At 72.6% G+C, this 57,671-nt stretch carries 43 protein-coding genes and 2 pseudogenes; 21 read left to right on the top strand and 24 right to left on the bottom strand.

The window, feature by feature from the left end:
- Positions 1-189 precede the first annotated feature (189 nt).
- Together ABGB17_RS32555 and ABGB17_RS32550 are read left to right on the top strand one after the other, a co-directional pair.
- Entirely contained in the window at positions 190-1,134 is a 945-nt protein-coding gene (locus ABGB17_RS32555) for an LLM class F420-dependent oxidoreductase (protein WP_347637006.1), read from the top strand.
- Between the two features lie 99 nt (positions 1,135-1,233).
- Positions 1,234-1,425 (top strand): hypothetical protein, encoded by a 192-nt coding sequence (locus tag ABGB17_RS32550; RefSeq protein ID WP_347637004.1) that lies wholly within the window; start codon positions 1,234-1,236, stop codon positions 1,423-1,425.
- Positions 1,426-1,499: 74 nt separating this feature from the next.
- Here ABGB17_RS32550 and ABGB17_RS32545 read toward each other — a convergent pair whose 3' ends face one another.
- Positions 1,500-1,811: a DUF3817 domain-containing protein gene (locus tag ABGB17_RS32545; RefSeq protein ID WP_347637002.1), complete on the bottom strand. Its 312-nt coding sequence runs from the start codon at positions 1,809-1,811 to the stop codon at positions 1,500-1,502.
- Positions 1,812-1,890: 79 nt separating this feature from the next.
- Positions 1,891-2,766, bottom strand: coding sequence for an SURF1 family protein (locus ABGB17_RS32540; protein ID WP_347637000.1), 876 nt, complete (start codon positions 2,764-2,766; stop codon positions 1,891-1,893).
- Between the two features lie 162 nt (positions 2,767-2,928).
- On the opposite strand from ABGB17_RS32540, the gene ABGB17_RS32535 reads away from it, so the two are divergent.
- The gene (locus ABGB17_RS32535; protein ID WP_347636998.1) at positions 2,929-3,099 is read left to right on the top strand and encodes a hypothetical protein; all 171 of its coding nucleotides are present in this window, start codon (positions 2,929-2,931) and stop codon (positions 3,097-3,099) included.
- 181 nt (positions 3,100-3,280) lie between these two features.
- Entirely contained in the window at positions 3,281-4,720 is a 1,440-nt protein-coding gene (locus tag ABGB17_RS32530; RefSeq protein WP_347636996.1) for an NAD(P)/FAD-dependent oxidoreductase, read from the top strand.
- Between the two features lie 17 nt (positions 4,721-4,737).
- On the opposite strand, the gene ggt is transcribed toward ABGB17_RS32530, so the two are convergent.
- Positions 4,738-6,549, bottom strand: coding sequence for a gamma-glutamyltransferase (gene ggt, locus ABGB17_RS32525; RefSeq protein ID WP_347636994.1), 1,812 nt, complete (start codon positions 6,547-6,549; stop codon positions 4,738-4,740).
- A gap of 160 nt (positions 6,550-6,709) precedes the next feature.
- On the opposite strand from ggt, the gene ABGB17_RS32520 reads away from it, so the two are divergent.
- The 7 genes from ABGB17_RS32520 to ABGB17_RS32490 all read left to right on the top strand — a co-directional run bounded on the left by ABGB17_RS32520 (position 6,710) and on the right by ABGB17_RS32490 (position 14,471).
- The gene (locus tag ABGB17_RS32520) at positions 6,710-7,846 is read left to right on the top strand and encodes a histidine kinase (protein ID WP_347636992.1); all 1,137 of its coding nucleotides are present in this window, start codon (positions 6,710-6,712) and stop codon (positions 7,844-7,846) included.
- Positions 7,843-8,490: a response regulator transcription factor gene (locus ABGB17_RS32515; protein ID WP_347636990.1), complete on the top strand. Its 648-nt coding sequence runs from the start codon at positions 7,843-7,845 to the stop codon at positions 8,488-8,490. Before ABGB17_RS32520 ends, ABGB17_RS32515 begins: the two co-directional genes overlap by 4 nt.
- A gap of 155 nt (positions 8,491-8,645) precedes the next feature.
- Positions 8,646-8,906, top strand: a complete 261-nt coding sequence (locus tag ABGB17_RS32510) for a hypothetical protein (RefSeq protein ID WP_347636988.1) — start codon at positions 8,646-8,648, stop codon at positions 8,904-8,906.
- Positions 8,903-9,670, top strand: coding sequence for an SDR family NAD(P)-dependent oxidoreductase (locus ABGB17_RS32505; protein WP_347636986.1), 768 nt, complete (start codon positions 8,903-8,905; stop codon positions 9,668-9,670). Before ABGB17_RS32510 ends, ABGB17_RS32505 begins: the two co-directional genes overlap by 4 nt.
- A 128-nt stretch (positions 9,671-9,798) precedes the next feature.
- The gene (locus ABGB17_RS32500) at positions 9,799-11,250 is read left to right on the top strand and encodes a sulfite exporter TauE/SafE family protein (RefSeq protein ID WP_347636984.1); all 1,452 of its coding nucleotides are present in this window, start codon (positions 9,799-9,801) and stop codon (positions 11,248-11,250) included.
- A 1,114-nt stretch (positions 11,251-12,364) separates the two neighbouring features.
- Positions 12,365-13,489: a tetratricopeptide repeat protein gene (locus tag ABGB17_RS32495; protein ID WP_347636982.1), complete on the top strand. Its 1,125-nt coding sequence runs from the start codon at positions 12,365-12,367 to the stop codon at positions 13,487-13,489.
- A gap of 100 nt (positions 13,490-13,589) precedes the next feature.
- Positions 13,590-14,471, top strand: a complete 882-nt coding sequence (locus ABGB17_RS32490; RefSeq protein ID WP_347636980.1) for a PaaX family transcriptional regulator C-terminal domain-containing protein — start codon at positions 13,590-13,592, stop codon at positions 14,469-14,471.
- A gap of 70 nt (positions 14,472-14,541) precedes the next feature.
- Here ABGB17_RS32490 and ald read toward each other — a convergent pair whose 3' ends face one another.
- Together ald and ABGB17_RS32480 are read right to left on the bottom strand one after the other, a co-directional pair.
- Positions 14,542-15,660 (bottom strand): alanine dehydrogenase, encoded by a 1,119-nt coding sequence (ald, locus tag ABGB17_RS32485; protein ID WP_347636978.1) that lies wholly within the window; start codon positions 15,658-15,660, stop codon positions 14,542-14,544.
- A gap of 66 nt (positions 15,661-15,726) precedes the next feature.
- Positions 15,727-17,118, bottom strand: coding sequence for an aspartate aminotransferase family protein (locus tag ABGB17_RS32480; protein ID WP_347636976.1), 1,392 nt, complete (start codon positions 17,116-17,118; stop codon positions 15,727-15,729).
- A gap of 320 nt (positions 17,119-17,438) precedes the next feature.
- Between ABGB17_RS32480 and ABGB17_RS32475 the strand changes: the two genes are divergently transcribed.
- Complete coding sequence (locus ABGB17_RS32475; protein ID WP_347636974.1) at positions 17,439-18,779, top strand: M20/M25/M40 family metallo-hydrolase; 1,341 nt, start codon at positions 17,439-17,441, stop codon at positions 18,777-18,779.
- A 76-nt stretch (positions 18,780-18,855) separates the two neighbouring features.
- Here ABGB17_RS32475 and ABGB17_RS32470 read toward each other — a convergent pair whose 3' ends face one another.
- A complete protein-coding gene (locus ABGB17_RS32470) occupies positions 18,856-19,833 on the bottom strand; it encodes a right-handed parallel beta-helix repeat-containing protein (protein ID WP_347636972.1) in 978 nt (325 codons plus the stop codon).
- 130 nt (positions 19,834-19,963) lie between these two features.
- On the bottom strand, positions 19,964-21,418 hold the full coding sequence (locus ABGB17_RS32465; protein ID WP_347636970.1) for an RICIN domain-containing protein: 1,455 nt from the start codon (positions 21,416-21,418) through the stop codon (positions 19,964-19,966).
- Positions 21,419-21,697: 279 nt separating this feature from the next.
- Between ABGB17_RS32465 and ABGB17_RS32460 the strand changes: the two genes are divergently transcribed.
- Together ABGB17_RS32460 and ABGB17_RS32455 are read left to right on the top strand one after the other, a co-directional pair.
- On the top strand, positions 21,698-22,663 hold the full coding sequence (locus ABGB17_RS32460; protein WP_347636968.1) for a GNAT family N-acetyltransferase: 966 nt from the start codon (positions 21,698-21,700) through the stop codon (positions 22,661-22,663).
- Positions 22,664-22,826: 163 nt separating this feature from the next.
- Positions 22,827-23,459 (top strand): LysE family translocator, encoded by a 633-nt coding sequence (locus ABGB17_RS32455; RefSeq protein ID WP_347636966.1) that lies wholly within the window; start codon positions 22,827-22,829, stop codon positions 23,457-23,459.
- A 51-nt stretch (positions 23,460-23,510) separates the two neighbouring features.
- On the opposite strand, the gene ABGB17_RS32450 is transcribed toward ABGB17_RS32455, so the two are convergent.
- Positions 23,511-27,929 (bottom strand): carboxypeptidase regulatory-like domain-containing protein, encoded by a 4,419-nt coding sequence (locus ABGB17_RS32450; RefSeq protein ID WP_347636964.1) that lies wholly within the window; start codon positions 27,927-27,929, stop codon positions 23,511-23,513.
- Between the two features lie 450 nt (positions 27,930-28,379).
- Between ABGB17_RS32450 and ABGB17_RS32445 the strand changes: the two genes are divergently transcribed.
- Positions 28,380-28,934 carry a winged helix-turn-helix domain-containing protein gene (locus tag ABGB17_RS32445; protein ID WP_347636962.1) on the top strand — a complete coding sequence of 185 codons (555 nt, stop codon included), beginning with the start codon at positions 28,380-28,382 and terminating at the stop codon, positions 28,932-28,934.
- Positions 28,935-29,205: 271 nt separating this feature from the next.
- Here ABGB17_RS32445 and ABGB17_RS32440 read toward each other — a convergent pair whose 3' ends face one another.
- From ABGB17_RS32440 to ABGB17_RS32430, 3 genes are read right to left on the bottom strand one after another with little or no spacing between them, the layout of a single operon-like run.
- A complete protein-coding gene (locus ABGB17_RS32440) occupies positions 29,206-29,751 on the bottom strand; it encodes a dihydrofolate reductase family protein (protein WP_347636960.1) in 546 nt (181 codons plus the stop codon).
- 50 nt (positions 29,752-29,801) lie between these two features.
- On the bottom strand, positions 29,802-30,503 hold the full coding sequence (locus ABGB17_RS32435; protein WP_347636958.1) for a helix-turn-helix domain-containing protein: 702 nt from the start codon (positions 30,501-30,503) through the stop codon (positions 29,802-29,804).
- A gap of 56 nt (positions 30,504-30,559) precedes the next feature.
- Positions 30,560-31,846, bottom strand: a complete 1,287-nt coding sequence (locus ABGB17_RS32430; protein ID WP_347636956.1) for an MFS transporter — start codon at positions 31,844-31,846, stop codon at positions 30,560-30,562.
- 200 nt (positions 31,847-32,046) lie between these two features.
- Between ABGB17_RS32430 and ABGB17_RS32425 the strand changes: the two genes are divergently transcribed.
- The gene (locus ABGB17_RS32425) at positions 32,047-34,716 is read left to right on the top strand and encodes a DUF6185 family protein (protein WP_347636954.1); all 2,670 of its coding nucleotides are present in this window, start codon (positions 32,047-32,049) and stop codon (positions 34,714-34,716) included.
- Positions 34,717-34,719: 3 nt separating this feature from the next.
- Here the strand turns inward: ABGB17_RS32425 and ABGB17_RS32420 are convergent, their stop codons facing one another.
- The 3 genes from ABGB17_RS32420 to ABGB17_RS32410 are packed head-to-tail and all read right to left on the bottom strand — an operon-like array spanning position 34,720 to position 38,507.
- Entirely contained in the window at positions 34,720-36,309 is a 1,590-nt protein-coding gene (locus ABGB17_RS32420) for an acyl-CoA synthetase (protein ID WP_347636952.1), read from the bottom strand.
- Positions 36,310-36,336: 27 nt separating this feature from the next.
- Complete coding sequence (locus ABGB17_RS32415; protein WP_347636950.1) at positions 36,337-37,485, bottom strand: thiolase domain-containing protein; 1,149 nt, start codon at positions 37,483-37,485, stop codon at positions 36,337-36,339.
- Positions 37,485-38,507, bottom strand: a complete 1,023-nt coding sequence (locus ABGB17_RS32410; protein WP_347636948.1) for a lipid-transfer protein — start codon at positions 38,505-38,507, stop codon at positions 37,485-37,487. The genes ABGB17_RS32415 and ABGB17_RS32410 overlap by 1 nt, the downstream gene beginning before the upstream one ends.
- Positions 38,508-38,655: 148 nt before the next feature.
- Here ABGB17_RS32410 and ABGB17_RS32405 point away from each other — a divergent pair, with 148 nt between their 5' ends.
- Positions 38,656-39,846, top strand: a complete 1,191-nt coding sequence (locus tag ABGB17_RS32405; RefSeq protein WP_347636946.1) for a transposase — start codon at positions 38,656-38,658, stop codon at positions 39,844-39,846.
- A 40-nt stretch (positions 39,847-39,886) separates the two neighbouring features.
- Here the strand turns inward: ABGB17_RS32405 and ABGB17_RS32400 are convergent, their stop codons facing one another.
- Positions 39,887-40,789 carry an OB-fold domain-containing protein gene (locus ABGB17_RS32400; RefSeq protein WP_347636944.1) on the bottom strand — a complete coding sequence of 301 codons (903 nt, stop codon included), beginning with the start codon at positions 40,787-40,789 and terminating at the stop codon, positions 39,887-39,889.
- Entirely contained in the window at positions 40,779-42,323 is a 1,545-nt protein-coding gene (locus tag ABGB17_RS32395) for an acyl-CoA synthetase (RefSeq protein ID WP_347636942.1), read from the bottom strand. The genes ABGB17_RS32400 and ABGB17_RS32395 overlap by 11 nt, the downstream gene beginning before the upstream one ends.
- 221 nt (positions 42,324-42,544) lie before the next feature.
- Here ABGB17_RS32395 and ABGB17_RS32390 point away from each other — a divergent pair, with 221 nt between their 5' ends.
- Positions 42,545-43,360 (top strand): crotonase/enoyl-CoA hydratase family protein, encoded by an 816-nt coding sequence (locus ABGB17_RS32390; protein ID WP_347636940.1) that lies wholly within the window; start codon positions 42,545-42,547, stop codon positions 43,358-43,360.
- A 7-nt stretch (positions 43,361-43,367) separates the two neighbouring features.
- Here ABGB17_RS32390 and ABGB17_RS32385 read toward each other — a convergent pair whose 3' ends face one another.
- Together ABGB17_RS32385 and ABGB17_RS32380 are read right to left on the bottom strand one after the other, a co-directional pair.
- Entirely contained in the window at positions 43,368-44,483 is a 1,116-nt protein-coding gene (locus tag ABGB17_RS32385; RefSeq protein WP_347636938.1) for a nitronate monooxygenase family protein, read from the bottom strand.
- A 358-nt stretch (positions 44,484-44,841) separates the two neighbouring features.
- Positions 44,842-45,777: a DUF3068 domain-containing protein gene (locus ABGB17_RS32380; RefSeq protein WP_347636936.1), complete on the bottom strand. Its 936-nt coding sequence runs from the start codon at positions 45,775-45,777 to the stop codon at positions 44,842-44,844.
- A 136-nt stretch (positions 45,778-45,913) separates the two neighbouring features.
- Between ABGB17_RS32380 and ABGB17_RS32375 the strand changes: the two genes are divergently transcribed.
- Positions 45,914-46,648 carry a class I SAM-dependent methyltransferase gene (locus ABGB17_RS32375; protein WP_347636934.1) on the top strand — a complete coding sequence of 245 codons (735 nt, stop codon included), beginning with the start codon at positions 45,914-45,916 and terminating at the stop codon, positions 46,646-46,648.
- Here the strand turns inward: ABGB17_RS32375 and ABGB17_RS32370 are convergent.
- On the bottom strand, positions 46,611-47,750 hold the full coding sequence (locus tag ABGB17_RS32370; RefSeq protein ID WP_347636932.1) for a DUF3068 domain-containing protein: 1,140 nt from the start codon (positions 47,748-47,750) through the stop codon (positions 46,611-46,613). The two genes, ABGB17_RS32375 and ABGB17_RS32370, sit on opposite strands and share 38 nt — an antisense overlap.
- Between ABGB17_RS32370 and ABGB17_RS32365 the strand changes: the two genes are divergently transcribed.
- Entirely contained in the window at positions 47,749-49,173 is a 1,425-nt protein-coding gene (locus ABGB17_RS32365; RefSeq protein ID WP_347636930.1) for an acyltransferase, read from the top strand. The genes ABGB17_RS32370 and ABGB17_RS32365 overlap by 2 nt on opposite strands.
- A 2,082-nt stretch (positions 49,174-51,255) precedes the next feature.
- On the opposite strand, the pseudogene ABGB17_RS32360 reads toward ABGB17_RS32365, so the two are convergent.
- The 5 genes and pseudogenes from ABGB17_RS32360 to ABGB17_RS32340 form a co-directional block, all read right to left on the bottom strand.
- A pseudogene (locus ABGB17_RS32360) lies at positions 51,256-53,175 on the bottom strand (alpha-(1->3)-arabinofuranosyltransferase family protein); the annotation flags it as partial.
- 80 nt (positions 53,176-53,255) lie between these two features.
- On the bottom strand, positions 53,256-54,566 hold the full coding sequence (locus ABGB17_RS32355) for a glycosyltransferase family 4 protein (protein WP_347636928.1): 1,311 nt from the start codon (positions 54,564-54,566) through the stop codon (positions 53,256-53,258).
- A gap of 7 nt (positions 54,567-54,573) precedes the next feature.
- Positions 54,574-55,389: a glycosyltransferase gene (locus tag ABGB17_RS32350; RefSeq protein ID WP_347636926.1), complete on the bottom strand. Its 816-nt coding sequence runs from the start codon at positions 55,387-55,389 to the stop codon at positions 54,574-54,576.
- Between the two features lie 12 nt (positions 55,390-55,401).
- Entirely contained in the window at positions 55,402-55,530 is a 129-nt protein-coding gene (locus tag ABGB17_RS32345; protein WP_347636924.1) for a hypothetical protein, read from the bottom strand.
- Between the two features lie 15 nt (positions 55,531-55,545).
- Positions 55,546-57,201: a hypothetical protein gene (locus tag ABGB17_RS32340; protein WP_347636923.1), complete on the bottom strand. Its 1,656-nt coding sequence runs from the start codon at positions 57,199-57,201 to the stop codon at positions 55,546-55,548.
- A gap of 176 nt (positions 57,202-57,377) precedes the next feature.
- Between ABGB17_RS32340 and ABGB17_RS32335 the strand changes: the two are divergent.
- Positions 57,378-57,671: pseudogene (locus ABGB17_RS32335) on the top strand (hypothetical protein); the annotation flags it as partial.

Here is a 57,671-nt window from a genome sequence, read left to right as displayed (position 1 = left end):
GTCTGTCCCGGGGTTTCGGGCTTTTACCGGAAACAGGTCTGGACGGCGCACCGGTTCCGAGCGCCGTCCCGGCCCGTTGACGGTCTGACTTCCTTTTCCGTAGCTTTCCAGGGACGACGGAACCACCGCCGTTCCGGCGGTCAGGCGCCTGGACGTCGGCTTCCCCGTGCCACGGCAGGAGCATCACGCATGAGGCTCAGCGTCGCCCTCGGTCAGTGGCGGGACCGCCCGCCTGAAGAGGCGGTGCGCACCGCGCAGATCGCCGACCAGCACGGATACCCAGAAGTGTGGGTCGGCGAGAGAGACACCTACGACGCCTTCGCGCTGGCCACCGCGATCGGCCTGCGCACCTCGCAGATCACCCTCACCGCCGGCCCCCTCGCGGTGGGCGTGCGCGACCCCGTGACGATCGCCATGGGCGCCGCCTCGGTGGCCGAGCTGACCGGACGGCGGGTGGGCGTCGCGCTCGGCGCGTCCTGGCCGCTGGTCGTCGAGGACTGGCACGGCCGGTCGCACGCCGGCGCGGTGACGGCGCTGCGCGAGTCGGCCGAGGCCCTGCGGCCCCTGCTGGCCGGGCAGGCGTCGGGGTACGCCGGCACCCGGGTCGCGAGCCGCGGGTTCCGGCTGCGGCTGCCCGCGCCACGCTCGGAGCTGACCGTCGCGGCGTTCGGGCCGGAGGCCGTGCGTGTGGCGGCGGAGGCCGACCGCATGGTGCTCAACCTGCTCACCCCAGGGCTGGCCGCGCGGATCATCACCGACCTGCGGCTGCTCAGCCGCACGACCCGGGCCGCCGCCTGGGTGACGGCCGCGGTGGACCCCGACGAGGCGGCGCTCGGGCAGCTCCGGCGGGCCGTGGCGCCGTTCCTCACCGCGCCGGGGTACCGGGAGATGTTCACCGAGGCGGGATTCGCGGACGTGGTGGCGTACGCCGCGGCCGGGCCGGCGCCGGACGCGCTGGCCGGGGCGATCCCCGAGGCGCTGCTCGCGTCGGTGGCGCTGCTCGGCGACTCCGTGGAGATCATGGACCGGCTGGACGCCTACGCCGAGGCCGGGGTGGACGAGGTGGCGCTCGTCCCGGTCAGCACCGACAGCGACCCGTGCGGGGAGGCCACCTTGAAGGCCCTGGCCGGCTGAGCCGCCCCGGAACTTCGCCGGGCACGCCACGCGTTGACGTGGCGACGCAGAATAGGCGTTGGGGGACCGCCCCCTCCCGGCGAAGAGAAAGGCCCGGCAATGTCGCCACTCGCCAAGTACTACGTGGGCGCGGGAGTCGTCTCCGTCCTCGCCCTGCTGATCCTGCCCTCCCTGGTCGCCTGGCTGATCGTGATCGGCGTGCTGGCGGGCCCGGTGGTGGCCTACTTCATGCTGGACGAGTCCCAGCGTGCCCGGCTGCGCCGCGTCCGGCGCCGCCAGATCGGGAAATAACCGACATCGACCGCGCCGGGCCGGCTTCACGACCGTCCCGGCGTCCGGTCGCGTTTCTCAAAGGTGGCCGGGCCTCAGGCAGCGGCGGGGGCGAGGCGCTCGCGCACCCGCTGGGTCACCTTGCGCTCGATGACGAACGACAGGAACGGCACGGTGCCCGCGAGCAGCACCCCGAGGGTGTACGGCCACGACCAGCGGGCCTTGAGGCCGAGGTTGAGCGCCGCAAGCAGGTACACGGCGTAGACGAACCCGTGCACCGGGCCCACCAGGGCGACCAGGGTGGCGTTGCCGAAGCCGTACTTCACCACCATCGCGGCCACCAGGGCCAGCAGCATGCAGCCGACGACATAAGCCAGCACCCGGAAGGGCTTGAGGGCGGACTCCACTGACGATCATCTACCTCGGTCGCGGGACGGTCACCACACGATATCCCGGCGGGGGCGTGGTCCCGCCGGGGGGCGCCGGTCAGGCCTGCGGGGTGGTGCCGAGCACGCGGTCCCCCGCGGCGGCGGCCTCGCCCTGGCTCTCCTGCCCTTGCGGGAGCGGGACGGCCGGCGAGGTCCCGTCCGGGCCGTCCTCCTCCGGTGCCGCGCCGGCGCGGCCGGCGCGCAGGGTGTCGCGGACGAAGTGGAACCACATGAAGACGGCGAAGGCCGCGAAGATCCACCACTGGGCGGCGTAGGCGAGGTTGCGCCAGGTGAAGCCGCCCGCCACGGTGGGCGGCGGCACCGCGACCAGCCGGGCCGGCGGGGCGCCGGGGACCTCGGCCGTGGCGACCACGAAGCCGTCCCTGACCCGGTCGCCGTGCCAGACGTTGACCAGCACGGCGGTGGAGACGGTCGCCACCTGGCCGGGCTGGGGGACGCCGCGGCGCCTGCTGAAGTCGGTGGGCTCGTTGGGCTGGAGCCGCCCGGTCACGGTCAGTTCGCCGGACGGCACGGCGGCCGCCGGGTCGGCCGCGGACGGCACCCAGCCGCGCACGACCGGGATGACGCTGCCGTCCGCCAGCCGCATCGGGGTCAGCAGCCAGAAGCCCGCGTCGGGGGAGGTGCCGCCGCCGACCTCCACGTCGGGCACCCGCTCGGCCACGAGGAGCTGGCCCGCGGCCTCGAAGGTGCCGGTCACCGTGACGCGCCGCCCGATGGAGGAGGCCTGCATGCCGGAGCCGGAGCCGGTGAGGGCGGTCAGCGCCACCGGTGCGGGGTCGGTGGCGGCGCGGGGCCGTCCCGAGTCCTCCCACACGCCGAGCTGCCACCGGCCGAGGAACATGAAGGCGACGAGCACGCCGATCGTCACCAGGTGGAGGCCCACGAGACGGGGCGAGAACAGCGTGCGGAGCATGCACCCACGGTATCCGCCGCACCCGGCGGTCCGGCCGCCGCGGTCGGCGCGGGCCCGGTGATCCAGGCCGGTGCCGGGGCTTGTCGATCACCAGTGCGAAGCCGTGAGGCCTAACTGGCATAAAGGGCCTCATCTGGCCTCTGAAGTGGCTAAAGTCATCCCATGTCCGAACCTCAGATTGATCCTGCCGGGAACACCCAGCAGTTCAAGGCCTTCGCACAGCGCCAGGAGCCCGAGGCCGCCGCGCCGCAGCGCTCCTTCCTGGTGCCCGCGCTCGTGGTCGCCGCCGCCGTCATCGTCGTCGCCGTGGTCGTCTTCCTGCTGCTGCGCTGACCCGCGTCCCGGGCCTTCCGCGGAGGGTCCGCCCGCCCATCGATCAGACAGTCGTCCCGCGCGCCGCCGGCACCGCCGTCGGCGCTTTCGCCGTGGGCTGGACCGGGACCGGGGCGCGGATTACATTGGACCGGGCCTCCAATACCTGGGTGGAGCGGAGTTCTGCGCGGAAGGAGACCCGATGACACCGGCGGCTCCCGGGATCACGATCATCGGATCCGGTTTCGCCGGTCTGTGCATGGCGATCATGCTGAAGAAGGCCGGGTACCACGACTTCGTCGTCCTGGAGAAGGCGGACGACCTCGGCGGCACCTGGCGGGACAACACCTACCCCGGCTGCGCCTGCGACGTCCCCTCCCCCCTGTACTCCTTCTCGTTCGAGCCGGGCCACCGCTGGTCCCGCCTGTTCGCCCCGCAGGCCGAGATCTGGGCCTACCTGCGAGAATGCGCCCGCAAGTACGACCTGTCGCCCCACCTGCGGTACGGCACCGAGGTGCTCGCCCTGGAGTACGACGACGCGTCCGCCCGCTGGCGGGTCACCACCTCCCGGGGCACGTTCACCACGCGCGCGGTCGTCTCGGCCGTCGGCGCGCTGCACGTGCCCGCCGAGCCCGGCATCCCGGGGCGGGAGACGTTCGCCGGGCCGTCGTTCCACTCGGCACGCTGGGACCACTCCGTCGAACTGGCCGGCAAGCGGGTCGCGGTGATCGGCACCGGCGCCTCGGCCACGCAGTTCGTGCCGGAGATCGCCCCGCGGGTGGAGCGCCTGTACGTCTACCAGCGCACGCCCGCCTGGATCATCCCGAGGCCGCACCTGCCGCTGCCCGGCGGCGTGCGGCGTTCCCCGGCGGCGCTGCGGGCCGCGATCTACTGGTACCTGGAGGGCCGCGCCGCCGGCTTCGCCCTCCACCCTCGCCTGACTCGGGCCTTCCAGGCCGTCGCGGAACGGCACCTCGCCGCCCAGGTGCCCGACCCGGCGCTGCGTGCCAAGCTGACGCCGCGTTACACCTTCGGCTGCAAGCGTTTCCTGCTGTCCGGCGACTACTACCCGGCGCTGCTGAGGGACAACGTCGAGCTGGTCACCGACCGCGTCACCCGCATCGGCGAGCGTTCCATCGCCGACGCCGCCGGCGGGGAGCGCGAGGTGGACGTGATCGTGTACGGCACCGGTTTCAAGGTCGCCGACGCGTTCCGCGCGTGGCGCGTCACGGGCAGGAACGGCCTGAAGCTCCAGGACGCCTGGCGGGACGGCCCCGAGGCCTACCTCGGCACGACGGTCAGCGGCTTCCCCAACCTGTTCCTCCTGCTCGGCCCGAACACCGGCCTCGGCCACAGCTCGCTCGTCTTCATGATCGAGGCGCAGGTGCGGTACGTGATGTCGTGCCTGCGCCTGCTGTCCACGGCCGGAGCCGCGGCGCTGGACGTCCGGCCGGAGGCGCAGCGGACGTACAACGAGCGGCTGCACCGGCGGCTGCGGCGCCGGGTGTGGTCGGCGGGCGGCTGCACGAGCTGGTACCTCGACGACGACGGCGTCAACCGCGCCACCTGGCCCGGCTTCACCTTCGAGTTCTGGGCCCGCACCAGGCGCGCCTCACCCCGGGCGTACGAGCTGCTGCGCTGAGCCGGGGCGGAACGCGCCTACCTGCGTGCCGGGGTCACCACCAGCGCGCTGCCCCCGCCGCGGCGGGACGGCTCGGCGACCGCCTGGAGACGGCCGTGCGGCAGGAACTCCAGGCCCGTGGCGGCGCCGATCTCGCCGGCCGGCGGGCCGGGCACCAGCGTGAACGTGTGGCCGAGTGCGGTCAGCTCCGCACCGTACCGGTCGATGAACGCCTGCTCGGCCTGCGTCGCGGCGGCGTTGCGCTGGCTGGCCCGCGGGGCCGCCACCGCCTCGGGCAGCGACATGCCGAACTCGTACCGGTTCACGAGGATCTGCAGCACCGTCGTGATGATGGTGGCGCCGCCCGGGGAACCGACGGCGAGCGCCGGCTTGCCGCCCTTCAGCACGATGGTGGGCGCCATGGAGGACCGGGGCCGCTTGCCGGGCGCCGGGAGGTTCGGGTCGCCGGGGGCGGGGCCGAAGGTGAAGTCGGTCAGCTCGTTGTTCAGCAGCACGCCCCGGCCCGGCACCACGATGCCGCTGCCGCCGGTCTGCTCGATGGTGATGTTGTACGCCGCGACGTTGCCCCAGCGGTCGGCGACGACCAGGTGGGTGGTCTCCGGCCCCTCCGGCTGGTCCGCGGTGACGCCGGCCGGCGGGGCGGCGCCGTCCACCTCGCACCCGGGGTAGTCGCCGTCGGGGACGCCGGGCGCGGCCGGGTTCGGCATCGCCATCGGGCCGATCAGGCAGGCGCGCTCCTTGGCGAAGCCGTCCGACAGCAGCTCCCGCAGCGGGACGTTCACGTATGCCGGGTCGCCGACGTACTTGTTGCGGTCGGCGAAGGCCAGGCGGGACGCCTCCAGGTACTCGTGCAGGCCCACCTCGGGCAGCGCCTCCAGGATGTTCAGCGCCTCCCCCACGGTGGAACCGCCCGAGGACGGCGGCGCCATGCCGTACACCTCCAGCGGGCCGTACCGGACCTTGCTCGGCGTGCGCTCCAGCGCGTCGTACGCCCGCAGGTCGGCGGTCGTCATCAGGCCGGGGCGCACCACCCGGGTGCTGCCGGGCCGCACCGGCGGGTTCTTGACGGTGGCCACGAGCTCGGCGCCGAGCCCGCCGCCGTACAGCCAGGAGGAGCCACGTCTGCCCAGCTCGCGGTAGGTGCGGGCCAGGTCGGGGTTGCGGAACACCGAGCCGACCGCGGGCGGGGCGCCACCGGGCAGGTACAGCGCGGCGGTGGAGGTGAAGTCGGCGAACCGGGCGGCGTTCTGCTGGGTCTGGTCGTAGAAGGTCTGGTCGACCACGAAGCCCCGGTCCGCGAGGTCGGCGGCGGGCTTGAGCGCCTGCTTGAGCGAGAGGGTGCCGTACTTCTTCAGCGCCGTCTCCCACTGGGCGACGCTGCCCGGCACACCCACCGAGAGGCCGCTGGTCACCGCGTCGGCGAACGGGATGGCTGCGCCGTTCTCCTGGAACGCGGTCTCGGTCATCGCCGCGGGCGCCTTCTCGCGGCCGTCGATGCTGATCACCCGGCCGCGTCTCGCGTCGTAGTAGACGATGAAGCCGCCGCCCGCCAGGCCCGCCGAGTACGGCTCGGTGACGCCGAGCGCCGCGGCGCCCGCCACGGCCGCGTCCATCGCGTTGCCGCCCTGCTTCAGGACGCCGAGCGCCGCCTTGCTGGCGTCCAGGTCGACCGTGGCGACGGCCCCGCCGTACCCCTCGGCGACCGGCACCTTGGCCTGCGGCGCGTGGCTGAGGACGTCCGGCCCCGGCTCGGCGTACCCCGGTGGGGCGACCAGCCCGACGGACGCGACGACCCCGGCGATGGGGAGGGCGAGACGGCGGACGGTCATGGGCGCACCTCATTCCTAGATCGCACGAGCATTGACTCACAGCTTCACAACAGAGGTCAATGGTGCTCGACGGACGGGGGCGGCGTACTCCCGCCGCCGTACCCGGGCCTGCCACCGGCGGGTGATGCCCCGCCCGCTGAGGTAGGCGTACCGTTTCAGAGTGCGTGCCCGCTGGTCTCCCCGCTCCGACTTCCTGATGCCGTTCGCGATCGGCATGGTGCAGTTGTGGGGCTCGATGGGGGCCGAGAACGGGCAGGTGCGGCCGGGTGCCCCGGACGGGCGGCTGCCGCTGGACGAGATCGCGGTGGTGCTGCTGCTGATCGGCCCGCTGGCCCTGATCATGCGCCGTTCCCGGCCGGTGCTCACGCTCTGGGTGACCGCCGCGGCCACCGCCCTGTACATCTGGGGCGGCTACCCGTACGGCCCGGCGTTCCTCAGCCCGATCGTGGCGGTGTTCAACGCCGTGCTCACCGGGCACCGGCGGGCCGCCTGGATCGCCATGGGCGCGATGTACGCGTTCTTCGCGGCGTACATCACCTTCGTGCTGCCCATGCCGCGTGACCTGTGGCACCACGCCAGCATCATCGCCTGCATGCTGGTCGTGCTCACCGCCGCCGAGGTCGTCGGGGCCCGGCGCGAGCGGCTGGCCGAGCGCCGGCGGGTCGAGGAGGAAGCGGCCAGGCGGCGGGCCAGCGACGAGCGGCTCACCATGGCGCAGGAGCTGCACGACGTGCTCGGGCACAACATCTCGCTGATCCACGTGCAGGCGGCCACCGCGCTGCACCTGATCGAGGAGCATCCCGAGCAGGCGCGCACCGCGCTCACCACGATCAAGCAGGCCAGCAAGGACGTGCTGACCGAAATGCGCTCGGTGCTCGGGGTGCTGCGCGACGACGCGCCCCGCTCCCCCACGGCCGGGGTGGACCAGCTCGGCGAGCTGGTCGAACGCATGCCCGCCGCCACCCTGCGCGTCGAGGGGCCGGCCCGGCCGCTGCCGCCGGGGGTGGACCGGGCGGCGTACCGCATCGTGCAGGAGTCCCTCACCAACGTCACCAAGCACGCCCCCGGGGCGCGGGCCACCGTGACGCTCGGGTACGGCCCCGGCGAGCTGCTCGTCCGCGTGGACGACACCGGCCGCACCGAGCCCGGCACGCTCGTCGGGGCGGGCGGCGGCAACGGCCTGCCCGGCATGCGCGCCCGCGCCACCGCCCTCGGCGGCACCCTCACCGCCGCCCCGCTGCCCGCCGGGTTCCGCGTGGAGGCCCGGCTCCCCATCCCCGCCGAGGACATCGAGTGATCAAGGTACTGCTGGCCGACGACCAGGCCCTCGTCCGCGCGGGCTTCCGCGCCCTGCTGGACGCCCAGGAGGGCATCACCGTGGTCGCCGAGGCCTCCGACGGCGCCGAGGCCGTCCGCCTGGCCAAGGTCCACGAGCCCGACGTGGCGCTGATGGACATCCGCATGCCCGGCGTGGACGGCCTCGCCGCGACCCGCGAGATGCCGTCCGGGGTCCGCGTCATCATCCTCACGACCTTCGAGCTGGACGAGTACGTCTTCGAGGCGCTGCGCGGCGGCGCCAGCGGCTTCCTGGTGAAGGACACCGAACCCGCCGAGCTCATCCAGGCCGTCCGCGTGGTCGCCGCCGGCGAGGCCCTGCTGTCCCCCAGCGTCACCCGGCGCCTCATCGCCGAGTACGCCACCCGCGCCAAGGAACCCCGCGGCACCGCCGCCCTGGAGCAGCTCACCGACCGGGAACGCGAGGTGCTCGCCCTGGTGGGCACCGGGCTGACCAACGACGAGATCGCCACCCGCCTGTTCATGGCACCCGCGACCGCCAAGACCCACGTCAGCCGCGCCATGATCAAGCTCGCCGCCCGCGACCGGGCACAACTCGTCGTCATCGCCTACGAGTCCGGGCTGGTCAGGCCCGGCTGGCTCTGACCGTACGGCCGCGGGAGTACTCCGGGCGCCCCGGAGGACCGCGCCGAGCGTAGTGCGGAACGGGTCGCCGGGACGATGGCAGGACGCGCTCCCCGGAGGACCGTAGATGGTGTCCGGCCGGTACGCGGCCGGGCTCATCGAGACAGGAGACGACGATGCCTTATCCGCACTGGGGCGCGGGAGCTGGGGCCTTCTGGCCGCTCATCCCGCTGTTCTGGGCACTGTTCTGGGGGACGCTCGTGGTGCTCGTGCTGCGGGTACGCAAGCACGGCAAGGGCCCGTTCGCGTGGGCCAGGCAGAGCGGGTCGCCCACGGCGGCGGCCGAGGCGATCCTCGCCGAGCGGTACGCGCGGGGCGAGATGAGCGACGACGAGTACTTCCAGCGGATCTCGGTGCTGAAGGGCGGCACCACGTGATTCCGCTCTACCCGGACCTCCAGGGCAAAGTGGCCCTGGTGACCGGCGGTTCGCGGGGCATCGGCGCGGTGGTCGCCGGTGCCCTCGCGGCGACCGGCATGACGGTCGCCGTCAACGGCCGCGACACGAAGGCACTGGACGCGACCGTCAAGAAGATCGGCGAAGACGGCGGGGAAGCGGTCGCGCTCCCCGGGGACGTCACCGACCCGGAAGCCCTCAGCGAGATGCGCCGAGCCTGCGAGACCGGCCTCGGCCCCGTGGACGTCCTCGTGGCCTTCGCCGGCGGCGGCACCGTCCGCCCGGCCCCCATCGAGGACGTGACACCAGAGGAGTGGCACTCCTGCGTGGACGCCAACCTGACCGCCACGTTCCTCACCCTGAGAACCTTCCTCCCCAGCATGAAGTCCCGGCGCCGAGGAACCATCGTCACCATGGCCTCCTCAGCCGCCCGCACCCCCTCCCCCGCCCCCGCCCCCTACGCCGCCGCCAAAGCCGGCGTCATCATGCTCACCCGCCACGCCGCCGCCGAAGCCGCCCCCCACGGCGTCCGGATCAACTGCGTCTCCCCCGCCACCATCCTCACCGACCGCACCGCCCAGCACATCACCGGCGACCTACGCGACCGCCTCACCGCCCACTACCCCCTGGCCCGCCTGGGCACCCCCGAGGACGTGGCCACCGCGACCCTCTATCTCGCCTCCGACGCCTCCTCCTGGCTGACCGGCATCACCCTGGACATCACCGGCGGCACCGTCATGACCTGACCCCAGGCGATCCCGGAACTGTCACCCCCTGTCGCTACCCTGAACCGGTTACTTTACGTAAGACGCCAACCACACAGGGACACCCATGCGACGCCCCCCCCACCCCCCCACCGTCAAGACCACCCCCGATGACGGCCGCCACACTGTTCGCCGGAGGACTCGCCGCCGGTCTGGTCGCCGGCACCGCGTCCTGTACGGCGGTGCAGGGGGGCCTGCTCATCGGTCTGGCCCGGAGGGACTCACCAGGCGGCGCGACCGGAAGCGCCACACCTCGGGACGGCACCCGCGCCGTGGCGGTGTTCCTTTTCGCACGACTGGTCAGCCACGTGGCCGCAGGCGCCCTGCTCGGCGGCCTCAGCGGGGCGATCCACATGCCACCCGAAGTACGCGCCGGGCTACTCGTCGCAGCCGGACTCGCCGTGACCACCTACGCCCTACGCCTGCTCCACCACCGCGGCCCCCAACACTCCTGCCTCCCACACCACACCCCACCCACCACCGCCCCAATGGGCACCGTCTCACCCTCCCCACACGACGCCGCCCCAGCCGGCACCGTCCCAGCCGGCACCGCCCCAGCCGGCACCGCCCCAGCCGGCACCGCCCCAGCCGGCACCGCCCCAGCCGGCACCGCCCCAGCCGGCACCGCCCCAGCCGGCACCGCCCCAGCCGGTGCCGTATCACCCTCCACTGCGCCGCCCCATGCCGTCCCGCCCAGCATTGGGCCGACCACGACCACGCCGGTCCAGGACGCGACGCCGGGGCGGGACGCCTCACCGAGACGGGACGTACGACTGGGGCGGGACGCCACCCTTGGGGCGGTGACCGTGCTGGTGCCTTGCGGCGTGACGGTGAGCGTCGAACTGGTCGCGGTATCGAGCGGGTCGGCGGCCGGGGGGATGGCGGTCATGGCGGGGTTCGTCGTGGGCACGACACCCGCGTTCGCCCTGCTCGGCCTTCTGGTACGGCACGCCGCCACGACGCGTCTTGTCATGGTCGCCGCGGTGGCCGCCGTGGCGGCGGGCCTGGTGACGGCTGGCGCCGGTCTGCGCCTCGGCGGGTGGCTTCCCTGGGAGTGGGACGGGCCCACCGATGCCGGGATCGGGACGGAGGCAGCGACCGGGCCGGGGACTGCCGGCGGGCCAGGCACTGCCGGCGGGCCAGAGACGGTGGGTGGGCGGTCGTCAGGTGAAGGGGGGATCGCGGGGTCAGGGTCTGCAGGTGGATCAGGGGTGGCGGGTGGGGTGGGGGCTGGAACGGGGGGTGGGGAGGTGCAGGTGGTGACTGTCTGGGTGACGGAGCGAGGGTATCGGCCGGTTGTTGTGGTGGCGGGGGCCGGGCGGGCGGTGGATGTGGTGTTCCGGGTCGGCGGGGATCCGGGGTGTGGGAGGACGGTGACCATCCTTGGACGGGATGTGGCGCTTCCGGTGGGTGGGGAGCGGGTGGTGCGGTTGCCTCCGCAGCCTCCGGGGCGGGTGCGTTATGTCTGCGGAATGGGGATGCATGTCGGATATGTCAACATAACCAATCTGGACAATTCTCTGCCGACCTCCAATGCCGCGCCGCGGAAACCCTCGTCGTAGCCGGGTCAAACGCCTTCCGCCGGACGGCAACAAGCCGTTGATTTTGTTCCATCTTCTTGGATCGCGTGCGACTCTAACCCCCATGACGTGGTGGCAGGGTGAACCGGACGCGGCCGTCGCCCGGCCGGCCGTCCCGATGCCCCGTGCGCCCGCACCGTCGGAGCCGTCGAGGGCATCAGAGCCGGCCGGGCCGTCGAGGTCGCCGGAACCGATCGAGCCGTACGAGCTCAGGCCGTCCGAGTCGTACGGGCCTTCCGAGGGATTCATGCCGCCAGTGCCGTCACGGGCGTCGGGGCCGCCCGGACCATACGACCTGTCCGACCTGTCCGAGCCACGCGACCCGTCCGGGCGGTCGAGGATGCCGGGAGCCGAGCCGCACGTCCTGTCCGAGCCGCCCGACTTGTACGGGCTGGCCCCGCCAGCCACGCCGACCGGGCTGTCCGAACCATGGGGGCCATCCGGACCGTCGCGAGCACCGGCCCCAGCCGAGCCCTGCGGACTGCCCGAGCCGTCCGGACCGTCCGAGTTGTACGGGCCATCCGGGCTGTCCGAGTTGTACGGGCCAGCGGGGCTGTCCGAACCACGCGGGCCATCCGGGCCGACGACAACGCCGGCACCAGTCGAGTCCTACGGGCTGTCCGGGCCGCACGAACCGTTCGGGCCATCCGGGGCGTCCGTGCCAGCCGGGCAGTCTGGACCATCCGCGCTCATCGGGACGTCCAGGGCATCCGGGCCGGCGAGAGCGTCAGCACCAGCCGAGCCATACGGGCTTTCCGGGCCATACGCACAATCCCTGCCGTCCGAGCCAGCAGGGCCGTACGAACCATCCCAGCCGTCTGGGGCGGCGAGGGTGTCGGCACCGGTCGAGTCGTACGGGATTTCCGAGCCGTGTGGGGTGGACCGGCCGTTCGGGGTCGGTGGGGCGGATGGCGAGGAAGGGGAGTTGATCGGGGCGGCTCGGGCGGGGGATGTGGGGGCGGCGCATCGGTTGGGGCGGTTTTATGCGTGGCGGGGGGATCGGGCGGCGGCGCGGCATTGGTGGGAGAGGGCGGCGGGGGGTGGGAATGTCGACAGTGCTTACAACCTGGGGGTTTGGCATGAGAAGCATGGGAGTGTGGATGAGGCGATCAGTTGGTACGAGGTGGCGGCGGGGGCGGGGGACGCTGAGGCGGCGGTGAATCTGGCGACGTTGTTGCTGGAGCAGCGGGGGGATGTGCGGGGGGCACGGGGGTGGTTCGAGAGTGCCGCGGTGGCGGGGTCGCGGGTGGCGGCGCGGCGGTTGGCGTTGTTGTGTGAGGACGTGGGGGACGACTGTGCGGCGCGCGACTGGCATCATCGGGCGGCCGTGGCGGGTGATCTCGCGTCGGCGCACGACCTGGCGTTCCTCGGGTACGCGGTGGGGGACGAGGCGCAGGCGCGTGGGTGGTGGGAGTACGCGGCCCAGGGCGGGCACGCGGACGCGGCGTACCACCTCGGGCGGCTGCTGCACGCGGGGCGGGACCCTGAGGGCGCCGAGACGTTGTACCGGCTGGCGGCGGAGTCCGACCACCCGGGTGCGGCGTCCCAGCTCGGCAGGCTGGCCCTGGCGCGGCGGGACCTGCGTGCCGCGCGGGCGTGGTTCGAGCGGGCGGCTCACTTCGGGCGGGTCGAGGACCAGCGGATGGCGGGGTTCGTGTGCGTCGAGCTGGAGGACCCCGGCGCCGCGGGCCACTGGTTCGGCCGCGCCGCCGCGGGAGGCGACCCGGAGGCCGCTTACAACTTCGGCCTGCTGCTCATCGCGGAGCACAACGACCTGCGCGGGGGCCGTCACTGGCTCCGTCAGGCCGCCGCGCACGGCCACCCCGGCGCCGTCCAGGAGTTGTCCGTGCTGGAGCCGGACACCAGCTTCGCCGGCCGGCGCGTCCTGGTCTTCGACCGGCCCGTGGAGCCCGAGCTGGCCGCCCGCGCCGAGCTGGCGGTGGCCGCGGCGGGACGCCGGGGCGCCACCCCGCTGCGGGTCCAGGACCTCACCGAGATCCTCGGCACCTGGGACCTGGTGACCCGCCGCCGCGACCACCCGTCCGACCTGATCACCTGGCTGACCGACCAGAGCGGCCTGCCCGCCTCGGCCATCGAGCACCTGGCCTCGGTCCGCCTGACCCTGGTCCGCCCCGGCACGGCTCCCTGGCCCACGCCCACGGAGGTGGACCACGTCCTCGCCACCTGCCGTGACCTCCGCAAACGCCTCGGAACCACATGAACCCCACCGAACGACGCGTGCGCGGGGAACCTGACCGGTGGCCGGACGGCACTAATATCCCGCGCATGCGCCCCGAACGCCGCCCGTCACCGGTCCCGGCATGACCCAGCCGCCACCGGGCCCGGCCACACCCCCCTTCGGCAACGCGTCAGAGGGGCGGTTCGTCATCTCACGCCGGTACGCCGCCGGCGCCGGGGGCGTGCGGGGACTGCTGATCACTGTCCTCGGCGACTACGTACGCCCCGCCGGCCGCGCCGCGCCCACCTCGGCGTTCATCGACGTGCTCGGACGCCTCGGCGCCGAGGAGGACGCCTCGCGTCAGGCTCTCACCCGTGCCGCGGCGGACGGCTGGATCGTCCCGGAACGGGAGGGCCGGTACACCTGGTGGCGGCTCACCCCGGCCTTCCAGCACTTCCTCGACATCGGCGCCCAGCGGATCTTCGGCTTCACGGCCACCCAGCCGGGCTGGGACGGCCGGTGGGTGGTGGTGCTGGCCCGGGTCGCCGAGACCAACCGCGCGGGGCGCCACCTGCTGCGCACGCGCCTGCGATGGTCGGGTTTCGGCAACCCCGCCCCCGGTGTCTGGGTCAGCACGCACACCGCCAGGGCCGCCGCGATCACCCCCATCCTGGAGGAGGCCGGGGTGTGCGAGGAGTCCCAGATCTTCCTCGCCGAGCACCTCGGCGGCGGCGAGCCGTCGGCGCTGGTGCGCCAGGCGTGGGATCTCGGCGAGATCGAGGGTCAGTACGACGCCTTCCTCACGGCGTTCACGGACCCGTCCTCCGACGATCCGCTGGTCCGGTTCACCAGCCTCGTGCACGCCTGGCGCGTGCTCCCGCTGACCGACCCCGGACTGCCCGAGGAGCTGCTGCCCCCGGACTGGATTGGCGCACGCGCCGCCGCGCTGTTCCGGCGGCGGCGCGCCGAGTGGGAGCCGCCCGCGCTCCAGGAGTGGGAACGGATCAGCAGGGAGGCGCGGTGACCGGGCCGGGCCCCGTCACACCGGGGTGAGCAGCCGGCTCGGCGCCCAGGTGCACGGCGGCCGTAGCCCGTCACACCTCGGCGAGCACCTCGGTGATCGGGGTGTGCGGCAGGTTGTGGGCCGTCGCGACCTGCGCGTTGGTGAGGGCGCCCGCGTGGGTGCTGAGGCCCCCCGCGAGGGACGCGTCGCGGCGCAGGGCGTGGAGCCAGCCCTGGTCGGCCAGCTTGACCGCGTACGGCAGGGTGGCGTTGGTCAGCGCGTACGTGGAGGTGTTGGCCACCGAGCCGGGCATGTTGGCGACGCAGTAGAAGACGCTGTCGTGCACCCGGTAGGTCGGATCGGCGTGGGTGGTGGGCCGGGAGTCCTCGAAGCAGCCGCCCTGGTCGATGGCGATGTCGACCAGCACCGAGCCGGGCTTCATGCGGGACACCAGCTCGTTGGAGACCAGCGTGGGGGCCTTGGCACCGGGGATGAGGACGGCGCCGATGACCAGGTCGGCCTCCAGCACGGCCTGCTCGATGGCGTAGGAGGTGGAGACGATGGTGCGCAGGCGGCCCTGGTAGATGGCGTCGATCTCGCGCAGCCGGTCGATGTTGACGTCCAGGATGGTGACGTCGGCGCCCATGCCGACCGCGACCTGCGCCGCGTTCAGGCCGGAGACGCCGCCGCCGATGACCACGAACTTCGCGGGCGCCACCCCGGGCACCCCGCCGGGCAGCACGCCGCGCCCGCCGTTGAACCGCATGAGGTTGTACGCGCCCACCTGCGGCGCGAGCCGTCCCGCGACCTCCGACATCGGCGCGAGCAGCGGCAGGCTCCGCCCCACCTGCACGGTCTCGTACGCGATGGACGTCACCCCGCGCGACAGCAGCGCGTCGGTGCACTCGCGGGACGCGGCGAGGTGCAGGTAGGTGAACAGCACCTGCCCGTCGCGCATGCGGTGGTACTCCTCGGCGATGGGCTCCTTGACCTTGAGCACCAGCTCGGCCTGGCCCCACACCTCGTCCGCGGTGTCGAGGATCTTCGCGCCGGCGAACAGGTAGTCCTCGTCGCCGATGTGCGAGCCGAGGCCCGCGCCGCGCTGGACGTACACGTCGTGGCCGTGGCGGACGAGCTCGTGCACGCCCGCCGGCGTCGCGGCGACTCGGTACTCGTGGTTCTTGACCTCGGCAGGCACGCCGATCTTCATCGCGGGATCCTTTCAGGAGTGCTCACGGGTGACGCCCGGCGCCCGTCCGCCGGACGTTGAACCGCCCTACAGCCGCTTCCAGGCTTCGGTGAGGACGGAGCGGAGGATCGACTCGATCTCGTCGAACTCCTCCGGGCCGCAGGTCAGCGGCGGGGCGAGCTGCACGACCGGGTCGCCGCGGTCGTCCGCGCGGCAGTAGAGCCCGGCGTCGTACAGCGCCTTGGACAGGAACCCGCGCAGCAGCCGCTCGGACTCCTCGTCGTCGAAGGTCTCCTTGGTGTCGCGGTCCTTGACCAGCTCGATGCCGTAGAAGTACCCGGCGCCGCGCACGTCGCCCACGATGGGCAGGTCGCGCAGCTTCTCCAGCGTGGCGCGGAACACCGGCTCGTTGCGCCGGACGTGGCCGAGGATGTCCTCGCGCTCGAACAGGTCGAGGTTGGCCAGGGCCACCGCCGCCGACACCGGGTGGCCGCCGAAGGTGTAGCCGTGGCCGAACATGTTCGTGCCCGACGCGAAGGGCTCGAACAGCCGCTCTGAGGCGATCATGGCACCGATGGGCGAGTAGCCGCTGGTCAGGCCCTTGGCGCAGGTGATGATGTCGGGCACGTAGTCGAACTTCTGCCCGCCGAACATCGTGCCGAGCCGCCCGAACGCGCAGATCACCTCGTCGGACACCAGCAGCACGTCGTGCTTGTCGCAGATCTCCCGCAGCCGCTGGAAGTACCCGGGCGGCGGCGGGAAGCACCCGCCGGCGTTCTGCACCGGCTCGACGAAGACGGCGGCCACGGTGTCGGGGCCCTCCATCTCGATGGCCTTGCCGATCTGGTCGGCGGCCCAGCGCCCGAACTGCTCGGGGCTCATGCCCGGCACGCCGGTGATCTCGTCGGCGCGGTAGTAGTTGGTGTTGGGCACCCGGATGGACCCGGGCACCAGCGGCTCGAACGGCGCCTTGAACACCGGGATGCCGGTGATCGACAACGCGCCCTGCGGGGTGCCGTGGTAGGCGATGGACCGGCTGACCACCTTGTACTTGCCCGGCTTGCCGGTCAGCTTGAAGTACTGCTTGGCGAGCTTCCACGCCGTCTCGACGGCCTCGCCGCCGCCGGTCGTGAAGAACACGCGGTTGAGGTCCCCGGGCGCGAGCTCCGCCAGCCGCCCGGCCAGCTCGGCCGCCTTGGGGTGGGCGTACGACCACAGCGGGAAGAACGCGAGCTCCTGCGCCTGCTTGGCGGCGGCCTCGGCGAGCTCGGAACGCCCGTGACCGAGCTGGACGACGAACAGACCGGACAGACCATCCAGGTAGCGTTTGCCGTGGATGTCGTAGATGTAGGCACCGTCACCACGCGTGATGGTGGGCACTTCTCCCGCGTCATAGGAGCTGTGCCGGGTGAAGTGCATCCACAGGTGGTCCTGGGCGGCTTTAAGGACGGCGGCCGTGTCGGTCTCGGGTCGCGTCATGGCTCTCTTCCTCAGTGATCTCGGCTTACCTCAGTGTGCATGGTGCAGACGCATGATTACAACCGGTTGCGTGGTGACACTATGCAAGAACTTCGGAATCCGCGAGATCGCTATGTAACAACGACGAAATCCGTTTGCGAGTGTCGCAGCCTGAGCGCCGCTTCCCGCGCACTGCAAACCCCTACAGGACCAAGGTTCCGGCAATCCGGGGACAGGCCGGGGCAAACACCCGGAGATCGTGTAGGCGGGCCCGGACGACTTCGCACCTGTGGTGCAATGTGTCGAATCACACCCGAGCGAGAACGCGGGAGACACCGAACGTGAGCCCTGAGGAGATCGAGTACGCCGTCAGCGCCGGCATGCCGCGGGCCGTGGAGGATCTGACACGGCTGGTGGGCATTCCGTCGGTGGCCTTCCCGGGATGGCCTGAGGAGCCGGTGCACGCCGCGGCGGCGCTGACCGAGGAGCTGCTGCGCTCCACCGGGCTGCCTGACGTGCGGCGCATCCCGGTCGAGGGCAGCTTTCCCGCGGTGTACGGCGCGGCGCCCGCGCCGCCGGGTGCGCCTACCGTGCTGCTGTACGCGCACTACGACGTGCAGCCGCCCGGCGACGAGGCCCTGTGGCGCACCCCGGCGTTCACGCCCACTCTCATCGACGGCCGCTTGTACGGGCGGGGGGCCGCGGACGACAAGTCGGGGCTGATCTCGCACGTGCTGGCGCTGCGGGCGTTCCAGGGGCGGTTCCCGGTGGGCGTCAAGGTCATCATCGAGGGCCAGGAGGAGTACGCGGGGGAACGGCTGGAGCGGTTCGTCGAGCACAACCCCGAGCTGGTCAGGGCGGACGCGATCATCGTCGCCGACACCGGCAACCCGGCTGTGGGCGATCCGGCGGTCACCACGTCGCTGCGGGGGCTCGCGGCGTTCACCGTCGAGGTGCGCACGCTGAAGGAGGCGCTGCACAGCGGCTCGTTCGGTGGTGCCGCGCCGGATGCCCTGGCGGCGCTGATCCGGATGCTGGCGTCGCTGCACGACGACAACGGCGACATCCGGGTGCCTGGGCTGCCGAAGGGGGTGTTCCTCGGTTCCGGGCCGTCGGAGGAGGAGTTCCGGGCCACGGCGGGAGTGCTCGACGGGGTGTCGCTGGCCGGCTCCGGCTCGCTCGCCGACCGGCTGTGGGCGTCGTACGCCATCACCGTGACCGGGCTGGACGTGCCGACGGTGCGGGGGGCGGTGAACGCGGTGCAGGCCGTGGCGCGGGCACGGGTCACCGTGCGGGTGCCGCCGGGGGGCGATCCGGCGACCGCGGCCGCCGACGTGGTGGAGCACCTGCGGCGTGCGGCGCCGTGGGGGGTGGACGTCCAGGTCACGGACCAGGTGCTCGGGTCGGGGTACCTCGCCGACACCGGGGGGCGGGCCCGGGCGGCGCTCAACCGGGCGATGAAGCGGGCCTTCGGGCGGTCGCCGCGCGACATCGGCGCGGGCGGGTCGATCCCGCTGGTGGCGACGTTCGCGAAGTTGTTCCCGGCCGCCGAGATCCTGCTGTTCGGCGCCGAGGACGAGGAGGCGTCGATCCACGCGCCGAACGAGCGGGTGGACCTGGAGGAGCTGCGCCGCACGGCCACGGCCGAGGCGCTGTTCCTCACCGACTACGCCGAGTTCTGAGGCCGGACACGTCGAGGGGCGCCGCCCGGGATCCGCCGATCCGGGCGACGCCCTCGGTCCGAGCCGTGGGGGCGGCTCAGACGCTCACGCGTCCGGCGCCGGCGCCGGACGACACGATGGAGTTCACCTGCGACGGCGTGTCGCAGGAGTAGCCGTACGGGATGGACGCGACGCTGCCGCCGGTCTGGCCCGCGCCCGAGTTCACCTTGTGGTTGTTGCGCGCGACCAGGGAACCGGGGCCGGAGTCGCCCTCGCCGAGGTGGTAGGGGTCGCCGGTGTTCTCGAAGTAGTTGCACTCGACCAGCACGCCGGCGCCCTCGGTGGAGGCGACGCCGTACCCGCCGACGTTGCGGTAGTAGTTGTTGTAGACGTGCACCGGGTTGCCGAAGCGCACGCGGGGGTGGCGCTGGTTGGTGCCGTCGAAGTAGTTGTGGTGGTAGGTCACCCGCAGGCGGCCGCGGTCCTCGCCGCCGTTGTCGTCGCTGTGGCCGAGCAGCATCGTCTTGTCGTGGCTGAAGACCCGGTTCCACGACACGGTCACGTAGTCGCTGGCCCGCTTGATGTCGATGGCGCCGTCGTAGCCGCTGCTGAGGGTGTTGTTGCCGATCCATACCCGCGTCGAGTACTGCACGTTGATGGCGTCGTCGCCCCAGTTCCGGAAGGTGATGTTCCGGATGATGACGTTCGACGCGCTTGCGACGTTGAGGCCGCAACCGACCAGGGTGGCGCCGGAGTTGCCGATCACGCTCTTGTTCGACGTGACCTTCAGCATGCCCGAGCAGTTGATGGTGCCGGAGATCCGGATGATCCTGGAGCCGGACGCCGACAGCGCGCTGCTCAGCGCCGAGGAGCTGGTGACGGTGGTCGTGCCGCCGCCGGCGCCGCCGGAGGTGCCGCCGCCCTGCGTGGCCCAGCCGACCAGGTCCGACGGACCGGCGAGGGCGACGTGGCGCTGCATGGGGACGGCGGACGCGCTGTCGACCACGGAGCCCGCCAGGGTCAGGCCGGCGGCCGCCGTCAGGGTGAGCAGGATGCTCGCCTTGGTTCTCCTCACGGTGACTCTCCCTTTTGGTTGGTAGGTCCTGTGCGTTCCTTGGGGGGCCGCCCCGGATCCACCGATCCGGGGCGGCGTCCGCCGGCCGTCCGGTCCTGGGTGGACAGTGCCGGACGAGGCGGAAGTCAGGTCAGACGCTGATCCGGCCGGCGCCCGCGCCGGACGTCACGATGGACTTCACCTGCGACGGCGTGTCACAGGAGTAGGAGTACGGGATGGAGGCGACGCTGCCGCCGGTCTGCCCGGACCCGGAGTTGACCATCTGGTTGTTGCGCGCGACGAGGGTGCCGGGGCCGGAGTCGCCCTCACCGAGGTGGTAGGGGTCCTCGGTGTTCTCGAAGTAGTTGCACTCGACCAGCACGCCGGCGCCTTCGGTGGACGCGACGCCGTAGCCGGTCACCCCGCCGTAGAAGTTGTTGTAGACGTGCACGGGGTTGCCGAAGCGCACGCGCGGGTGGCGCTGGCCGGTGCCGTCGAACCAGTTGTGGTGGTAGGTGACGCGCAGGTGGCCGCGGTCCTCGGAGCCGTTGCCGTCGTCGTGGCCGAGCAGCATGGTCTTGTCGTGGTCGAAGACCCGGTTCCACGACACGGTGACGTAGTCGCTGGCCCGCTTGACGTCGATGGCGCCGTCGTAGCCGTTGGACAGGGTGTTGTGGTCGATCCACACGCGGGTCGAGTACTGCACGTTGATGGCGTCGTCGTTCCAGTTCCGGAAGGTCAGGTTCCGGATGATGACGTTCGACGCCTCTGCGACGTTCAGGCCGCAGCCCACGAGGGTGGCGCCGGAGTTGCCGATCACGCTCTTGTTGGACGCCACCCGCAGCATGCCCGAGCAGCTGATGGTGCCGGAGACCCGGATGACGGCCGTGCCGGACGCGGACAGCGCGCTGGTCAGCGCCGAGGCGCTGGTCACCGTCGTCGGGGGCGCGTTGCCGCCGCCGGTGGTGCCGCCGCCCTGCGTCGCCCAGCCCACGAGGCCGGTCGGGTTGCCCGGCGGCGGGCCGGTCGGGGTGGTCGTCGGCGTGCTGGTCGGGGTGGTCGTCGGGGTCTGGGTCGGGGTGGTCGTCGGGGTCTGGGTCGGGGTGGAACCGCCCGGGACGAGCTGCCACTGCTTGGTGCTCACCGAGTCGCACGAGTTCGTCTGCACGAGCCCGCCCGAGGAGGTCGAGTTGTCCTTGATGTTCATGCACTTGCCGCCGTTGGCGTTGACCACCCGGTAGTTGGACCCGGACTCGGTGAGCTGCCACGCCTGCGACGAGGCGCCCGAGCAGGTCTCCTGCTGGATGGCCTTGCCCGCCGACGTGCTGGCGTCCCGCACGCCCGCGCACTTGCCGCTGTTGCCGGCCCGCAGCGTCACGCCGCCGCTCGCCGAGGCGAGCGTCCAGCTCTGGTTCGCCGCGTCCGCACACGCGGTCTGGGTGAGCTGCACCCCGTCGGACCCGCTGCTCCCCGGTACCGTCAGGCACAGCCCGCTGCCCACGTTGACCAGCCGGTAGGTCCCGGACGTCGGAGCGGCCGCCGCCGCCTGCGCACCGACGACGGCCCCCGCCAGTGCCAGCCCGAGGGCCACGAGCCAGGGGGCCACGCCTCGTCTTCTTCCACTTCTCACGGTCGAGCTCCTCGTGCCACAGTGTTCATGTATGTGGATGACATACATAATGACGAACGCCGATAACGTAAGAAGCGCCCTAACGACTGTCAACGGGAAAAGTGAAGAGATCGGACCGGCGACGCCGCAGGAGAAAAGCCATATCGTCTCCGACCTGCCCGGACGACCGGTTCGAATGGATGATTCCAGGTCACATATGCGAACACGATGAAACGTTCAGCCCGGGACCTCGCATGGAACGCGATATTCCATTGCTTGATCAAAAACGGCGTGGGCACCATGACCACCATGCGCCGCCATGAATACCCCGGCCCTTTGGACCTGCGCTCCATGCAAGCCCTAGCCGTCCGATGTTTCCCCCACACCGGCTACCACCACATAGGCGACCTGGCCTGGACCTGGTGCCGCGCCTTCGACCCCTCCGAGCCCTGGCCCACCGCCGTGTGGACCGACGGCGACGTCCCCGTGGCCTGGGCCTGGCTGGAACCCCCGAGCGAACTGCTGCTCCAGGTGGACCCCGCCTACCCCGCCCTGGCCGGCGAAGCCCTGGAATGGGCCGCCACCAAGACGAACGCCCCCCTCAACACCGAGGTGGCCGACACCGAACCCCACCTGACAGCGGCCCTCCCCCGCCACGGCTACACCCGCCTCACCACCCCCTTCATGTCCTGCCTCAGCCGCCCCCTCGTCCCTTCACCTCCGCTCACCTCACCTCCCTACGCCACTTCCCCGGACACCTGTTTCCCCCTGCCGGCCCCTTCCCTGCCCGACGGCTACACGATCCGGGAGCAGCGCACCCCGGCGGACGTCGCGGCGCGGGCCGCCGCGCACCGGGCCGCGTGGGACTCGGCGCGGGTCACCACCGAGCGCCACACGCGGATGCGGGAGATCTGGCCGTACCGGTCCGAGATGGACCTGGTCGTCGTCTCCCCCGCCGGCGAGAGCGTCGCGTACTGCCAGGGCTGGTACGACGAGGCCAACCGCGTGGGGCTCTACGAGCCGGTGGGCACCCACCCGGCCCATCGGCGCCTCGGGCTCGGCCGGGCCGTCTGCGCCGCGGTGCTCCACGCCTTCGCCCGGGCCGGCGCGCTGCACGCCGTCGTGTACGCCCGCGGCGACGCCGCCTACCCGGTGCCCAAACGGCTGTACGAGTCCCTGGGCTTTCGCGAGTACACCCGCGTGCACGGCTACACCACCTCGCGGAAACGTCGAGGGCCGTGAGCCCGTTGCACCCGCCTCCCCACCATCCGCCACCTGACGGCCGCCCTGACCTCCACCAGGACACCTCCTCAGACAACGGCCGGTCGATAGACCTGCCGCGGACGCGGAAGGCCCGGGGAAAACCGATGGACGTGGTGGCACGTCGATTCCTACCCTCGGCGCCATGCCTCCCGTCACCACGCTCATGGTCTTCGCGGCCGCGACGCTCGCGCTGCTGCTCGTGCCCGGTCCCGCCGTCGTCTACATCGTCACCCGCAGCGTGACCCAGGGCCGTACGGCCGGCCTGGTGTCGGTGGCGGGTATTCACGCCGGATCGGTGGTCCATGTGGTCGCCGCCGCCCTGGGGGTCAGCGCGCTCCTGGCCGCCTCCGCCACCGCGTTCACCGTGGTCAAGTACCTGGGGGCCGCGTACCTCATCTACCTGGGGCTGCGCAGACTCTTCTCCCGTGAGAACAGGATGGCCACCGAGGTGACTCCGGCGTCCCCCACCCGCCTCTTCGGCGAAGGCTTCGTGGTGAACGTCCTCAACCCGAAGACCGCCATCTTCTTCCTGGCCTTCCTCCCGCAGTTCGTCGACCCCGCCGGCCCCGTGGCCCTCCAGGTGATCCTCCTGGGCGTCATCTGGATCGTCCTCGGCATGGCCAGCGACGGCACCTACGCGCTGATCTCCGCCGCCCTGGCGACCCGCCTGCGCAGCTCCCGCAAAGCCGCCCGCCGTCTGGACATCGCCAGCGGTCTCATCTACATCGGTCTCGGCGCCACCGCCGCTTTGGCGGGCGACACCACCAAGTCGTGATGGCGCGGGCCCGCGCCGCCGGCGGCGCGGGCCCTGTCAGGTGGGGTCGGATCAGCAGGTCTCAGGACGGAGGGCGAAGTTGTTCTCCACCACCTGGCCGCTCCTGATGGTGACGCGCCGGACCTGAGGTATCCAGCCGTCGCGGGCCACGATGATCTCGGCAGGGTTGGCGCGCTTGGGACCCCAGATCGCGTACCGGCCGTTCGTGTCGGCCTTGAGGGTGTGGGCCCACCCTCCGGAGCCGTTGACCTGGACGGTCGCCCCCCGCAAGGGGGCGCTGACGTTCTGGCAGTCCACACCGGTGACGACACCGGTCAGCTTGCCCCAGTCGCTGGGGGGCGTGACCGTCATCGTCACGTCGATCGGCGGCACCGGGTACGGCGTGTTGGAGCGGACGCCGAACTGGGCCGTGTAGGTGCCCGGCTGGGCGATGCCGGCCACCGAGGTGGCGGCGAACTTGACGGTCACCGTGGCGCTCTGCCCGGGCCCCAGGGTCAGCGTGGTCGCCGAGGCCGCCAGCCATGGGACGTCGGTGACGGAGGCGCACTGGTCGAAGCCGGGCAGCAGTTCGCTTTCCGGCGTCGGAGTGAACCCGCCGGTGGATCCGCCGATCTTCATGAACCCGCAGGCCGCCCCGGCGCGGTAGCGGGCGAAGTTGGCGTTCGGCAGCGCCGACCAGGTGTTGGCCGCCGGGTCGTACGCCCAGCCCTGGTTGGTCACCGTGGCCGAGTTGTTGATGACGCCGGTGGACAGCATCAGCAGCCCGTTCGCCACGTCGGCGCCGGTGCCCCAGAAGTCGACCGGGAGGTCGGCCATCTGGGTCCAGGTGTTGCTGCTCGGGGTGTAGGCGTAGGTGCTCTTCAGCGTCGTGGCCCCGTTGCCACCGCCGCAGTACACCTTGCCGTTGATCCCGCCGCAGCCCTGCCAGGCCACCTGCACCGGGTACGGCGCGGTCGTGCTGAACGCGTCGGTGCCCGGGTTGTACCGGACGACCAGGTCGGACTTGGCGCAGTTGGCGGTGGCGCAACCGCCGATCAGATAGATCTGGCCGTCGAGCACCGCCACGCCGGCCGCCGCGCGGGGCTGGGGGTTGACCGCGGCCCGCGTCTGCCAGACGTTGGTCGCCGGGTTGTAGGCGTAGACCTTGTTCGACGGGTTGCCTGCCGAGTCCCAGCCACCGAAGACGTACAGCGTGCCGTCGACGAATGCCGCCTGCGGCTTCTCCAGGGCCGCGGGCAGGTCGGCGATCCGCGTCCAGGTGTTGGTCGGCGGGTCGTAGGAGTAAGCGTTGGCGAGGTTCGCGGTGGCGGAGACGCCGCCGACGGAGTACACCTTCCCCTCGAACGCCGCCGCGGCGTTGTCCATCACCGCCACCGGGTGGTTCGCCGTGGTCACCCACGGCGGCGCGTACGGCGACGGCTCGAACGGGACACCCGGTTTGCTGTCACCGCGCCACCCGGCCGACACGCCACCTCCCTTCACCGCGTTGAGCTGCAAGGGAGCACCCTTCGGCCCGAGGATCTCGAAGCCGCCGCGCCGTTCGGACAGATCGACGGTGGCGGGGGCGTTGCCGGTGTTGCGGATCGTCGTCGTCACCTTCTTGGTCTGCCCCATCGCCAGCGTGGAGGAGACCGACGGCGGGGCGATGGTCAGCCGGCCCGCGTCCAGGCGGAAGTCCGCTCTGGTCGCCGCGTCGGCCGCCACGTCGACCGAGGAGGTGGCCGATACGTAGCCGCCCTTGGCCGCACTGAACCGGTGACCCCCGGTCAGGGTGGAGAACATCCAGTAGAACCCCTCGCCGAGCGTGCCGTCGTCCGGCGTCGCCGCGGTGGTCACCCTCTCCTCCGGCTTGTCCAGGCTCGTCACGGTCGCGCCGTTGAGACCGCCGCCGGTGTTGCCGTCGAGCACCTGGCCGACGAGCAGGCCGCCCGGGGTCGGGTCGCAGGACCGGTTGACCAGGGAGACGTTGTCCAGCTCCCACCACCAAGCGAAGGCGCCCTTGTAGTGGAAACGGATCCGCACGTCGGCCTTACCGCCGGCCGCGGGGATGGCGAGCTCCTCCACGACCGGCCCGCGCCGGCTCGCGGTCGTCCAGTTCGACACGGTGCTCCACGTGGTGCCACCGTCGACACTCATCTCGACGTCGGCGAACCCGTTGAGCGCGCGGTAGTCGCTGTTGAACCGCAGCACGGGCGACGGCACGTCCGACAGGTTCAGGACCGGCATCGCCAGATCGGTGTCCATGGTCGTGCCCGATCCGGCCGCGTCGCTGTCGGCGATCGCGAACCGGCCGCTGCCGCCGGTGAGGTTGCCGCGGTTCTTCGGGTCGGTGAACACCCAGCCGCCACTCGCCGTGCGGTTGACCACGCTCCAGCCCTCAGGCGTGTCGCCGGACTCGAACGCCTCGGTGAACAGCGGAGCGCTGTAGGTGAACTTGTACCCGGTGGCGGTGCAGGTGTTCTCCACGGCCAGGCCGATGTCCTTGACCTGGTCGGCGCCGGCCACCTCGACCTGTACGGTGGCCTGCTGGTAGGCGGGGTACATCGCCTTCACGGTGAGGCCGTACCGGCCGACGGGCAGTTCGACGTCGTAAGCGCCGGTGGCGGGGTCGGTGAACACCGGCCCGCCGGGCATGCCCGCCACGTCGATCCGGGCGTACAGCGGCCAGCCGTGCCCGGAGGCGTCCTTCACCACGCCGGAGACCTTGCGCTTGGGCACGGCCGCCAGGGTGAAGTCGGCCGTCACCGAGCCGCCGTCCGGCACGGTGACGGCCGCGCTGCTGTCCGCGTAGCCGAAGGCCGTGACGGTGATCTCCTGCTCGCCTGCCGGCAGGGTCAGCCTGTAGGTGCCGTCGGGGCCTGTGGTGGTGCCGCTGCCGCCGGCTCGCACCGACGCGCCCGCGATCGGCCCGCCGCCGTTCGAGGTCACCTTGCCTGTCACGTCGCCGCGCGGGCCGGCGGCGCAGCTCGGGAACTTGAACGCGCCGACCCGGGTCTGCCAGCCGGCGCTGCTCGTCGTGGTCAGGTACTCGGAGGTGAACCAGAAGGTGCAGCCGTCGGCCGGGTCCACCGACATCGAGCTGTAGTCGCCCCATCGGGCCGCAGTGTGGGTCTGCGCCCCGGTGCCGGCGATCAGCGTCCTCTCGGACTGCCCGAGCTGGCCGAGCGTGTCGCCGGAGAGCCGGCCGGCCATGCGGATCGAGGGGAAGGTCGTGGTCCCCGAGGCGGTGTACCCGAACGCGATGTTGCCGGAGACGTCCATCGCCCCGCTGCCCATCCAGCGGTGGTCGGCGTCCGGCGCGTAGGTGCCCTGCTGGTGAAGGCTCCAGTTCGCGGGGCCGGTACTCCGCAGCTCGTACCAGCGCACGCCGGCGTGATCGGTGGCGTCGGCGTCCACCGTGTGGTTGAGCACGATCGAGGCGTGGTCGCCGAAGTTGCGGTACGCGGCCCGGTACATCAGCCGGTCGGCGATCGCGTCGAGCTTGGCCGTGGTTCCCTGCTGCGGGACGCAGGCGCGGGCGTAGTTGCACATGTTGGAGTCGAGGGGGGCCGTCTCCAGGAACCGGCTCGGTGCCAGGTCGTCGCCGAAGGTGGAGTTCTCCGGGGCGGACCAGTCCACCGTGAAGTCCCACATCAGCAACCGGTCGGTGGGCGAGATGCCCCACGCGTCGTCGTCGAACATCACGAACGGGTTGGGCGCCCCGGGCGGGGGCGCCATGCCCTCCGCGTCGGAGGGCAGCAGGCCGCCGAAGTCGGGTCCGAGGTGGAAGTACACCATGCGGGCCGGCAGGCCGGCGAGCATCTTCTCCCGTTCGAACGCCACCGCGCCCGCGCCCGCGAACGACGGGGAGAACTCGTTGGCCGTCATGTAGTAGGCGTCAGGCCAGATCCCGTACTTGGGATAGTCGTTCATCCGGCTCTGGTGGTAGAAGAAGTCGTACCGGTAGAAGGCGCCGGTCGGGTCGGGGGTCTGCGAGATCGCCATGCACTGGTGGAAGCCGCTGCTCCCGCCGGGCACGGCGAACTGCGTGAGCATCCAGCGGTCGGCCGCCTCGTCGTACAGCACCACCGGGTCGCCGTCGTTGCTGGTCTCGCACGGCCCGCCGAAGCCGTCCCAGAGGGCGTTGCCCGGTAACGGGCCGAGCAGCAGCCGGCCGGTCTTGTCGTAGACGGCGTAGGAGACGTTCACCATCTGCACGTAGTGGTTCGGGCCCACGTCGCCGTTGGTGTCCGGCGGCAGCACTCCGTCGACGTTCCCGACTCCCTCGAAGGAGACCGTGAACTCGGGGAGCTGCGCCGCGGTGACCTCCTGCTGGAGCACCGTGCCGCCGGTCTTGCCGGCCGGTTTCGCCGCCTCGCGCGGAAGCGGCCGGAACGGCTGCTCGTCGGCCCTGGCCTTCAGGGCGCGGTTGCTCTTGGCGGTGACGTCGCGCAACTTACCGGAGAGGTCGTGCTTGACGGCGTCGCGCACCTCGGGTTTCGTGGCGGCGGACCCGGCTGCCGAGCCGGTTGCCCGCGTGGCCGATGGGGCGGTCGATCGCGCGGCGGCCGGAAGGCCACCCAGGAGCATGAGGAAGGTGGCGAAGATCGCCACTAATGGCGCTGCTCGTCGTAAGCGCACTCGTGCAGGAGTCAACGTGAAGCCTCCTCGCTGGTGGCCTGCAAGGGGATGTGCGAGGCCGCGGGATCTTGCGTGCCGGTGGGCGGTGAGGAGACCCACCGGGTGAACGGGACGGGGAACTGCCAGGGGTGATGGCAGCCCGGATCATCGTCGGCCGCGGCCGGGGCCCACTCAAGATCAGAAGATGGGCAAGGGCGGGGCGAAATCGGACCAGCGCAGAACGTGACGCGCTGACTTTCGAACCGTAACCATTGAAAATCTCATATTGACTGCGGTCCATGCCGTTGCTTTCCTTAGCGCATGAGCAATGGCCGGGTGGACGGTCTGGACGAACAGCCCGTGATCTTCTGTGTGACATCCAGTCGCAGCAAGCGGGCACAACTGGCTCAAATGATGAGCGGTTTCGGGACCCTGCTGTTGTTTCCCGATATGAAGTCCGTCCGCAGCGTCTTGTTCGACGACGACGCGGTGGTGCGCTCACCTGGGCCGGCGCGCGACATGGTGACGCTGGGCGACCTGGTCATCGACCGCGACCGGCAACAGGTCAGCTGGGCGGGGCACGCCCTCCCTCTGACCCGCATCGAACGGGAGGTGCTCGACGCCCTCGCCAGCCCCGGGCTCCGGGTCTGGACCTACCAGCAGCTCTACGAGCGGGTCTGGGGCGCGGAATATCTCGATGACGTGTCCGCCGTCCGGTCGACGGTCAAACGGCTGCGCGTCAAACTCCGCGAAGCCGGCGCGTCGATCGCCCTGGAGTCGATGCGGGGCGTCGGATTCTTCCTGGCAGAGGCCGCGGGCGACGAGGAATTCAGCAAGTATTACCGCAGCGAAACAAGAAGCACTCCGACGGCCTAGGGGGAAATGCGGGCCTGTTCACAGTCCGGAAATCACTCCACCGTGCGCGCCATCGCACGGGATATTTCCGCGAGGTTATTCCTCTCGAGCACGGCGCTGATCGTCAGCGAGCTCCGCACCGATGCGGTGCGTCATGGGTGCGGGCGGCTATCGGGACCGCTCTCGGTGGACGGCCCCGCAGCCGCCGGACGTACCAGGCCGGCCCGCCGTCGAGGGACTCAGGGCCGGGACAGGTACGTCCGCTTGCGGCGCGTCACCACTGCCGTGCCGGTCAGGCGCCGGCGGGGACGTAGGTCAGGTTGAGGACGCCGGTCTCGAAGGTCTCGGACTTCACCAGCTTCAGCGGGTGGGTGGGGGTGTCCTCGAACAGTCGCTGGCCGTGGCCGACGACGATGGGGTGGACGAGGAGTTTCAGTTCGTCGAGCAGGTCGTTGGCCAGGAGCCAGCGGACGGTCGTCGCGGAGCCGGACATCTGGATGTCACCGTCGGTGCGCTCCTTGAGCTCGCGCAGCTCGGCGGCCACGTCGCCGGAGATGACGGTCGTGTTGTTCCAGTCGGCCTTCTCCAGGGTGCTCGACAGGACGTACTTGGGCATGGCGGTGAAGGACGCGGCGATGTCCGGGTCGGCGTCCGTCGTCGTCCAGTACGCGGACCACTCCTCGTACAGGGTGCGGCCCATCAGCATCGCCACCGCGCTCTGCATGCCGGCCTGGACGGCGGTGCCCATCTCGTCGTTCCAGTACGGGAAGTGCCACTTGTCGGGCGACTCGACCACGCCGTCCAGGGAGATGAAGAAGTTCGCGACGATCTTGCCCATTGGTCTGCTCCTTTGTCGTTGGCGTTGGGAGCTTAAAGCAGGGCGAAGACTCAGGTCTTGTACAGAAGCGACAGCGGCTCCGGCATGTCCCGGGTGCCCAGTTGGGTGGCGGTGCGGCCGATGAAGCGGCTGAGTGAGCGGGCCAGGTGGGGCTGGTCGAAGTAGCCGAGGCGGTGGATCACGTCGTGCGCCGGCACCCCGTCCTTGATCAGGACGGCCGCCTGCCTGGCCCGTTCGATCTGCCGGACGGCGCCACGGGTGAGGCCGGTGGCCGTCACGAAACGCCGCTGGAGTGTGCGGTCGGACAGCTCCGGCGGGGCGCCGTCGAGTACCGCGGCGACGATCGGGTCGCGGTCCAGGATGCCCTCGCGCACCATGCGCTCCACGAAGGCCTCGGCGTTGTCGTACGCGGGGACGTGCCAGGTGGAGCCTTTCAGCCAGAAGGACCGGTGGGTCGCGTCGGGGATGTCCACGCCGCGGCCGACGAGCCGGTCGACCGGGAGGTGCGGCATCGACGAGCCGAGGGAGAAGGTGATGCCGAAGAACGTGGCGTCCTCGGGGACCGGGGCCTGGCTCGCGGCCGGTTCGGGGCCGTGGACGGCGACGCTCATCTGGCCGCGGTGTTCCCAGAACACGAGGTCCCACTGGGCCGCGGCCACCGACATCATGCGCTCGACGCCGTGGCTGCGGCTTCGCCACACCCGCTCGATGTACGGCGAGCCGGACGCCCGGCTCTCGACCTCCAGCCCCACCCGGCCCTCCCCTCCCCCGATCGGCGTTTCCGTAGGACATCGTGCCATCTGGCGGGCTAAGGAAGCCTTCGCAGGCGCCGGAGCGGGGAGGCGGCGGCCATGGCGGTGCCGGTGAGCATGAGACAGGAGCTGACGAGCAGGGCGGCCCGAAGGTCCAGGGCCGTCGCGGTGAGACCGCCGGTGAGGGCGCCGATCGATTGGCTGCCGAAGGCGAGGAAGCGCCAGGTGGCGTTGACGCGGGGGAGCAGGCCGGCGGGGTAGAAGACCTGGCGGAAGGTCTGCTGGTTGACGCCGTAGAGCGAAGGGCCGGCGCCGGCGAGGCACTGGGCCAGGGCCACGACGGTGAACGCCACGGGGAAGGGGCCGGAGGCGGTGGCGAGGACCAGGCCCGAGACGGACGTCAGGAACATTCCTGAGACGAAGGCCGGGCCGGGGCCCAGTCGTTCGGTGAGGAAGGGTGCCGTCAGTGCGCCGGCGACGGCGGCCGCGCCGCTGAGAGCGATCAGCAGGCCGACCTGGGCCGCGGACAGGTCGATGTCCCGGATGAGGTAGAGCGCCAGGACGACGGCTTTCATCTGGCCGGCGAACGCGCCGATCGTGGCGGCGGTGACGACGGCGCGCATGACGGGGTGGGCGAAGACCGCGCGCCAGCCTTCGACGATGTCGGCTTTCAGGCGTGGAGGGGTGGTGGGGACGGCCGGGTGGCCCGGTGCCCGGATGCGCGCCTTGCACAGGGCGGAGACGAGGAACGAGGCGGCGTCCACGACGATCGCGACGGGGGCGGTGAGCGCCGAGACCAGCATGCCGCCCAGTGCGGATCCGGTGGTGGTGACCGTCGCGTTGCTGAGCATCAGGCCGCTGTTCGCCGCGAGCAACCGGTCGCGCGGCACCAGGTCCGGTGTGAAGGACTGCGCGGCCACCGTGGAGAAGAGGGCGGCCACGCCGGTCGACAGGGCCACCGCGTACAGGTGCCACATCTGGAGCGAGCCGAGGACGGCGAGGACGGGGATCGCGGCGAGCGACGCCATCTGCGTCAGGTCGGTGAGGACGAGGACGCGGCGGTAGGGCACGCGGCTCACCCACACGCCGGCGGGCAGCCCGAGGACCAGGTGCGGGAGCAGTGCCGCGGCGCTCAGCAGCCCCATCTCGGCGGCCGAGGCCCGGAGGTGGATGACGCCGGTGAGAGGCAGGGCCACCGTGGTGACGCTGGATCCGAGCAGCGAGACCGAGGTGCCGGTGAACAGCCGGCGGAAGTCGGCGTTGTGCGCGAGGAGGGTCCACAGGCCCCGTGAGGCGCCGCCCGTCCCACCCGATGTGCCCGTCGTGCCGTCAGCCGAGCTCACACGGCAACCCTAGACGGGAGCGGCGATCGCTGGTTTTCGGAGAAATACGACGTGGTTATCCGGCAAATGCGGTAATTACACTGTCTGTGCGGAAACAAGTCCGTTCAGTGGTCGCGATGGTCGTGGTGGCTGTGGGAGTCCTGCTTCCCTCCGGTGCCCACGCCGCTCGGGAACGGGCCGGGACGGACGACGTTCCGTGTGTGGCCGAGAACCTGTCGGGGGTGCGGCGTACGACATCGCTGACGGTGCGCGCCGCAGGTGTGGACGTGCCCATGATGACCGCTGTCACCAAGGCCGAGGTGCCGTGGGCGTCGGTGATGGCGCGTCACCTGCTGGCCGACCCCGCATCGCACGAGTACCGCCGTACGCTGCGGTGCCTGTTGCTCGCCGAAGAGCCGCCCTGGCAATGGCGTATGTGGCGGGACACGCAGCCGAGGGTCGATGTCCAGGGGGCGACGCTCGTCCTGACCGACGAGGTGCACACCGCTGTGGACGCGCTCGGCTTCGCCGAGCCCTCCGACGGCCCGCAGGACGTCAGGTTCGGGCCCTGGGTGCTCTCGGCCGGGGCCGGCGGCACGTTGCACCTGCGGCTGCCCACCGAGGCGACGCCACCCGGCGTGCCGTGGAAACAGGTCACCATCACCTATCCGAGCCGCTGGCTCCGCTCGCCGTCCCCCACGCCGGCGTCGGTCACCGCGACCGGCGCCACCTGGAGCGACGAGCGGGGCGGCATCGTGTTCGACCTGGCTCCCGGTCCGCACGCCAAGGGCGCGGCCGCCATGAACCTCTGGCCGCGGCGTGTCGTGCTGGAGGTGTCGTGGGAGCTCTGGGACGTGGTGATGCTGCTGATTCCCCTGCTGCTCTTCCTCCGGCTGCCGCACGCGGAACACCGGCCGCGAGCGGGCCTGCTCCTGGTCACGGCGGCGGCCTTCACCGTCCTCGCCCCGCTGCGCGTCGTGCTGTACCAGCTCACCGGCCCTGCTGTCACGTCCGGGACGGCGGAGTTCGTCTACTGGGCGGCCGAGGCGGCGCTGGTGCCGGTCGTGGTGCCGGCTCTGCTGTGGGCGGGCGGCCTCGCCCGGCCCGTGGTCTCCGGCGCGTCGGCCGCGCTCGTCTTCCCGGTGACGGGGGTGACCGCATGGGCGCTGGATCGAAGTCCCCCGGACGAGCGTTTCCCCGAGGGCCTTCCCGTCCTGCCGGTCTGGCCGTTCCTGGCCGTCGCCGCGGTGGTGCTGACGGCCCTGGTGGTCGCGGCGTTCCTCAACGGCTGCCGCCTGGCCTGGACGTCCCAGGCCCGGGGGCGTGTCCCCTCCTGGATCTGGGCGGTCTCGGCCGCCGTGGGTGTGGTCACCGCCGCCTACGCCTGCTACGGCAGTCATCGTGACCGGCAGGGGGCCGGCCTGCTGGCCGACGTGGGGGACCTCGAACCCGCCGCGGGCCTCACCTACGACCTGCTGTGGTTACCGCCCGTGCTGCTGACCTGGGTCGGCGGCGGCCTGCTGTGGATCTGGCCGGTGGCCGTGCTCGGCGCCGTCCTGCGCCGCCGCGCCGAGGACGCGCCCGCCGGCGGGGTCCCGCTCCTGCACCCTCCGGCGGCGCCGGGCCGGGTGGCCGTGAACCGGGCGATCGTCGCCTGGCTGGTCCTCGCGACCATGTTGTCGTGGAGCCAGTACTACGGCTGGCTCTGGCTGCCGGTCTCCCTCGTGGCGGGCGCGGCGGCCCTGTGGCCGGCCCTGCGTCTGAGCCAGAGATGGGTCCTGGCCCTGCGCCGTCTCGACGGGGCGGGAACCCCGCTGCTGTACGGCCAGGTGGCACCGGTTCACCTGCCGCTCCTGCGGGACAGGGCGCGCCGTTTCCTGGTGACGCAGCGAACCGGCCGCCAGCGGGACGCGGCCATGCTCACCCCGGACGGCGACCTCAAGACGTGGACCAAGGACACCGAGGAGGCGCAGACGGAACTGGCAAGGCTCCGCGCCTGGCCCCCGCGGAAGGATCCGGTGGAAAACGGTCCGGTGGAAAACGGTCCGACGGGAAACGATCCGACGAAGAACGGTCCGGCGGGGGCCGGTCCGACAGGGGACGGTGACGGTCCGACGGGAAACGGTCCGGCGGGAAACGGTCCGGCGGGAAACGGTCCGGCGGGAAACGGTCCGGCGAGGGAGGGTCCGGCGAGGGAGGGTCCGGCGGGGGACGGTCCGGCGGGGAAGAGCGGCCTCGCGCTCCCCGAGGACGTCAGTCCGCTGGACGTGGCGCTGCTGGCCGGGCCGGACCCCTCGCCGGCCGCGCTGGCGGCCCGGACCGGCGCCCTCACCGCCGCGCTCGGCGTGCTGCCCGGCGCCTATCTGCTGTGGCACACCTACGTCGCCGAGGGACACTGGGGCCGGCTCGACTGGCTGGCGGGCTTCTACGAGCCGGCGTTCGCGTTGTGGGAGCTGCTGTACTGGTACGTCCCCGGCTACCTGCTGGGCCTGCTGTGGCGCGAGCTCCCCGGGCGGACGGGCCCCGTGCGGGCCCTGCCCGTCGCCGGCGCGGTCGCCGTGTCCGCGCTCGCGCAGACGCTCCTCGCCTGGATCCTGGACCTGGCCCCCCTGGGCGACCTGCTGCTGCGCACGGTCCTGCTCACCGCCGTCCTCACCACCGCCGGCCTGGTGCTGGACCTGCGCACCATGCGCGCCGTCCTGCCGCCCTGGAGCCGGGTGTGGCGTTTCCTCGTCGGCGTCTACCGGCTGGAGAGCCTGCCCTCCCAGGCGACGTTCCTCCTCGCCCAGGCGGCGGCCGTCGTGGCCGTCATCCAGTTCGTCCGGGGCGAGGGCGGCGAGCTCCCGTCCTCCGGGTCCGGCGGCCCTCCGGTGCCCGCCGTCAAGCCCTGAGGTTCAGGTCGCGGCGTTCAGGGCGGTCTCCCGGGCCCAGCGGTAGTCCGCCTTGCCGGCGGGAGAGCGGTGCATCTTCTCCACGAAGGCGTAGGTCCTCGGCACCTTGTAGCCGCTGAGGCGGTGGCGGCAGTGGGTGTCCAGGTCGTCCGGGGTCGGCGCCTGGCCGGGGCGGGGCTCGATGACGGCGGCCACCCGGCTGCCCCAGCGGGTGTCGGGGATGCCGGTCACCACGGCGTCGAAGACGGCGGGGTGGCCCTTCAGGACGGCTTCCACCTCTTCGGGGAAGACCTTCTCGCCTCCGGTGTTGATGCACTGGGAGCCGCGGCCGTAGACGTAGATGGTGCCGTCCTCCTCCACGGTGGCGAGGTCGCCGGTGAGGAGCCAGCGGGTGCCGTCCTTGTCGGTGACGAAGGTCTCGGCGGACTTGTCGGGGTCGTTGTAGTAGGCGAAGGCGATGTCGCCCGACTTGGCCACGGTGCCGAGCTCGCCGGAGCCGGGGGTCACGGGGGTCAGGGTGTCGTCGAGGACGGCGAGGGTGCAGGTGGCGTTGGGCTGGTACTTCAGGCCGGACTCGGGGGACGAACCCGCGACGGCCGACGCGGTGTAGCCCGATTCGGTGCTGCCGAAGCTGTCCATGATGAGGACGTCGGGCAGGAGTTCCTGGAGGCGGTCGCGGACGACGCCGGTGAGGATGGCGCCGGTGGAGCTCAGCACCTTCAGCGAGGACAGGTCGTAGGCGCCGGTGGCGATCTCGTCGGCCAGGGGGCGGGCCATGGCGTCGCCGGTGATGTTCAGGGTGAGGACGTTCTCACGGGCGATGGCGCGTAAGACGTCGGCGGCGTCGAACTTGCGGACGTAGACGACCGTGGAGCCCATCCAGAACGAGATGAACGTGGCCATCTGGGCGGCGCCGTGCATCAGGGGCGCGGCGGGCATCATGATCAGCGGGCCGGAGCCCAGCGCGGTGTCGATGACCTGCTGGGGCCGGGTGTGCGGGGCGCCCCAGGGGTTGCCGCCGCCGAAGGCCATGAACAGGTCGCGGGTGTGCCACATGACACCCTTGGGCATGCCCGTCGTGCCACCGGTGTAGATGATGTAGACGTCCCGCTCGGAGCGCACGGGGAAGCCTTCCCGGCCCTCGGAGCAGCCGGCCAGGGCGTCGTCCCACGTCAGGGCGCCGTCCACCTGGGACGGGCCGCCGACGGCGATCAGCGTGCGCAGCGCGGGGCAGCGGGGCGCGGTGGCGGCCACGCGGTCGTCGAACTCAGTGTCGTAGACCAGGGCGACGACGCCGGAGTCGGTGTACAGGTAGTACAGCTCGGCCTCGACGTACCGGTAGTTGACGTTGATGGGCACGGCGCGGATCTTCAGCGCGGCCAGCAACGTGATGACGTACTCGACGCCGTTGTAGAGCTGGATGCCCACGTGGTCGCCGCGGCCGACGCCGGCGGACATCAGGCGGTGGGCCAGCCGGTTGGCCCGGGCTTCCAGTCCGGCGTACGTCAGGCGGTCCTCCCCGCAGACGACGGCGACGCGCTCCCCCACCGCGTCCGCCAGCCCTTCGAACAGGTCGGCGTGGTTGAACTCCATCGGGGCCCTCCTGACGGACGCGCCCGGTCACGGCCGGTCGCTGCCAACGATCCACATCGCGAAGAACTGGGCGCCGCCGCCGTAGGCGTGCCCGAGCGCGAGCCGTGCGCCGTCCACCTGGTGGTCGCCGGCCTGCCCGCGGACCTGGAGCGCGGCCTCGGCGAAGCGGATGAGGCCGGACGCGCCGATGGGGTTGGAGCTGAGCACGCCGCCGGAGGCGTTCCACGGGATGTCACCGGTCAGCGCGGTGGCGCCGGACTCGGTGAGCTTCCATCCCTCGCCGTCGCCGGCGAACCCGAGGTTCTCCAGCCACATCGGCTCGTACCAGGAGAACGGCACGTACACCTCGGCGACGTCGATCTCGCGCCGCGGGTCGGTGACCCCGGCCTGCCGGTACACGTCGGCCGCGCAGTCCTTGCCGCCCTGCGGGCTCACCGTGTCGCGTCCGGCCCGGAAGATCGGCTCCGAGCGCATGGCGGTGCCGTGCACCCACGCGGGGGTGCCGGTCACCTTGTGCTCGGCGGCGAGCACCATGGCGCACGCCCCGTCGGACGACGGGCAGGTCTCCAGGTACCGGATCGGTTCCCACAACATCGGCGTGGACTCGACCATCTCGCGGCTGATGCCGGGGATGCGAAGGTGCGCGTACGGGTTCTTCAGCGCGTTCTGCCGGTCCTTGACGGCGACCAGCGTGCCGATGTGGTCGGGGGCGCCGGAGCGGCGCATGTACTCGCGGATGTGCGGCGCGAAGTAGCCGCCCGCCCCCACCACCAGCGAGGCGGTGAACGGCAGGTGGGTGCTGAGCGCCCAGGTGGCGTTGGACTCCGACTGCTTCTCGAACGCCACGACCAGCACCCGCTCGTGCACCCCGCCCTGGATGAGGGACGCCCCCACCAGCGCGGTGGACCCGCCGACGCTCCCCGCGGTGTGCACCCGGGTGACCGGCTTGCCGGCGGCGCCGAGCGCGTCGGCGAGGTACGCCTCGGGCATCATGACACCCTCGAACAGGTCGGGGGCCTTGCCGATGACCACGGCGTCGATGTCCTTGAACGTCAGCCCGGCGTCCTCCAGCGCGCGCAGCGCGGCCTCGCGGACCAGCCCGGCGATGGACACGTCGTGCCGCCGGGTGCGGTAGTGGGTCTGCCCGACGCCGATGACGGCGCAGCGGTTGGCCATCAGCCCTCCATCACGGTGACGAGGTTCTGCTGGAGGCACGGCCCGGACGCCGCGTGGCCGACGGCGCGGGCCGCGGCGCCGTCCATGACGCGCCGCGCGGCCTCGCCGACGCGGATCAGGCCGGTGGCCATGACGGGGTTGGCGGCGAGCGGGCCGCCCGAGGGGTTGATCACGACGTCCTCCGAGAGGCCCAGCGCCTCCCGCAGGATGATCTCCTCGTGGCTGAACTGCGTGTGCAGCTCGGCGACGTCCACGGGGCCCTTGCCGACGCCGGCCGCGCGGGCGGCGTCGGCGGCGGACGCCGAGCGGGACAGGTCGCGCATGCCGAGGTAGTGCGGTTCGGCGCGGTGCGCGATGCCGGTGATCCACGCGGGCCGTTCCGCGATCCGCCTGACCAGGTCGCCCGCGGCGAGCACCACGGCGGCGGCGCCGTCGGTGGGGGGCGCGACGTCGGCGGCCCGCAGAGGGCGCACCTGGTAGGGGTCGTCGTCCGGGGGGTCGGGCAGGTGCAGCGCGAACGGGTTGGCGCGGCCCTCGGCGCGGCGGCGCCGGGCGATCTCGCGCAGCTCCGCCTCGGGGGCCCCGAGGGCGCTCGCCTGCAGCGCGGCGTACGACACCTGGTCCAGGCCGAGCGGCGCCAGGTAGTACGGGTCGAGCTGCAGCGTCATGACCTCGCGCACGTCGGTCAGCGACGACTTGCCGAACCCGTACACCAGCGCCGAGTCCACGTCGCCGTGCTGCAGCCGCACCCACGCCTCGTACAGCGCCCACGCGGCGTCCATCTCGACGTGGCTCTCGGAGATGGGGGGCCAGGCCCCGACGGCGTCCAGCGCGGACACGAACGAGAACGGCGCCCCGGCCAGGTAGTCGCAGCTCCCCGAGCAGGTGAAGCCGAACCGCGACAGGCCGGAGGCCCGCTTGACCTCCTCGATGACCGGCGCGATCAGCTCGGGCTCCGACAGCCCCTCGTCGTGGCCGGTGTGCCTGGTCTGCGCGAACGCGACGACGGCTACTTCTCGCACCGGGCGTTCCCCTTCCTCGGGCTCACAGCGGGGCTCACCAGGTACCTACAGGCTGGAGGCCCTGTCCTTCAGGGCGGGGAGGAAAGCCGGAACGGCCGGACACTGTGATCTCCCGGTTTTGTCGGTGGCGGTCGGTAGGTTGATCGGCATGTCCCGCTACCGGCTTCAGCCCACGCCTGCACAGGAGGCGGCGTTGCTGGAGCATTGCGGGCACGCGCGGTTCGTGTGGAACCTCGCCGTCGAACAGCACGCCCACTGGCGGCCTGGGCTGAAGTCCGCCCCGGGGTTCGCCGAGCAGTGCCGCCAGCTGACCGAAGCGCGAGCGGAGTCCGAGTGGCTGCGAGCCGGGTCGATCATCGTCCAGCAGCAGGCGCTCAAGGACTTCGCGCAGGCGATGGCGAACTTCTTCGGCAAGACCCACCGCAAGCCGACCTGGCGCAAGCGCGGCCAGAGCGAGAGCTTCCGGATCGTCGCCGTCAAACCGGGCGACGTGCGCCGCCTGTCCCGTCACGTCGGCGAGATCAAGGTCCCTAAGGTCGGCTGGGTGCGGTTCCGCTGGTCGCGTCCCGTCCCCGACGGAGTGAAGTCCTACCGCATCGCCCGCGACCGGGCAGGCCGCTGGCATGTCGCCTACGCCGCCGTACCGGAACCGATCCCCGTTCCCGGCACGGGCGAGACGGTAGGCGTGGACCGGGGCATCGCTGTAGCGGCCGCCCTGTCCACCGGAGAGCTGCTGGCCGCTCCCCGTCTGCGCGAGAGCGAGACGGCGCGGCTGCGGCGCCTCCAGCGCAAGCTGGCGCGCGCCCGGCGAAGTTCCAACCGGCGGGCGGAAGTGAAGGCGGCTATCGCCCGGCTGAAGGCCCGCGAATCCGACCGGCGCAAGGACTGGGTCGAGAAGACCAGCACCGACCTGGCCCGCAGGTTTGACGTGATCGGCGTCGAAGATCTCAACGTCCGGGGTATGACCCGCTCCTCGAAGGGCACCATCGAAGCACCGGGCAGGAACGTCCGCCAGAAGGCGGCCCTGAACCGGAGCATCCTCGCCTCCGGCTGGGGCGCACTGGTCGAGCGGCTGGAGCACAAAGCCCCCGGCCGCATCATCAAGATCAACGCCGCGTACACGAGCCAGCGATGCTCGGCATGCGGGACCGTCGACGCGAAGGCGCGCGAGAGCCAAGCCGCCTTCCGCTGCCGGTCCTGCGGATACGCCTGCAATGCCGACGTGAACGCGGCACGCAACATCAAGCTGGCGGCAGGGCATGCCGTGTCTGCGCGGGAAGGGCCACGCGATGGCGGGCCGGTGCACTGCGAACTTCAACCTGCCCTCCTCTCAGCGTAGGAATGGGTTGGAATCCCCCACCTTCAGGCGGGGGAGGATGTCAAAGCGCGACGTCCGGCTCGCCGGTGGGCGCGAACCACTTGACGTTGCTCATCGACAGGGTGCGCTCCTGCGGCGGCACCCACACGGCGCGCACCCGCATGCCCTGGCGCACCTCGTGCGCGGGCACGTCGCCCATCAGCACGATCATCTCGACGTCCGCGCCGTCCAGCAGGATGTACGCGGACACGAACGGCACCTCGGGGGCCCGGGGGTCGGGCAGGTTGTTGATCGCGAAGGTGGTGACGGTGCCGGTGTCCGGCAGCTCGACCTCCTCCTCGATGCGTGAGCCGCAGGACGGGCACGAGGTGCGGAAGGGGACGTACACCTTGTCGCACGCGGCGCAGCGCCCGGCGAGGAACACGCCGTCGCGCACGCCTTCGAGGAAGCGCTGCAGCGACCGGCCCGGCATCACGCGGTACTCGGTGCGCTGCGGGGACACCATGGTGGTGACCTCGGGCACGAAGCAGGCGATGTCGGTGATGTGGCCCGTGCGGTCCGCCTCGGGCCGCCACCGGGGACGGACCCTCAGGCCGGGGCGCATGGCCTTGACGCCGCCCGCGGCCACGGCGTGCACCAGCGCGGTGTCCGCGCCGTCCAGGTCGATGAGCGCCCACGCGAACGGCCGGTCCAGCGGGTGCCCGGGGCGGGGCTCCTCCACCCAGGCCCAGGTGCGCACGGTGCCCGTGGGGCCGACCGGGACGAACTCCTGGGTCACCGGCTCCCCTGTGTGCGGGTCGTACTCCAGCGGGGGCACCAGCACGCGGCCCTCCGCCGTGCGCACCCCGACGAGGCGCCCGTCGCGCAGCTCGGTGAGGAAGCGGCCGATGACCGGCCCGGTCGTCCGGGTGTACCCGCCGGGGAACTCCAGCGCGTGCTCGGCGACCAGCGGTTCAGATGGCACGGTCGTGGCCCTCCCAGTAGGGGTCGCGGAGTCTGCGCTTGAGGAGCTTGCCGTTGGGCTCGCGCGGCAGCCGTTCGACGAAGTCGATGCTGCGCGGCCACTTCATCTTCGACAGCCGGCCCTCCAGGGACGCCAGCAGCTCGGCGGCGAGCTCCGGGCCGGGTTCGACGCCGGCGGCGGGCTCCACGACCGCCTTGATCTGCTCGCCCCACTCCTCGTCGGGGATGCCGAACACGGCGACGTCGGCCACCTTGGGGTGCACGACCAGCTCGTTCTCGATCTCGGCGGGGTAGATGTTGGCGCCACCCGAGATGATCATGTCGGCCTTGCGGTCGCAGAGGAACAGGTAGCCCTCGTCGTTCAGGTAGCCGATGTCCCCCACGGTGAAGTGGTCGCGCAGGCGGTTGGCGGCGGTCTTGGCGGGGTCGCCCTTGTACTCGAACTGAACTCCGGCCATCTTCATGTAGATGGTGCCGGGAACGCCGGGCGGTACGGGCTCGTACGCGTCGTCCACGACGAGGATCTCGCTGAAGGGCCACGCCGTGCCGACGGTGCCGGGGTGCTTGCGCCAGCCCTCGGGGGTGGCGACGGTGCCGCCGCCCTCGGTGGCCGCGTAGTACTCGTACACGCAGTCGCCCCACCACTCCAGCATCGCCTGCTTGACCGGGACGGGGCAGGGCGCCGCCGCGTGGATCATCCACTTCAGTGAGGACAGGTCGTACTTGTGACGTGTCTCGTCGGGCAGGGAGAGCAGCCGCTTGAAGTGGGTGGGCACCATGTGGGAGTTGGTCACCCGGTGGCGCTCGCACAGCCGGAGCATCTCCTCGGCGTCCCACCTGTCCATGTAGACCAGCTTGTGCCCCATGTGCAGCGCGGTGCCGCCGAACTGCGTGACCGCGGTGTGGTAGCTGGGCGAGGTGACCAGGTGCACGTTGTCACCGGCCGGGGTGACGCCGAAGATGCCGAGCAGCCCGGTCATCATCTCGGCGCCGTCGTCGGGGTCGATGGGGGCGAGCGGCCGGCGCACGCCCTTCGGCCTGCCGGTGGTGCCGGAGGTGTAGTGCATGGTGGCGCCCATGGTGCGGCCCTCGGGCGGGGTGGCCGGCATGCCCTCGACCAGCTCGGCCACCGGGCGGAAGCCGTCGATCGCACCGCGGGAGAACCTGCGGTGCGGCTCGATCGCCTCGGCGGCGCGGGCGGCCTCCTCGGCGTACCGCTCGTGGGCGACGAACGCCTTGGCCTCGCTGTCGGTGAGGATGTACGCGATCTCAGGGCCGGTCAGGTGCCAGTTGACCGGCGTGTAGTACCACCCGGACTGCAGGGCGGCGAGGTACAGCACGAGGCCGTCCACGCCGTTCGGCATCAGCCCGCAGAAGCCGTCGCCCGGCGTGAGACCGAGGGCGCGCAGGCCGTGCGCCACCTGGTTGGCGCGGGCGTGCAGCTCTCCGGCGGTGTGCTCTGTGCCGTCCGGATCGACCGCCGCGACCCGATCGGGGTCCGCCTGCGCGAGCCTCCAGAAACCGAGCGACCCCATCGGAACTCCCTTGTCCGGTGTCCGGTTCCGTCGTGATGTCCCCCGAATGCGCCGCAGTGAAGCACGTTCCCGCTGTCCCCGACAAGCCCTGGCGCGTCGGGCGTGTCCCGAATAAGAATCTGTTCTAGTTCGTGTCCGCAGCCTAACCCCGGCCACCTGAGACGATCAAGCGCTTGCTCTAGCACAACGGGCCTGACCCCCCGCCGACATGGAGGAACCTCATGGATCTGCTGCCCATCAGCACCCCGCACTGCCGTGTCGAGCGGGACGGCCACCTGGTCGTCGTCACCATGAACCGGCCGGAGGCCAGGAACGCGTTGTCGTCCGACATGCTGGTCGGCCTCGCCGACGCCTGGGCGTACATCTCCGCCGAGCCGGACGTCCGCGTGGGCATCCTGACCGGCGCGGGCGGCACGTTCTGCGCGGGTGCGGACCTCAAGGCCATGGCCACGCCGTCCGCCGACCCGCGGGTGCGGGAGCGGGCCGCGCAGATCCCGGACTACCACTGGAAGGGGCTGCTGCGCGGCGAGGACGCCCTGCCGGCCAAGCCGATCGTGTGCGCGGTCGAGGGATACGCGGTGGCGGGCGGCACCGAGCTGCTCGTCGGCACCGACCTGCGGGTGGTGGCCGAGTCGGCGACGCTCGGGTTGTTCGAGGCCCGGCGTGCGCTGTTCCCCATGGGGGGCAGCGCCGTGCGGCTGCCGCGGCAGCTCCCGTACGCGTTCGCCATGGACCTGCTGCTCACCGGACGGGCCGTCGGCGCCGCCGAGGCGCTCCGGATGGGCCTGGTCAACAAGGTCGTGCCGGACGGCCAGGCGCTCGCCGCCGCGCGCGAGATCGCCGAGCAGGTCGCGGCGTGCGGGCCGCTCGCCACCCAGGCGATCCTGCGCGCCTACCGCGAGACGCTCGGCATGGCCGAGACCGAGGCGCTGAAGGTCTCCGACGCCATCGGCTGGCCGGTGATCGGCTCGGCGGACGCCAAGGAGGGCGCGCGGGCGTTCCGCGAGAAGCGCCCGGCCGTCTACCGCGGCGAGTAGCACCCGCTCAGTCCCTCGTGAGGCGGTCCAGGCGCTCCACGGCGTCCACGTACTCCTCGACCAGCTCGAAGACGACGTCCTTGGCGGACTTGACCTGGTTCATCGCGCCGATGATCTGCCCGGCGGGGAACGTGGACAACTCGCCGGCGCCGGCGTCGGAGATGCGGCGCAGCGCCCCGGAGATCAGCATGAACTGCAGCGGCATCGGCAGCGTGCCGGGCGACTCGGCCGACTCCCAGGCGTCGGTCCAGGCGTTCTTCAGCAGGCGGGCGGGCTTGCCGGTCCACGACCGCGACCGCACGGTGTCGCGCGAGGTGGCCTCCAGGATGCGCCGCCTGGCCAGCTCGGGGGTGTCGGCCTCCTCGACGGTCAGCCACAAGGAGCCCGTCCAGACGCCCTCGGCGCCGAGGGCGAGCCCGGCGGCCATCTGGCGGCCGGAGCCGATGCCGCCCGCGGCGAGCACGGGGACGTCCACGGCGTCCACCACCTGCGGGATCAGGACCATCGTGGAGATCTCACCGGTGTGGCCGCCCGCCTCGGTGCCCTGGGCGACGACCACGTCCACGCCGACCTCGACCTGCTTGACGGCGTGCCGGGGGGTGGAGGCGAGCGCGGCCACCTTGACGCCGCGGGCGTGGGCCAGCTCCACGACGTCGGCGGGCGGCGGGCCGAGGGCGTTGGCGAGCAGCGCGATGGGGTGCTTGAGCGCGGTCTCCACCTGGGGGCGGGCGGTGGCGTCGGTCCAGCCGAGCAGCACGCGGCCGGCGTCGGAGTGCTCGGACAGCGGGGGCACGCCGTGCTCGGACAGCAGGTTCTCGACGAACCGGCGGTGGCCGTCCGGGATCATCCCCTGGAGCCGGGCGACGAGGTCCTCCGGGGAGTCGACGCCGAGGTCGGCCCCGGCGTAGGAGGCGGGCATGACGACGTCCACGCCGTACGGCTTGCCGCCGACGTGCTCGTCGATCCAGGAGAGCTCCACTTCGAGCTCCTCCGGGGTGAAGTAGAGGGCGCCGAGCACACCCATGCCGCCGGCGCGGCTGACCGCGGCGACGACGTCCCGGCAGTGGCTGAAGGCGAAGATCGGCAGCTCGATCCCGAACATGTCGGTGACACGTGTCCGCATGCGTCGAATGTACGGCCACGCACGACGGAACTGCAACGTGTTCTAGCTAGAAAACGGAGCCGGTGCTACCAGCGGGTAACCTGTCACGCTCCACGGGGCGGCAATTGCGGCAGAACATGTTCTACTTTGATGTTCCCGACATGCGGTCAGGGGGGCAGTCATGGGCCTCGGCCCGGAAAGCGGAAAAGGCCGGGAGTGATTCCCCCGGCCTTTTCACCGTGGCGCGGACGGCGCGGTGCGGGCCTTCGCGGCCCCTCGCGCGTCCAGGTTTCGTGGCCCCGGACGCGCGGCTCCTTCAGGCCCCGTGCACCCGGTGCGCGGAGCGCTCAGGCTCCGTCGCCGCGGGTGCGCGGCCCGTTCAGGCCTCGTGGCCCCGGCGGCGCGGGCGGCGCGCGGCGAGCAGGGCGCCGGCCAGGATGAAGAGCAGGCCCACCGCGAGGAGGGCCAGCGGCACGGTGACCTTGAGCGTGTTGATCTGGCCCTTGGCGTCCGTCGCCTTGGCCACGAGCTCGTTCACCGACTCCGGCGTGTACCGGGCCGTCGCGACGAACGCCACCGAGCGCTCCACGCCGTCCTGGGTCTTCAGGACCTCGTGGCGGCGCTGCTCCTGCTGCACGGGGGTGCCGCTGGCCGGCTCCACCCAGTACGTGACGGTGCCGTCGTACCAGCGGTCCACCTGCACGTCGCCGGGCTGCGTCATGCCGAGCACCGAGGCGGGCGCGGTCAGCGTCTGGATCTTGGTGGGCGGGATGGTCTGCTCGAACTTGTAGACCGGCACGCCGTTGACGGTGTCCTCACCGACGAACTTCGCGTCGAAAGCCTTGCGGGTGGAGGAGTTGAACACCGGGTAGGTCTTCTTCTCGGTGCTGAACGGGAACAGGTAGATCTGGCCCGTGAGCTGCACCGGCTCCTTCTCGACGTTGGCGCCGCAGCAGTTCACCCCGGCGCCGGTGTACTTGTTGAACGCGCTGCGGCGCTGGGCGTACGAGATGCCCTGCTTGTTGTTGGTGACGTCGTTCACCGCTGTGAACTCGTCCCACACCACGTCGTCGCCCTTGGCGGCCTCGACGTCGCCGCGGGTTGTCACAGTGATGTCAAGGTTGCCGGTGAGGACCTTCAGGTCACCGGTGCTGAAGTACTGTGCGTTGTCGGCGCGCAGCTTGGTGATGCCGTACTGGTCGGCGGGCGCCGCGATCAGCTTGCCGGCCGCGTAGAACCGCACCAGGGGCGCGAGGGTGACGAGGAAGGCCCCGATCGCGATGAGTACGACACCGGTGATAGTGATTCGCCGCATCCGATTCCTCCGGGTGGCCATGGCATCCGTACTAAGACGGTTTGTCGAATAGCGCGTATGTTGCCCGAGATGGTATTCCTCGGTGTGGCCCCCGTCACCACGCCGCCGCCAAATTGATAGAAACGAGTTCTACCTGATGCCCGCCGCCCCCGCCGCGGACGGCCTCGCCCGGTCGGTCCGGCTGTTCCGCGCGTTCACCACCGAGCAGCTCGACCAGGACGGCTACTACACGCTGCTGGCCGCCGACACCACCGCGCAGCTCGAGCGGTACACCCCGCTGGCCGGGCGCACGGTGCTGGACGTCGGCGGCGGCCCCGGGTACTTCGCCCGCGCCTTCGAGGCCAGGGGCGCGCGGTGCGTGCGGCTGGACGCGGACGCGGGCGAGCTGGCCGGCACCGGGGCGCCGCAACCGGGCGCGGTGCTCGGCAGCGCGCTCGCCCTGCCGGTGCGGGACGCCGCCGTGGACGTGTGCTTCTCCTCCAACGTGCTGGAACACGTGCCGGACCCGTGGCGGATGGCGGCCGAGATGGTGCGGATCACCCGGCCAGGCGGCGTCGTGTACCTGGCGTTCACCAACTGGCTGTCGCCGTGGGGCGGGCACGAGACCTCGCCGTGGCACTACCTCGGCGGGCACCGCGCGGCGCGCCGCTACGAGCGGGCGCACGGCAGGCCGCCGAAGAACCGCTACGGCAGCAGCCTCTACCCCGTGTCGGTCGGCGCCGCGCTGCGGTGGGCGTCCCGCCACCCGGACGTGACGGTGGTGGCCGCCGCCCCGCGCTACCTGCCGTCCTGGTCCCGGCCGCTGGTGCGGGTCCCCGGGCTGCGGGAGTTCCTCACCTGGAACCTGATGCTGGTGCTGCGGCGCCGCTGACCGGGCCGTGGGCGCGCACCCGGGGCCTGCGGGTCAGCAGGGCGGCGACGGCGCCGGCCGGCAGGGCCACGGCGCCGCCGATCGCGGCCACCAGCGGGACGGTGCCGGTCAGTGCGCGCACCCGGGCCATCTCGGCGCGGGCCGCGGCGGAGCTCGCCGCCACCTGCTCCGCGGTGTACTCCAGGGTGCCGTCCAGCACGGTGAGACGTTCGCGGCCGTCGGCGGTGCGGTAGGCCTGGCGCACGTGCTCCTCGGCCCTGACGGGGGTGCCGGTGACCGGCTCCACCCAGTACGTACGGGTCGCCCGAGCCCACAGGGTGACGGGGACGTCGGAGACGGGCGCGTCCCGGGCACCGCGCACGTCCTTGGAGCCGGTCGCGTCCCTGGAGCCGGCCGCGTCCCTGGAGCCGGCCGCGTCCCTGGAGCCGGCCGCGTCCCTGGAGCCGCGCGCCTTTGAGCCGGAGGCGTCCTCGGAGCCAGGGGCGTGCTTGGAGCCGGGTGTCTCCTTGGTGGCGGGCAGGCCGAGCAGGCCGGGTGGGAGGGTGCGGGAGGCCACCGCGGTGGGAGGGATTTCGCTGACGTAGCGGTACACGACGAGGCCCGCCACGGTGTCGGCGCCGGCGAAGCGGGCCGGGTGGGCGCGGCGTGTGGTGACGTCCCACAGGGACGTGTCGCGCGGGGCGGCGCCGTAGGGCCAGCGGAACACCAGGCCGGAGTGCGGCACCGGGCGGCCGGCGGCGGACTCGCCGCAGCAGGCGACCGCGAGGCCGGTGCGCCGGTCGAACGCCGCGCGTTCCTGGGTGTAGGAGACCGGTGAGCCGTCCGCCGCGGCGAGCTCGGTGAACGCGTCCCACACCACCCGCCGGGGGCCGCTCGCCCCGACGTCGCCGCGCAGGGTGGTGGTGCCGCGCAGCGGGCCGGTGCGCACCGAGGCCGTGCCGGGGTCGAAGTACGTCGCGCCGCGCGCCTCGGTCTCCACCACCGCGTACACGTCGGGCCGCGCGCCGAGCACCCGCTCGGCGACGTAGAACCGCACCAGCGCCGCCCCGCTCAACAGGAACGCTCCGAGCAGGATGAGGACCGGCCCGACCGATCGCCCCATGAGCCCCCTGCCTCTGTCGCGCCCGCCGCCTCCGCCGCCTCATTCCGCCGCGTCCGCCGCCTCGTCCCGCCGCCTCGTCCGCCTGTCGCTCACCGCCGCACGGCCGCGCCCCCGTGCCGCCGCCGGCCTGAGGACCTGGGCGATCACTGTGCCGTTCGCTAAAGTGTGCAAATCCTACGCGAGGGTGGCCAGGATGGCGGAGACGATCAGCGAGCGGCGGCCACGGTCGCGCCTAGGCCCGCCGGTCGGCGGGCACCAGGCCGCGCTGGACGGCATGCGGGCGGTCGCGGCGCTCGGGGTGCTGCTGCTGCATGTCGCCGCCACCACGGGCATCGCGTTCCAGGACTCCGCGACGGCCTGGCTGCTGGTGCGGGGGGACGCGGGGGTGGCCGTCTTCTTCCTGCTGTCGGGGCTGCTGCTGTACCGGCCGTGGGCCTCGGCGCTGCTGCGCGGCTCCCCGGGGCCGCACGTCGGCGGTTACCTGGCGCGCCGGGCCCTGCGGGTGCTGCCCGCGTACTGGGTGGTGGTGACGGTGGCGCTGCTGTTCTTCAGCCCGCAGCACACCCGGTCGCCGTGGACGTGGGCCCAGTGGTTCCTGATGTTGCCGCCGTACGACCCCGACCCGTGGTGGCGCGGCTCCGGGCCCGAGGGGCTGTACCAGATGTGGACGCTGGCGGTGGAGGCCGCGTTCTACGTCACGCTGCCGCTCATCGCGTGGGCCGTGGCGCGGGTGGCGGCCAGGGGTGGGGCGGGCCCGGCGGTGCGGGCGCGGCGGGCCCTGCTGGCGCTCGGCGGCCTCACGGCGGTGTCCCTGCTGTACCTGCTGTTCGTCTACGTGCCCACGTGGCGGCCGCTGGCGGGGACGTTCGTGGTGCGGTACTGGGTCTGGTTCTGCCCCGGCATGATGCTGGCGGTGGTGGCCGCGTGGGCGCGGGCCGAGCGGGGGGACGGGCCGGTGAGCCGGTTCTGCCGCACGGTCGCCGGGTCGGCCGTGACGTGCTGGGTGATCGCGGGGCTGGCGTACGTCATCGCGAGCACCGAGCTCACCGGGCCGCGGGTGCTCGGCGTGGACACGTTCTGGACGTCGTTCTTCCGCACCGTGCTCTACGCGGTGGTCGCGCTGTTCACGGTGGCGCCGCTGGCCCTCGGCGACGGCGCGTCAACGCCGGTGGGCCGGGTCCTCGGCGGGACCGTGCCCGCCTTCCTCGGCCGGATCTCCTACAGCGTGTTCCTGTGGCACGTCTTCGTGATCGCGGTCCTGTACCGCACGCTCGGCTGGGAGCCGCGCACCGGCGAGTTCTGGCCGGTGCTGCTGATCGTCTGCCTGATCACGCCGGCCGTCGCCACGGTGTCCTACTTCGCCATCGAGGAGCCGTTCCGCCTGGCCGGCCGCCGCCTGCCCCGCCGGCGCCGCGCCGCCTGAGCGCGCCAGGACGGCGAGCAGCGCGCCGAGCACCGGCAGCGCGAGCAGTTGCGGCAGCGCGTCGGCGAGCAGCACGCCCCGGCCGTACACGAGGGCGAGCCCGGAGGCGACCAGGGCGGCGCCGGGGACCCACTGCCGCCAGGCGGCCTCGTCGCCGTGGACCCGCTGCCGCGCCTCGCCGGGAGACCGGGGCCAGGCCCCACGCACCTGCCCGGTCCCGGCGGCCGGCGCCGGGCCACGTGCCCGGGTGAACACCCACGCCGACAGCGGCACCACCACCAGCCCCGCCGGCCCGGCCGCCCACAACCCGGCCGCCGCCCCGGCCACCAGCACGGTCACGCGGTCAGCGCCCGCCCAGCGTCCCGGCTCGGCGCGGCGGCGCCCGGCCACCCGCAGCAGCGCGAAGAACAGCACCGGCACCAGGCCGGCGATGCCCGCGACGATGGTCCACCGGAACAGCGGCCCCGGCGCGAAGGTCAGCGTCACCCGCCCGGACGACCCGGCGGGCACCGCCCACGCCTGGCGCCACCCGTCGATCCGCACCGGCCGCAGCACCTGCCCGCCGAGGGTGGCCCGCCAGCCGGGGTTGTGGTTCTCGGCGACCACCAGGTACGACGCGGCGGGCGCGGTCACGTCCACGGTACGGGTGACGCCCGCGAAGTCGCGGGCCACGGCGGAGCCGCCGAGCGGGCGGGCCGGGCGGGCCGCCGGGGTGCCGGTCAGCACGGCCGAGTCCACCCGGAACGGGTCGAGCGGGGAGACGAACACGCGGTTGCGGCCCTGGGTGACCCGTGCGGCGCCGCAGGTGACGTACCGCAGGGGGCGGCCGGCCAGCACGTCGCCGAACGTGCCCTCGGCGCGGCTGCGCACCTGCGCGCCGTTGACCAGCAGGGTGGGGCCGAGGCCGCACCGCAGCGTGAACCGTTCGCGCGACATGTCGGGCAGCGGGTCCACGCCGGGCACCACGACCTCGCTGACCTGCAACGACCCGGGGCCGGCGAACCGCAGGGAGAGGCGGTCGGTGCGCAGGCGGGGGAAGGTCACCACGCCGTCGTCGTCGATCCAGTTGCCGCGCACCGTGCCGTCCGCGCCGGTGACGATGACCGAGGTCGGCGGGCGCGCGGTCGGGGGGCGCCGCACCGTGATGCGGCTGATGGTCCGCTGCCCCCGCCAGGCGATGGTCAGCCCGGGTGAGGTGTCCTTCGCCGAGGTCACCCACGTGGTGGCGGGGTCGCCGTCGAACGCCGAGCGGGGCTGCACGGCCGGGTCGTCCGACCAGGCGCTGGTGCCGCGCACTTCGGGCGGGCCGCCGGGACGGGTGTACCGGTCGGCAAGCGCGGGGTCGCGCAGCACGGCGTACCCGGAGACGGCGCGGGTGGTGCTGGTGGCGGAGGTGAACTCGTGGTCGAAGGCGTGGCCCTCCTCCCCCGGCCGGGCCAGGGACGGCGAGCACACCCACCGCGTCGAGCCCCGCACGCAGGCCGCGCCCTCGGGGGCCCGGGTGAGGAACTGGCCGTCGTCGGGCACCTCGACGGCCGGGGACACGTAGGTGCGGGACGGCAGCAGGCCCGGCACCGACAGCTCGGCGATCGCGACCGAGGTGCCGTCCCCGGCGGCGTCCGGCGCGCCGCCCACCGACAGCACACGGACGCGCAGCCAGGTGGCGCGGCCCTTGGGGACGGCGAGCCGCTGCGGCCCGCCGGTCCGCGCGACGTCCTGCTCCAGACGGCCGGCGTCGGTCTCCACCGCGACCCTGGCGGGGAACGGGCCGAGCGCCGGGTCGTCCACGAAGGTGACCCGGGCCTCCGGCACCTCCAGCGGGCGGCCGAGGTCCACCCGGAGCCACTGGCCGGTCGCGCCGCCCCAGCCGCCGGAGCGCCAGGCGGTGCGCAGGTCGCCGTCGATCGCCGCGTACGGCAGGGCGCCCTCGGTGTGCAGGTCGCGGATCGCCTCGGGGCCGGAGGCCGAGGAGGACGCCGAGACCCCGGCGACGCCCTGGTAGCGGGCGGTCGCCCAGTAGGGTTTCCAGCCGTCCTCGACGTAGTCGTCCACCGCGCCGACCTTGGGGGGCGTCTCCCCCGCCGTCAGGGTGGGCGACATGGAGACGCGCAGCTCGCCGAACTGGCGCTGGCGCTTGCGCAGGGAATCGGTGACGAACACCTGGCGCGGCTCGGCCCCGGCGGCGTCGTCGCCGTCCAGCGCCACCGGGCCGTCGCCGAGCAGGCCGTGGTCGGCGAGGGTCAGCAGGCCCTCGGGGCCGCCGTACAGCCGGACCAGGTCGTCCTGGGGCAGCAGCGACACGGCGGGGCCCGCGCCGGCGACCTCGTACACCTCCAGGGAGGGGTAGCGCTGGTCCAGGCCGTCCAGCGCGTCGTCGGTCCAGCCGCCGCCGGACGGGGGGCCGAACTCGGCGACCTTGGTGAGGCCGGGGGAGGCGTCCAGGGCCTGGTGCACGCGGGCGGGCCAGGCGCCGGTCAGCTCGCGGCGCTCCAGGTCGTTGCGGACCAGCAGGTAGCGCACGCCCATGCGGGCCAGCACGGGGGCGACGCCCGGGGAGCCGTAGCCGGTGCTGAGCCGCTGGTCGACGGCGTCGAGCAGGCGGACCAGGCCGAGGGAGCCCGCCGCGGCGACCTGCCGCTGCGCCCACCGCACGGTGAGCAGTTGCTGCGGCGGCTCGTCCATGGGCCGGCCCCAGGTGTACTCGCCGAACCGCGACCCGGGGACGGCCAGCACGCCCTGCTGGCCGGCGCGGTCGTTCAGCCACGTCGCGGCCTCGCGCCAGTAGTCCGGCAGGTCGCGGAACGAACCCGTGGCGGCCATGCCCACGGTGACGGCCGGCGCCACCGTGGCGGCCAGCGCGGCCACGGCCACCCCGGCGAGGACCGGGCGTGGCCGCGCGGCCGTCCTCCGGCGGGCGGTGGCGAGCAGGTGGGCGAGGCCGACGGCGAGGGGGAGCCTGAGCACGGCGTCGAACTTGCGCAGGTTGCGCAGGGGGGCGAGCGGGCCGTCCAGCAGGTCGCGGACGTACGGCGCGAAGCCGGGCTCGAGCACGCTGATGTGGCCGCTCACCGCGATGAGCGTGCCGGCGAGCACGGCGAGGGCGAGGAAGCGGCGCTCGGGCAGGTCGCGGCGCAGCACGCCGGTCAGGCCGAGGGCGGCGACGACGCAGGTGGCGACGACGAGCAGGGGGGCGGTGGCCAGCTCGAAGCCGACCGGCTCGGACGGGCCGGCGCCCGAGTAGATCCACGACACCCAGTCGGGGGTGCCGCGCAGCACGTTGGGCAGGGACGTGACGGCGGTGGTGGTGCCCGCGCTCTCGGTGTAGGGCAGGAACGAGAAGCCGTACCGGGAGAACAGCAGCAGCGGGAGCGTCCACCAGACGGTGGCCAGCGCGACGCCGAGTGCCCACCAGGCGAGAAGGCGCGGACGGCGGACGGAGCCGTCCCTGGTCAGGATGTACAGGCCCGGGACGACCAGCACCGCGACCACGGCGGCGGCGTTCACCCCGCCGCACAGGGCGACCGCGAACGCGGAGCGGGCGGCGCAGATGACGCGGTTGCCGCCGAGGGCCGCGGTGACCAGCGGCAGCAGGATCCACGGCAGCAGCGCGGCCGGCTGGAACTCGGCCGACAACACGCCGACCATGGTCAGGGCGCGCGGCGCCAGGGCGTAGGCGAGGGCGCCGATCAGCCGGGTGCGGGGGGTGCCGACGCCGAGCCGGGCCATGAGCCGTTCCGCGCCGAGGAACGCCAGCACCAGCAGCAGGGCCATCCACAGCCGCTGCACCACCCAGCCGTCCAGCCCGGCGACCCTGCCGAGCAGGAAGAACGGGCCCATGGGGAACAGGTAGCCGGCCACCTGGTTCTGCAACTGGCCGAACTGCGCGGTGTCCCACAACTCGACGGCCCTGCCGAGGAACACGGCCGGGGTCATCGCCAGGTCGATCTTGGTGTCGCTGATCAGCCGCCCCGGCTGGGTGAGCATGGCGAGCGTCACCAGCATCAGCGAGCAGGCCAGCCGGTGCAGCCGCCCGCGCAGCCGCTCGTCGAAGCCGGTTCGCGGCCGATCGTCGCGGCCGCCGTTCAGCACGGCTCGCCCAGGAGGATCTCCTGCGGGCCGGCGGGGCGTAGTTCGAGGATCTCGCCGAGGCCGGCCGCGTGGATCCGTGCCGGGGTGGTGCACTCGATGACGGCGGCGTGCTCGGTGGCGGCGGCGCGGTAGCGGACCACGTACGCCTCCCCTTCTCCGACGTCGGTGAGCGTGAGCAGCCGGGCCATGCGGCGGGCGCTGGCGTCCCAGCCGAACCGGGCCGCCCAGGAGCGGCACTCGGCGGCGATCTCGGCGCGCCGGGCCGCGACCTCCTTGAGCAGGGCGCCGGCCACGGTCTCCAGGGACTCGCCGTGGCGCACCAGGCGGCCGGTGCGTCCGTCGCGCACCGCGTCGCGCAGGCCGTCCACATCGTAGGCGACCGTGGGGACGCCGAGGGCCGCCGCCTCCAGCACGCTCAACCCCCAGCCCTCACCCTGGGAGGCGGACAGGTGCAGCCAGGACGAGGCGACCAGCCGGGCCTTCTCCTCAGGCGTCACGAAGCCGTGGAACCGCACCAGGTCCCCCAGGCCGGCCGCCACCCGCTGGAGGCGCTCCTGCTCGGGGCCGCGGCCGACGACGTGCAGCACCAGGCCGGGCCATTCGGCGCGCAGCGCGGCGGCGGCCTCGATGAGGCGTTCCACCCGCTTGTGCGCCACCAGCCGTCCCACGCACACCAGGGACGGCCGCTCGGACGGCGGCACGGGCCGGAACGCGGGCGGGTCGCCGCCGTTCGGCACCACATGGATCGGGCCGGTCCAGGCGAGCCGTTCCCGCATCGCGGTGACGGTGGACGGCGACACGGCCGCGCACACCCGGTTCCGGTACGCCCACCGCGCCACCGGGCCCTCCAGGAACCGTCCGGCCCGCGCCATCCAGCCGGGGAAGTGCACACCGAACTGCGCGTCGTGCACGTGATGCATGACACACACCACCGGGACGCGGCGCGGGGTGACCCACGGGGTGAAGAACGGGATGCCGTTCTGGCAGTCGAGCACCGCGTCGAACCGGCCGCGGCGGCGCGCCAGCCAGGCCAGCACCCGGGGGTACACGGTGAAGACACCCCCGAGGCGCACGATGTCGATGCCGTCCACCCGTTCCGTGCGGGCCTGGCCCTCGTCGCGGGCGGTCACGAACGTCACCTCGGCGCCCCGTTCCGCGAGGCGGCGCCCGATCTCCCAGGCGTACGCCTCGGCGCCGCCCGCCGAGCGGTGCCACGGGTCGCGCCAGTTGACGACCGCGACACGCCGGCCCGGCAGTCCCGGCGGCCAGCCGGGCGCCGACAGCGCCACCTCCCGGACGGGCATGCGGACCTTAGGCGGCCGTCGAGGCCGAGTCGCGGTAGGAGGCGCGCGGCGCGGGCAGGGGGCGCAGCCCCGCGCCGCGGGCGGAGAACCCGACGTCCAGCCAGATGGCGCCCATCTCGGCGAAGACACCGAGGCCGTGGCGCAGGCAGGAGAAGGTGGAGCCGGAGACGTCGCGCCAGTGCACCGGGATCTCCCGCACGGCGAGCCCCCGCTCACGGAACCGCGCGAGCAGCTCGACGTCGAACGCGAAGCCGTCGCAGCGCAGCAGGGTGGCGACCTCGCGGGCCTCGGCGCCGCGGAACAGCTTGAAGCCGCACTGGGTGTCGCCGATGTCGCCGACGATCTGGCGGGCGAGCCCCCGGAACACCGTGGCGCCCACCTTGCGCAGCACGCTGTGCCGTGCCTCGACCACCGAGGCGGGGTCGGCGCGCGAGCCGATGACGGCGGCGTACCCCATGCCGAGCAGGGCCATCGCCGGGTCGAGCGCGGACAGGTCCGTGGCCATGTCCACGTCACAGAACCCGACGAGCGGCGCGGTGGTGGCGAGCAGCCCGGCGCGCACGGCGGCGCCCTTGCCCCGGCGGGCGCAGTGCACCAGCCGCACCGGGACCGGCGACCGGGGCCAGTCGCGGACGATGGCCGGGGTGGAGTCGGTGCTCGCGTTGTCGACGACGATGACGCGGGCCCTGACACGGATCTCGGCGAGCTTCGCGCACAGCGCGGCCAGCCCCGCTGGAAGGCGGTCCTCCTCGTTGAACGCGGGGACCACCAGTTCCAGCAGGGCCGGGCCGCCGGGCGCGCCGCCGGCCTGGGGGGAGACCATGGCGCGGCCGCGTCAGCGGGTGCCGTAGTTGTACAACGGCTTGTTCACCGGGACCGGGGAGGGCGCCGCGAGGTTGACCACACTCACACTGGCCCCCAGCGCGAGCAAGACCCCGGCGACTATCGCTATGAGCAGGCGCATCACTCGGCTCCTCGGCTAGCCCTGGTTTCGCGTGCAGCCGACATTAGAACGCGATCCAACAAGATGGAAGCAGATATACGAAAAAGCAACAAACCATCCCAAGCCCACTACCAGCCACTTCTGTCCCTCTGCCTGCGGCGGAACGGGGTCGTTGATCGTGTAGAGCCTGAGGTGCGTACCGGCGTAGGTGAGCTCGGCTCCCGGCAACCGCCCCTGCAACAGGTTCCACTCGCGGGGCTCGTCCGCGACGACGAACCGCACGCCGCGCCGCCGCAGCTCCTCCGTCACGGCCCCCTGGCCCCGTACCACCGGCCCGAGTTCCCGTGCCCGGGGATCCTCGGTGCCCATCACGACGTCCCCCACGCGCACGGCGTCGTTCCACACCACCCGGCGGGGCAGGTACCGGGGCAGGGGATCCAGTGAGGCGCGGCCCCGGTTCCAGGTGTAACGGCGGTAGGACTCCCACGGCAGCAGCAGGACGTCCCCCGCGACGCGATCTCCTGCCACCACGGCCCGCACCCGGTCGAAGTCCTGCGGGTACCGGACCGCGTCCAGCCGCCCGAACCCCCCGAACGCGAGCCCCGGCAGCAGGAGCACAGGACCCACCGCCGTCACCACGGCCACCCCCGCCCGGACGTGTCCTCGCGTCTCCCCCGCCAGCAACCACCGCGTGACCGCCGCGACCCCGAGGGCCTGCACCAAGGCCAGCGGCACGAGGTACTGCTGCGCGTCCCGCAGCACCGCGAACCCCGGCCAGAACTCGATCAGCCCCCGCAACAACGCCCGCCCCGGCTCCACCGTCCCGAGCGCCGCCACCAGGAACCCCGCCCCCGCCGCGACGAGCAGCCCCCGCCGCCCCGGCAGATCGCGCCCCATGACGAACCCCGCGACGGCCGCCACCGCGACGACCAGCCTCAGCGCCGACGGCACCACCGCGTCGTACCCCCCCGGCACCACCTCCGCGTTCCACACCCCCGACAACGACAACAGGCTCGCGTACACCCCGAACGGCGAATCGGCCCGCGCCGCGAACGCCCCCACCCCCGCCACATCCGCCGGCACGTCCCGCCCCGCCAGCGAACTCGGCACCACCCACGGCAAGCTCAGCGCCAGACACCCCCCCGCCACCCGCCACCGGCGCCCCCGCCCCGCCACCGGGACGACGGTCAGCGCCGTGACGATCATCGCCATGAACCCCCCGGCGGCGGCCGGCAGCACCCCGGCCACCCAGCCACGCCGACGCCCGGCAAGCACCCCCCGCACCGCCCACGGCAACCCCGCGTACCCCAGCAACAACGCCCACTGCCCGAGGAACAACCGCTCCGCGACGAACGGGTTCCACGCGTAGAACACCGCCCCCGCCAGCCGTACCGCGCCCCGCTCCTTCTCCAGCAACGCCGCCACCCCGGAACACGCCAGCACGAAGATCCCCAGCAAGATCCCCTTCTGCACGACCTCCCCCGGCAACACCACCCCCAGCGCCGCCACCACCGCGTCACTGGGCACCGCCCGCGGCAACGTCCCGGTCAGCCCGAACGCGGTCCCCCCGAACACCGGCTCCGGCACGAACACCATGTCGTACACCAGCACGAACCCCGGCCTCAGCCCCGGCCCGAGCACCAGCAGCCCGAGCACCAGCCCGGCCCCCAGAGGCCACCACCGCCGCACCATCCCCCCACCCTGCCGGATACCAGGCACTCCGCCGTACAACGGCCCCGATTTCGCCGCACGGCGCCCCGTCCATGTCCGGGAAGGTGAGCTACCGGGAAGATGAGCGTTGCCCGGGTCAGGGGGGTGCGTGATATACCGGCCTTCTTTCGGGGGGCCTAGGGGAGATGGCGGGTGGCGTGAGCTCTCGGAGTGCTACGGAGGCCGGGGCGGAGGCGTCGGCCGGCGGTGGGCGGGCGGGCCGGGGACGGGGCCTGGGGCTGGTCGTGGGTGGCGTGTTGATCCTTGCGGGGGTCGCGGGCAAGTGGTTCGTGGTGCGGGAGGGGTTCTTCCGGGAGGACGACTTCGAGTTCGTGGCGCGGGCGTGGGAGTCGGGGTTCGATCTCGGATATCTGGGGCGGGTGCACTGGGGGCAGTTCATGCCTGGGGGGTTCGCGGTGGTGTGGGGGGTGGCGCGGGTGGCGCCTTATGAC

The organism is Sphaerisporangium sp. B11E5, from assembly GCF_039871875.1.
Classification (GTDB): domain Bacteria; phylum Actinomycetota; class Actinomycetes; order Streptosporangiales; family Streptosporangiaceae; genus Sphaerisporangium.
Note: the sequence above shows the minus strand (reverse complement) of the source record. Positions and strands in the feature narration are given on the sequence as shown.

Excerpts from the sequence above, each read along its gene's own strand:
- ABGB17_RS32385 (WP_347636938.1), bottom strand. The coding sequence starts at position 44,483 with ATGCGGACACGTGTCACCGACATGTTCGGGATCGAGCTGCCGATCTTC.
- ABGB17_RS32445 (WP_347636962.1), top strand. The coding sequence starts at position 28,380 with ATGAGCAATGGCCGGGTGGACGGTCTGGACGAACAGCCCGTGATCTTC.
- ABGB17_RS32350 (WP_347636926.1), bottom strand. The coding sequence starts at position 55,389 with ATGGTCTCCCCCCAGGCCGGCGGCGCGCCCGGCGGCCCGGCCCTGCTG.
- ABGB17_RS32480 (WP_347636976.1), bottom strand. The coding sequence starts at position 17,118 with ATGACGCGACCCGAGACCGACACGGCCGCCGTCCTTAAAGCCGCCCAG.
- ABGB17_RS32375 (WP_347636934.1), top strand. The coding sequence starts at position 45,914 with ATGCCCGCCGCCCCCGCCGCGGACGGCCTCGCCCGGTCGGTCCGGCTG.
- ABGB17_RS32345 (WP_347636924.1), bottom strand. The coding sequence starts at position 55,530 with ATGCGCCTGCTCATAGCGATAGTCGCCGGGGTCTTGCTCGCGCTGGGG.
- ABGB17_RS32415 (WP_347636950.1), bottom strand. The coding sequence starts at position 37,485 with ATGGCCAACCGCTGCGCCGTCATCGGCGTCGGGCAGACCCACTACCGC.
- ABGB17_RS32530 (WP_347636996.1), top strand. The coding sequence starts at position 3,281 with ATGACACCGGCGGCTCCCGGGATCACGATCATCGGATCCGGTTTCGCC.
- ABGB17_RS32490 (WP_347636980.1), top strand. The coding sequence starts at position 13,590 with ATGACCCAGCCGCCACCGGGCCCGGCCACACCCCCCTTCGGCAACGCG.
- ABGB17_RS32365 (WP_347636930.1), top strand. The coding sequence starts at position 47,749 with ATGAGCCCCCTGCCTCTGTCGCGCCCGCCGCCTCCGCCGCCTCATTCC.
- ABGB17_RS32390 (WP_347636940.1), top strand. The coding sequence starts at position 42,545 with ATGGATCTGCTGCCCATCAGCACCCCGCACTGCCGTGTCGAGCGGGAC.
- ABGB17_RS32555 (WP_347637006.1), top strand. The coding sequence starts at position 190 with ATGAGGCTCAGCGTCGCCCTCGGTCAGTGGCGGGACCGCCCGCCTGAA.
- ABGB17_RS32355 (WP_347636928.1), bottom strand. The coding sequence starts at position 54,566 with ATGCCCGTCCGGGAGGTGGCGCTGTCGGCGCCCGGCTGGCCGCCGGGA.
- ABGB17_RS32510 (WP_347636988.1), top strand. The coding sequence starts at position 8,646 with ATGCCTTATCCGCACTGGGGCGCGGGAGCTGGGGCCTTCTGGCCGCTC.
- ABGB17_RS32440 (WP_347636960.1), bottom strand. The coding sequence starts at position 29,751 with ATGGGCAAGATCGTCGCGAACTTCTTCATCTCCCTGGACGGCGTGGTC.
- ABGB17_RS32550 (WP_347637004.1), top strand. The coding sequence starts at position 1,234 with ATGTCGCCACTCGCCAAGTACTACGTGGGCGCGGGAGTCGTCTCCGTC.
- ABGB17_RS32420 (WP_347636952.1), bottom strand. The coding sequence starts at position 36,309 with ATGGAGTTCAACCACGCCGACCTGTTCGAAGGGCTGGCGGACGCGGTG.
- ald (WP_347636978.1), bottom strand. The coding sequence starts at position 15,660 with ATGAAGATCGGCGTGCCTGCCGAGGTCAAGAACCACGAGTACCGAGTC.
- ABGB17_RS32395 (WP_347636942.1), bottom strand. The coding sequence starts at position 42,323 with ATGGGGTCGCTCGGTTTCTGGAGGCTCGCGCAGGCGGACCCCGATCGG.
- ABGB17_RS32340 (WP_347636923.1), bottom strand. The coding sequence starts at position 57,201 with ATGGTGCGGCGGTGGTGGCCTCTGGGGGCCGGGCTGGTGCTCGGGCTG.
- ggt (WP_347636994.1), bottom strand. The coding sequence starts at position 6,549 with ATGACCGTCCGCCGTCTCGCCCTCCCCATCGCCGGGGTCGTCGCGTCC.
- ABGB17_RS32535 (WP_347636998.1), top strand. The coding sequence starts at position 2,929 with ATGTCCGAACCTCAGATTGATCCTGCCGGGAACACCCAGCAGTTCAAG.
- ABGB17_RS32540 (WP_347637000.1), bottom strand. The coding sequence starts at position 2,766 with ATGCTCCGCACGCTGTTCTCGCCCCGTCTCGTGGGCCTCCACCTGGTG.
- ABGB17_RS32370 (WP_347636932.1), bottom strand. The coding sequence starts at position 47,750 with ATGGGGCGATCGGTCGGGCCGGTCCTCATCCTGCTCGGAGCGTTCCTG.
- ABGB17_RS32455 (WP_347636966.1), top strand. The coding sequence starts at position 22,827 with ATGCCTCCCGTCACCACGCTCATGGTCTTCGCGGCCGCGACGCTCGCG.
- ABGB17_RS32405 (WP_347636946.1), top strand. The coding sequence starts at position 38,656 with ATGTCCCGCTACCGGCTTCAGCCCACGCCTGCACAGGAGGCGGCGTTG.
- ABGB17_RS32380 (WP_347636936.1), bottom strand. The coding sequence starts at position 45,777 with ATGCGGCGAATCACTATCACCGGTGTCGTACTCATCGCGATCGGGGCC.
- ABGB17_RS32500 (WP_347636984.1), top strand. The coding sequence starts at position 9,799 with ATGACGGCCGCCACACTGTTCGCCGGAGGACTCGCCGCCGGTCTGGTC.